General features: G+C 40.7%; 45 protein-coding genes (1 of these 45 only partly in view). 20 read left to right on the top strand and 25 right to left on the bottom strand.

Going from position 1 to position 41,557, the window contains the following annotated elements:
• Positions 1-122 precede the first annotated feature (122 nt).
• The 3 genes from gltX to proB all read right to left on the bottom strand — a co-directional run bounded on the left by gltX (position 123) and on the right by proB (position 3,227).
• Complete coding sequence (gene gltX, locus MTN96_RS18795; protein ID WP_008111109.1) at positions 123-1,607, bottom strand: glutamate--tRNA ligase; 1,485 nt, start codon at positions 1,605-1,607, stop codon at positions 123-125.
• A 50-nt stretch (positions 1,608-1,657) separates the two neighbouring features.
• Entirely contained in the window at positions 1,658-2,017 is a 360-nt protein-coding gene (locus tag MTN96_RS18790) for a glutaredoxin (protein ID WP_036981509.1), read from the bottom strand.
• 106 nt (positions 2,018-2,123) lie between these two features.
• Positions 2,124-3,227, bottom strand: a complete 1,104-nt coding sequence (proB, locus tag MTN96_RS18785) for a glutamate 5-kinase (RefSeq protein ID WP_036983389.1) — start codon at positions 3,225-3,227, stop codon at positions 2,124-2,126.
• A gap of 131 nt (positions 3,228-3,358) precedes the next feature.
• Here proB and MTN96_RS18780 point away from each other — a divergent pair, with 131 nt between their 5' ends.
• Entirely contained in the window at positions 3,359-4,318 is a 960-nt protein-coding gene (locus MTN96_RS18780) for a DMT family transporter (RefSeq protein WP_069440164.1), read from the top strand.
• Here the strand turns inward: MTN96_RS18780 and MTN96_RS18775 are convergent.
• The 3 genes from MTN96_RS18775 to pdsO are packed head-to-tail and all read right to left on the bottom strand — an operon-like array spanning position 4,213 to position 7,561.
• Positions 4,213-4,818, bottom strand: a complete 606-nt coding sequence (locus MTN96_RS18775; protein WP_036981504.1) for a class GN sortase — start codon at positions 4,816-4,818, stop codon at positions 4,213-4,215. The genes MTN96_RS18780 and MTN96_RS18775 overlap by 106 nt on opposite strands.
• Complete coding sequence (locus tag MTN96_RS18770) at positions 4,815-6,809, bottom strand: marine proteobacterial sortase target protein (protein ID WP_069440163.1); 1,995 nt, start codon at positions 6,807-6,809, stop codon at positions 4,815-4,817. The genes MTN96_RS18775 and MTN96_RS18770 overlap by 4 nt, the downstream gene beginning before the upstream one ends.
• Before the next feature lie 26 nt (positions 6,810-6,835).
• Entirely contained in the window at positions 6,836-7,561 is a 726-nt protein-coding gene (gene pdsO / locus MTN96_RS18765; protein WP_069440162.1) for a sortase-associated OmpA-like protein PdsO, read from the bottom strand.
• A gap of 229 nt (positions 7,562-7,790) precedes the next feature.
• Between pdsO and pdsR the strand changes: the two genes are divergently transcribed.
• From pdsR to MTN96_RS18750, 3 genes are all read left to right on the top strand, one after another.
• Entirely contained in the window at positions 7,791-8,486 is a 696-nt protein-coding gene (gene pdsR / locus MTN96_RS18760; protein ID WP_036981496.1) for a proteobacterial dedicated sortase system response regulator, read from the top strand.
• On the top strand, positions 8,480-10,615 hold the full coding sequence (pdsS, locus tag MTN96_RS18755) for a proteobacterial dedicated sortase system histidine kinase (RefSeq protein WP_248532489.1): 2,136 nt from the start codon (positions 8,480-8,482) through the stop codon (positions 10,613-10,615). Before pdsR ends, pdsS begins: the two co-directional genes overlap by 7 nt.
• A gap of 132 nt (positions 10,616-10,747) precedes the next feature.
• A complete protein-coding gene (locus tag MTN96_RS18750; RefSeq protein ID WP_175416153.1) occupies positions 10,748-10,903 on the top strand; it encodes a hypothetical protein in 156 nt (51 codons plus the stop codon).
• 18 nt (positions 10,904-10,921) lie between these two features.
• On the opposite strand, the gene MTN96_RS18745 is transcribed toward MTN96_RS18750, so the two are convergent.
• Positions 10,922-12,163 (bottom strand): multifunctional CCA addition/repair protein, encoded by a 1,242-nt coding sequence (locus MTN96_RS18745; protein WP_248532488.1) that lies wholly within the window; start codon positions 12,161-12,163, stop codon positions 10,922-10,924.
• Positions 12,164-12,299: 136 nt separating this feature from the next.
• Here MTN96_RS18745 and MTN96_RS18740 point away from each other — a divergent pair, with 136 nt between their 5' ends.
• Complete coding sequence (locus MTN96_RS18740; protein ID WP_036981490.1) at positions 12,300-12,518, top strand: hypothetical protein; 219 nt, start codon at positions 12,300-12,302, stop codon at positions 12,516-12,518.
• 115 nt (positions 12,519-12,633) lie between these two features.
• On the opposite strand, the gene MTN96_RS18735 is transcribed toward MTN96_RS18740, so the two are convergent.
• The 6 genes from MTN96_RS18735 to MTN96_RS18710 form a co-directional block, all read right to left on the bottom strand.
• On the bottom strand, positions 12,634-12,798 hold the full coding sequence (locus MTN96_RS18735) for a murein transglycosylase domain-containing protein (RefSeq protein ID WP_248532493.1): 165 nt from the start codon (positions 12,796-12,798) through the stop codon (positions 12,634-12,636).
• A gap of 69 nt (positions 12,799-12,867) precedes the next feature.
• On the bottom strand, positions 12,868-13,053 hold the full coding sequence (locus MTN96_RS18730; protein ID WP_248532487.1) for a hypothetical protein: 186 nt from the start codon (positions 13,051-13,053) through the stop codon (positions 12,868-12,870).
• 26 nt (positions 13,054-13,079) lie between these two features.
• A complete protein-coding gene (locus MTN96_RS18725) occupies positions 13,080-13,580 on the bottom strand; it encodes a DUF1543 domain-containing protein (protein WP_248532486.1) in 501 nt (166 codons plus the stop codon).
• 24 nt (positions 13,581-13,604) lie between these two features.
• The gene (locus tag MTN96_RS18720) at positions 13,605-14,954 is read right to left on the bottom strand and encodes a sigma 54-interacting transcriptional regulator (protein ID WP_069440160.1); all 1,350 of its coding nucleotides are present in this window, start codon (positions 14,952-14,954) and stop codon (positions 13,605-13,607) included.
• A gap of 2 nt (positions 14,955-14,956) precedes the next feature.
• Positions 14,957-15,490 carry a hypothetical protein gene (locus MTN96_RS18715; RefSeq protein ID WP_214552688.1) on the bottom strand — a complete coding sequence of 178 codons (534 nt, stop codon included), beginning with the start codon at positions 15,488-15,490 and terminating at the stop codon, positions 14,957-14,959.
• A gap of 1 nt (position 15,491) precedes the next feature.
• Positions 15,492-16,946 (bottom strand): HAMP domain-containing sensor histidine kinase, encoded by a 1,455-nt coding sequence (locus MTN96_RS18710; protein ID WP_248532485.1) that lies wholly within the window; start codon positions 16,944-16,946, stop codon positions 15,492-15,494.
• Between the two features lie 297 nt (positions 16,947-17,243).
• Here MTN96_RS18710 and MTN96_RS18705 point away from each other — a divergent pair, with 297 nt between their 5' ends.
• The 6 genes from MTN96_RS18705 (at position 17,244) to MTN96_RS18680 (ending at position 21,025) form a co-directional block, all read left to right on the top strand.
• Entirely contained in the window at positions 17,244-17,477 is a 234-nt protein-coding gene (locus MTN96_RS18705) for a cag pathogenicity island protein Cag25 (protein WP_036981479.1), read from the top strand.
• A 12-nt stretch (positions 17,478-17,489) separates the two neighbouring features.
• Positions 17,490-17,717 carry a hypothetical protein gene (locus MTN96_RS18700; protein WP_024602367.1) on the top strand — a complete coding sequence of 76 codons (228 nt, stop codon included), beginning with the start codon at positions 17,490-17,492 and terminating at the stop codon, positions 17,715-17,717.
• Positions 17,718-17,873: 156 nt separating this feature from the next.
• Positions 17,874-18,110 (top strand): EF-hand domain-containing protein, encoded by a 237-nt coding sequence (locus MTN96_RS18695; protein WP_010387655.1) that lies wholly within the window; start codon positions 17,874-17,876, stop codon positions 18,108-18,110.
• 8 nt (positions 18,111-18,118) lie between these two features.
• Positions 18,119-18,355 (top strand): calcium-binding protein, encoded by a 237-nt coding sequence (locus MTN96_RS18690; protein WP_036981474.1) that lies wholly within the window; start codon positions 18,119-18,121, stop codon positions 18,353-18,355.
• A gap of 204 nt (positions 18,356-18,559) precedes the next feature.
• On the top strand, positions 18,560-20,251 hold the full coding sequence (locus MTN96_RS18685) for an amidohydrolase (protein ID WP_248532484.1): 1,692 nt from the start codon (positions 18,560-18,562) through the stop codon (positions 20,249-20,251).
• A gap of 93 nt (positions 20,252-20,344) precedes the next feature.
• On the top strand, positions 20,345-21,025 hold the full coding sequence (locus MTN96_RS18680; RefSeq protein ID WP_248532483.1) for a FlgO family outer membrane protein: 681 nt from the start codon (positions 20,345-20,347) through the stop codon (positions 21,023-21,025).
• A 24-nt stretch (positions 21,026-21,049) separates the two neighbouring features.
• Here the strand turns inward: MTN96_RS18680 and MTN96_RS18675 are convergent, their stop codons facing one another.
• Positions 21,050-21,286 carry a YgjV family protein gene (locus MTN96_RS18675; RefSeq protein WP_248532482.1) on the bottom strand — a complete coding sequence of 79 codons (237 nt, stop codon included), beginning with the start codon at positions 21,284-21,286 and terminating at the stop codon, positions 21,050-21,052.
• Between the two features lie 278 nt (positions 21,287-21,564).
• On the opposite strand from MTN96_RS18675, the gene MTN96_RS18670 reads away from it, so the two are divergent.
• A complete protein-coding gene (locus MTN96_RS18670; RefSeq protein ID WP_013465733.1) occupies positions 21,565-22,221 on the top strand; it encodes a Crp/Fnr family transcriptional regulator in 657 nt (218 codons plus the stop codon).
• Positions 22,222-22,270: 49 nt separating this feature from the next.
• On the opposite strand, the gene MTN96_RS18665 is transcribed toward MTN96_RS18670, so the two are convergent.
• Positions 22,271-22,837 carry a phosphoribosyltransferase gene (locus MTN96_RS18665; protein WP_008111161.1) on the bottom strand — a complete coding sequence of 189 codons (567 nt, stop codon included), beginning with the start codon at positions 22,835-22,837 and terminating at the stop codon, positions 22,271-22,273.
• A 175-nt stretch (positions 22,838-23,012) separates the two neighbouring features.
• Entirely contained in the window at positions 23,013-24,311 is a 1,299-nt protein-coding gene (gene pepB / locus MTN96_RS18660; RefSeq protein ID WP_069440153.1) for an aminopeptidase PepB, read from the bottom strand.
• A 144-nt stretch (positions 24,312-24,455) separates the two neighbouring features.
• On the opposite strand from pepB, the gene sfsA reads away from it, so the two are divergent.
• From sfsA to MTN96_RS18620, 8 genes are all read left to right on the top strand, one after another.
• Positions 24,456-25,175: a DNA/RNA nuclease SfsA gene (sfsA, locus tag MTN96_RS18655; RefSeq protein WP_248532481.1), complete on the top strand. Its 720-nt coding sequence runs from the start codon at positions 24,456-24,458 to the stop codon at positions 25,173-25,175.
• A gap of 283 nt (positions 25,176-25,458) precedes the next feature.
• Positions 25,459-25,902 carry an RNA polymerase-binding protein DksA gene (dksA, locus tag MTN96_RS18650; protein ID WP_013465738.1) on the top strand — a complete coding sequence of 148 codons (444 nt, stop codon included), beginning with the start codon at positions 25,459-25,461 and terminating at the stop codon, positions 25,900-25,902.
• A 13-nt stretch (positions 25,903-25,915) separates the two neighbouring features.
• Positions 25,916-26,812 carry a tRNA glutamyl-Q(34) synthetase GluQRS gene (gluQRS, locus tag MTN96_RS18645; RefSeq protein ID WP_248532480.1) on the top strand — a complete coding sequence of 299 codons (897 nt, stop codon included), beginning with the start codon at positions 25,916-25,918 and terminating at the stop codon, positions 26,810-26,812.
• A 305-nt stretch (positions 26,813-27,117) separates the two neighbouring features.
• Positions 27,118-28,416, top strand: a complete 1,299-nt coding sequence (pcnB, locus tag MTN96_RS18640) for a polynucleotide adenylyltransferase PcnB (protein WP_175610030.1) — start codon at positions 27,118-27,120, stop codon at positions 28,414-28,416.
• A gap of 3 nt (positions 28,417-28,419) precedes the next feature.
• Positions 28,420-28,905, top strand: a complete 486-nt coding sequence (gene folK, locus MTN96_RS18635) for a 2-amino-4-hydroxy-6-hydroxymethyldihydropteridine diphosphokinase (RefSeq protein WP_248532479.1) — start codon at positions 28,420-28,422, stop codon at positions 28,903-28,905.
• A 30-nt stretch (positions 28,906-28,935) separates the two neighbouring features.
• Positions 28,936-29,730, top strand: a complete 795-nt coding sequence (gene panB, locus MTN96_RS18630; RefSeq protein WP_248532478.1) for a 3-methyl-2-oxobutanoate hydroxymethyltransferase — start codon at positions 28,936-28,938, stop codon at positions 29,728-29,730.
• The gene (panC, locus tag MTN96_RS18625) at positions 29,730-30,578 is read left to right on the top strand and encodes a pantoate--beta-alanine ligase (protein WP_138626321.1); all 849 of its coding nucleotides are present in this window, start codon (positions 29,730-29,732) and stop codon (positions 30,576-30,578) included. The genes panB and panC overlap by 1 nt, the downstream gene beginning before the upstream one ends.
• A gap of 30 nt (positions 30,579-30,608) precedes the next feature.
• Positions 30,609-30,848: a hypothetical protein gene (locus MTN96_RS18620; protein ID WP_036981457.1), complete on the top strand. Its 240-nt coding sequence runs from the start codon at positions 30,609-30,611 to the stop codon at positions 30,846-30,848.
• Positions 30,849-30,915: 67 nt separating this feature from the next.
• Here MTN96_RS18620 and MTN96_RS18615 read toward each other — a convergent pair whose 3' ends face one another.
• The 9 genes from MTN96_RS18615 to MTN96_RS18575 all read right to left on the bottom strand — a co-directional run.
• Positions 30,916-31,884, bottom strand: a complete 969-nt coding sequence (locus MTN96_RS18615) for a PstS family phosphate ABC transporter substrate-binding protein (RefSeq protein WP_138563139.1) — start codon at positions 31,882-31,884, stop codon at positions 30,916-30,918.
• Between the two features lie 79 nt (positions 31,885-31,963).
• On the bottom strand, positions 31,964-33,310 hold the full coding sequence (gene phoR / locus MTN96_RS18610) for a phosphate regulon sensor histidine kinase PhoR (protein ID WP_248532477.1): 1,347 nt from the start codon (positions 33,308-33,310) through the stop codon (positions 31,964-31,966).
• 93 nt (positions 33,311-33,403) lie between these two features.
• The gene (gene phoB, locus MTN96_RS18605; protein ID WP_248532476.1) at positions 33,404-34,093 is read right to left on the bottom strand and encodes a phosphate regulon transcriptional regulator PhoB; all 690 of its coding nucleotides are present in this window, start codon (positions 34,091-34,093) and stop codon (positions 33,404-33,406) included.
• Positions 34,094-34,711: 618 nt separating this feature from the next.
• Entirely contained in the window at positions 34,712-35,776 is a 1,065-nt protein-coding gene (gene fba, locus MTN96_RS18600) for a class II fructose-bisphosphate aldolase (protein ID WP_248532475.1), read from the bottom strand.
• A 211-nt stretch (positions 35,777-35,987) separates the two neighbouring features.
• Positions 35,988-37,163 (bottom strand): phosphoglycerate kinase, encoded by a 1,176-nt coding sequence (locus MTN96_RS18595; protein ID WP_248474804.1) that lies wholly within the window; start codon positions 37,161-37,163, stop codon positions 35,988-35,990.
• A gap of 316 nt (positions 37,164-37,479) precedes the next feature.
• Positions 37,480-38,493 (bottom strand): erythrose-4-phosphate dehydrogenase, encoded by a 1,014-nt coding sequence (gene epd, locus MTN96_RS18590; RefSeq protein WP_248532474.1) that lies wholly within the window; start codon positions 38,491-38,493, stop codon positions 37,480-37,482.
• 183 nt (positions 38,494-38,676) lie between these two features.
• Positions 38,677-39,423 carry an SIMPL domain-containing protein gene (locus tag MTN96_RS18585; protein WP_248532473.1) on the bottom strand — a complete coding sequence of 249 codons (747 nt, stop codon included), beginning with the start codon at positions 39,421-39,423 and terminating at the stop codon, positions 38,677-38,679.
• A 134-nt stretch (positions 39,424-39,557) separates the two neighbouring features.
• Positions 39,558-40,181, bottom strand: coding sequence for a 3'-5' exonuclease (locus MTN96_RS18580; RefSeq protein WP_069440146.1), 624 nt, complete (start codon positions 40,179-40,181; stop codon positions 39,558-39,560).
• A gap of 5 nt (positions 40,182-40,186) precedes the next feature.
• Positions 40,187-41,557, bottom strand: partial view of a DUF294 nucleotidyltransferase-like domain-containing protein gene (locus tag MTN96_RS18575; protein ID WP_069440145.1) — the 3' portion only. It continues 468 nt past the right edge of the window; the window shows 1,371 of its 1,839 coding nt (coding positions 469-1,839); its start codon lies off the right edge, out of view; it ends in the stop codon at positions 40,187-40,189.

The following is a 41,557-nucleotide window of genomic DNA, read 5'->3' as shown; positions in this document are numbered from 1 at the left end:
AATAGGCCACAACTTTTGTTGTAGCCTATTATGAAGCCTCTGAAAGATCGTTCAATTAACTTAAACGATCCGCATTACTTAAATTAAGCGGCTTTTAAATAGCTAACCTGCATTAAGATTAATTAAGCACTTGGATAATCGCGGTATGCGCGCTCTATCTTTTTAGCCTGCTTTTTAGAAATACCTAAATGAGCAAGCGCGACACGTAAACGTGCACGCGATAGGTCAGACCCTAAAATCTCCATTGCATCTAATACCGAGGTAGATGATGTTTTGCCGGTAATAGCCACAAATATAGGCTCTAAGAAGTCTTTAATTTTAAGCTCGTGGAAGGTGGCTACTTCTTTTGCAATTGCAAAAATAGCTGGTTTTTCAAAGCTACGTAAGCCTTCTAGCTGCCATACAAAAAATTGTAATGCTTGGCGAATAACATCTTCGTCAGCTTTACCGGCTGTTAATAGCGCTGGATCGTAAGTCGGGATACCGCCTACAAAGTGCCCTGCTAAATCAACCATGTCAGAGAGCGTATTTATACGCGTTTTAGCTTCCGGTAATACTTTAGCAAGCATGTCGCCATTAAATTTCCAGTCAACAAAACGCTGCATTAGCTCTGCATCAGTTAAGTTTTCGCGGATCCACATACCGTTTAACCAGCTTAACTTGTCTACGTCGAATACTGGGCCCCCCAGCGATACACGCTTCATGTCAAAATGTTCAATCATTTCATTAAGGGTAAACTTTTCACGCTCATCAGGCATTGACCAACCCATACGGCCTAAGTAGTTTAGTACCGCTTCTGGTAGGTAACCCATTTCTTTGTAGTAATTAATAGACGTTGGGTTTTTACGCTTAGACAGTTTTGATTTATCTGGGTTACGCAGTAATGGTAAGTGACCTAATACGGGTGCTTCCCAACCAAAATCTTCATACAGTTTTAATAGCTTAGGCGCTGAGTTTATCCACTCTTCACCACGGAAAATATGGCTAATTTGCATGTGGTGATCATCCACCACATTAGCTAAAAAGTAAGTTGGAAAGCCATCCGCTTTTAATAGCACTTGCATGTCTACGTTTTCCCACGGGATCTCAATTTCGTCGCGTAGATAATCGTTAAACTTAAAGGTACCTTCGCTTGGGATTTTCATACGAATAACGTACGGTTTACCAGCAGCTAGGTTTGCTTTAATTTCGTCTTCGGTATGGTTTAAGCCACGGCCATCATATTTAGGACGCAGACCTTCAGCCATTTGCTCTTCACGCATTTGGTCCAGTTCTTCGCTGGTTGCGAAACAGTAGAATGCTTTGCCGTCTTCAACTAACTGATGAGCGTATTTTTTATATAAATCACTGCGCTCAGATTGACGGTATGGACCAAACTCACCACCTACATCAGGACCATGATCCCACTCAAGGCCTAACCAGCGTAAGCTATCCATGATGGCTTGTTCAGATTCTGGTGTGCTGCGAACTTGGTCAGTATCTTCAATACGAAGTACAAATTCACCGCCTTGCTGTTTAGCAAAACAGTAGTTAAATAAGGCAATGTAAGCGGTGCCAAGATGCGGGTCACCAGTTGGCGACGGAGCAACACGGGTACGAATTGTCATGGTAATGTCTCTTTTAATAAGTGAGATGGTATGAAATACCAATAAATATTTTAAGCGGCTACTTTGTTTAAGTAAGCAATAATATCGTTTGATTCATAAAGCCATTTAACTTGGCCATCTTGCTCAATACGTAAACAAGGTACTTTAACTTTTCCGCCTTGCTCTAATAGCTCTTGGCGGTATTGCTCATCATTTTTTGCATCGCGTGTTTCAATTTTTAAGCCTTCACGCTTAATTGAACGGCGCACTTTTACACAAAAAGGGCATGCTTTGAATTGATAGAGCTTAAATTGTGCGGTTTGCTGATCAAGCTTAGCTTGCTCTTGCGGATCACGTTTTTTGCTACGCGGCGTAAAAACAAAATTAAAAAATAAGATGATACAACCTAAAACCCAGCGAACTAATTTCATCTTCAATACTCTTTACAACAAATTTAAGGTGCAAGATTTTAACACAAAAAAGCGCAACACTATAAGCGGATTATACGTTGCGCTATATCGTTAAAAAAGTGCTTAATTACAACACCACCATATCATCTCTGTGTAGTACTTCCACACCGCTATCGTAATCAAGTAATTGGCTGATTTGATTAGAGTGTGCGCCTTTTATTTTATCGATTTCAAGATGGCTAAAGCGCGTTAACCCGCGTGCAATAATTTGCTGGTTTACATCAATTAAGTTAATTAAATCTCCACGTTCAAATTCACCAATGGCGCGCGTAATGCCTTTAGCAAGTAAACTAGCCCCCTTAGATTGCAATGCATGCACCGCACCGGCATCAATTAAAATTTGGCCACTACTTTTAGGCCCTGCCAATAACCATTTTTTTCGGCCATCTTTAGGCGCGGTAAGTTTTAAAAAGCGAGTGCCTGGTAGTTGCTCGCTCATGCATTTTAAAATCACATTTTCATCAGCGCCTTTGGCAATAATCACCTCAACCCCAGCTCTTCTGGCAATATCTGCGGCCTGTAGCTTGGTTGCCATACCCCCTGTGCCTAGGTTTGTACCACTGCCACCCGCAAGTTGGCGTAACTCATCATTAATATGGATAACTTCGTCAATCAAGGTGGCGTTAATGTCGGTGCGCGGATCGCTGGTAAATAACCCTTGCTGGTCGGTCAGTAGTAGTAATTTGTCGGCATTGGCTAAAATAGCCACCAATGCCGATAGGTTATCGTTGTCACCTACTTTTATTTCACTGGTCGCAACCGCGTCGTTTTCATTAATGATCGGCACTACATCGTAATTTAATAAGGCATTGAGGGTATCGCGGGCATTTAAATAGCGCTCTCTGTCGTCAACATCTGCGCGCGTTAGTAGCATTTGCCCCACGTTAACGCCATACAACGCAAATAAACTTTGCCAAATATGAATGAGTTGCCCTTGTCCAATAGCGGCCAACATTTGTTTATCTATCAATGTGCGCCCACAGGGTTTTAATAGCTGTTCGCGACCTGCAGCAACCGCACCGCTTGATACTAAAATAACGTGATGACCTTGCTTTTTTAGCTCACAGCATTGGCGAACAAGTTCCACCATGTGTGCTTTGTCTAACTTATCGGTACCGCCAGTGAGTACGCTTGTACCTAGCTTTACAACTACGACCTGATCCCTTTGCATGTTTTTTACTTTGCGCAATAAATGATGCATTTATTTATACCAGTTCGGTATTTTTGAACAAGTAAAAAATATTCAATCACCCCCTCTGCGTGCTAGGATCGCACTATATTCAACCTTTTAAATTACGCCTTATGCCTGCCAGTTTATGTTTAATTATTGCCACCTTTTTGTGGGGTAGCTCCTTTATTGCACTTAAATACGCGATTGCGATTTATGATCCGGCCTTGGTGATATTTTTACGTATGCTCACCACTTTACTGATTTCGTTATGTTTATGGCGCTACGTAATTCGTTTTGAATATTTAAAAGGCGATTGGAAGTACTTATTAGGCATGTCGCTGGCAGAGCCTTGCTTATACTTTTTATTTGAAGGCCACGCAATGGAATATACCTCAGCATCTCAAGCGGGGGTGATTGTTTCTTGTTTACCCATTATTGTGGCACTTTTAGCATTTTTCATGCTCAAAGAGCATATTAGTAAAGCTATTGTGGTGGGTTTTACGCTGTGTATTGGCGGCAGTATTTTACTGACCTTGCTCTCACCGAGTTCAAGCCAAGCCCCAAACCCATTACTAGGAAATTTTTTAGAATTAACGGCCATGGTGTGCGCGGCATTTTATACCGTGTGTATAAAACATTTAGCTAACCGCTACTCCCCGCTCACATTGATTGCTCTGCAAGGCGTGAGTGGTAGTTTGTTTTTTGCTCCGTTTTTATTATTTATTGACCTACCCAGTGAAAATCAACACGATTTAACCGCACTAATAAGCATTTTGTACTTAGGCTCTTGTGTTACTTTGGGTGGGTACGGCATGTACAACTATGCAATTAGTAAAGTGTCGGTATTAACCGCCGCGGCTTACTCTAATTTAATCCCTATTTTCACTTTAATTTTGTCAGCCATTATCCTCAACGAGGTACTAACTCTTGGCCAGTGGATCAGCATATTTGTGGTGTTTATAGGCGTAATGATTAGTCAACGCCATCAAGAGCTGGTGGTCGATATTCCTAACTCAACTTCGGGTGAGGATATTTCAGCCGACACTAACCATCTTAAATCGGTCCCCGAGGCCAGTGAATCAAAAGGGTAACAGGTTAATAAATACAACCCTGATTGCTGCAAAAAATCGGTGTTGTACTGATTAATTACCTCAACGTGTGTTACTGAATAATGCTGCACTTGGCCATTTTTAAGTTGTAGAGAAAATTGCTCCCCCACTTTAGCGTTTTTTAAAAACGCAAAGTGGGTATCGTTGTGGCCAGCAATAAGTGCTCCTTGCGAGTTACCAAAATCAGCCCCACCTAACTCCCCAGCAGGTAAAAAGTGGCTCGGCGCAAACGCTAAGTTTCTACCACTTGCGCCATCGAGCACGGTTAGTCGTTTATTATGCTTTGGCCATATAATTTGTGCCACTGGGTAACTATCAGCATAAAACCACGGCTTAATTTTTTTATTGGGCGATTTAAGGGTCGTTTGCCATGCTTGCTCTATTAACACTTGTGCAAGCCACGCCTTTGCCTGCATGTATACACCATGGCCAAACAAGCTCAAACCTAAGGCAAGTAAACCTATGCTTAGCCACTTTTTCATTTGCAGCGCCTTACCAACAACAGGCCACCTAGTAGCATTAAAGCTCCAAACACAATATGCATTTTGCTTTGCCCATCAGTTTGCGGCAAGCGCATACTCATTCCTTGCGGCATTGAATTAGCCACTTGTGTAGTTTGTTTAGCAACTTCTTTTATGGTCGTCTCTTCTATGGCAATAAACGCAGTAAATGGGCTAAGTAATTGATGCTCAAGCGCAAGTTGCTGCACTTGCTGTTTTACTTCACTTTGTTGGTTGTATAGCAATAATGACTTTATTTTTTGACGTGCCCAAAGCTTATCAATTCCTGTGGCTTTTGAGCTTGCTTGCGGATTAAGCTTAACCTTAAACTCCCCATGCGCCGTTTGCCCCGTAAAAGTAATTGCATCGGTAGTGTCTAATTTAATAGCCACCATAATAGGCTCAGCAAAATATAGGTCAGGCAAAGGTGAGGGCCAAAAATCTAAACTCTCTTCATTTTTATTTGTTAACGCTAAATTAGTCATCGCCGGGTGAGCAAGTTTATCAAACAACTGCTGCATTTTCGGCTGCACATCATGAGCACTGCTTATAAAGGTGTAAGTTCCCTTGCCTATATCAGCGGCACGACGCATAAAATAACGGTTAGGCGCACTACCAATGCCCACGGTAAATAAACGGCTATCACCTAAGGCATGCGCAATATGTTTAAATAACTGATCTTCGTTACTTACGCTACCATCGGTTAAAAATACCACTTGGCGTACAAACCCTTCAAACTGTGTACCATCGAGTACTGCATCAAGTGCGCCTTTTATTTCAGTTCCGCCATCGGCTTGTAAATTATAAATAAAACGCTCTGCGCGACGTAAATTAAAGTCACTGGCAATTAATGGGGTCTCACTCATGGCTGCAACCTCATTATTAAAACTGACAATATTGAAGCTATCATCACTATCTAATAATGATAATGCGTAAAACAGCGCTTTTTTAGCTTGTTCAATAGACTGCCCATGCATAGATCCCGAAGTATCAACTACAAACACCATTTCACGCGGCAAACGCTGAGATTGAGTAAAACTATCGCTTGGCGGCATTAACATTGCTAACGCATACTGCTCACCATTTTGTGCTTGCTGAGTAAAAAGTGCAGCTTGCGCTTGCGCTATTTGAAGTGGCTTAAACTCAAGTACAAAGTCTCTATTTATAGCTTGCTGTGGTTTTAGCACAATGCTGTATTGCCCAAATGCAGGGTTTTCAATATTAACTTGATGGTACTTAGCGTTTATATCAACCAATTCTAAGCCTATATCCATGTTAATTGTTAAGCTTAAATCACTGGCATTTGCCGCCTCATTGGTTTGTTTTGTGTAAACAGGGCTTAACCACCCCTGTGGAGTGAACAAAGGTGCATTAGCGCTTTTTATCGCATGTTTATCGTGATCATCGTTAACTTCCCCTGTTATAGCATGATAGCGTGGCGTAATTGTGGTTGGAAAATGAATCGCAAAGGTGCCTTGTTGGTAATCAATAATTTCTTGATATTCAAGCGTTATAACAATCTCTTCACCAGGCCCTATGTTCGCCACATCCGTAATAAACATATTTGCGCGCTGCTGACGAACCAAAGAGGCCTGTTTCCCTGTTTGCTTGGCAGCTTGATACTGTTTTTCTGCTTGGTGTTTTTTTGCTATTTTACCGTGAATCACTCGCTCACCAATACGCATGGTCATTGCTTGCACGGCACTTTCATCGGGTAAAGGAAATATATAACGTGCATTTACTGCAAAAGGATTTTCATTTATGTAGTGCTGCGTTACTACAACATGATTAATTAGTCCTGTTAGGGTCATTTTTGCATCACTTTTTAAAATAACCCCAGGATTAACCGCCACTCCTTGGCTATCAAACAAGGATAGTTTTGGCGACTGTGCATGGCTTTTAAAGCTGGCCAAAAGCACGATAATAATAAAAAGGCTTACCTTGGTAAGCACTTTGGTGGGTTTACTCAACATAAATCACTCCCTCGAACGCCTTGCGATTAATTGCTTGCTGTTTGATTACTTGACTGATTTAGCGCACGGGTAGTCAGGGTAACGCGTCTGTCAAAAAAGTTATCTTCAAGGGTGTTACTGCTTGCTATGCTTTGCTGCTCGCCAAATGCTTGTGCGCTTAAACGTGTATGGCTTACACCTTGTTTAATTAAGTAACTTTTTACGGCGTTTACTCTGGCTTTTGAAAGTAATAAGTTTGCTTGCTCTTCACCACGCTGATCGGCAAAGCCACTTAAATCAAGTGCGAGTTGTGGCTGGCTTTTTAATAACGCAACTAATTGATCAAGCTGCTTGGCAAAATGAGGAGCAATATCGCTAGAGCCTGTTTTAAATTGCACCGTAATTGCTAATAAATTATTAAGCTGTGATTGCGTTAATTGCTCATTCTGCTGAGCCAATAGCTCAAGTTGCGCTTCTAAGTGACTGTTATGATTAAGAACATGTTGGTAGTCGTTGGTTTTTTCTGCCATAACTGTTAAAGCTTGTTGCTGCTCGGCAATAGTTTGCTCAGCCACCTTGGCATCGCCAATTAAGCCACCAGCAAATGCACCTACAAACGCGCCAATAGGCCCACCAACAACGCCACCAATAATGGCACCTGTGCTTAGGCCGACTATGGTTTCCTTTTTTGCTTCTTTCGATGGAGTATCCGCGGCAAAAGCAGGAGTGCAAAAAGTACTAACGAGTGTGAGTGCGATTAATGTTTTCTTCATGATTTATTCCTTACTATTGGTAATGGGTTAGCAAGCTATTGGTTGGCACTTGCGTTGTATCTGTAATTTCAATAGTTGTATTAAAACACCATGAAGTGGCAACAAAAGGGATCAAAAATGGCAAACTGCTGAGCAATTGTGGCAAAAAAATGGCAATTGTGTTTTTAACCGTACTTAGCGCAAAAACTTCGCTATAGTGCGCCTAAGTCAATATGAGTAATTAATAAAAATGAAGAAAATAGCCATCATTGAAGATGAAACCGCAATCCGCGAAAACTACATAGAAATGCTGAGCGCTCAAGGCTATCAGGTGAGTGGTTATGAAAACCGCCCTCAAGCAGAAGCGGCCTTTAAAGAAGCGCTTCCCGATTTAGCCATTGTTGATATTGGTTTAGGCCATGAAATAGATGGTGGCTTTTTACTGTGCCAAACACTGCGTTCACTGTCTAAAACCTTACCGATTATTTTTTTAACCGCTCGCGACAGCGAAATAGACACCGTATGCGGCCTGCGCATGGGCGCCGACGACTACTTAACCAAAGACATTAGCTTAGCCCATTTAGCTGCGCGTATTGGCGCACTATTTCGCCGTATGGAAGCATTAGAGCAACCCGCCGATGCTAACGCATTAATAACTCGCGGCCAACTAACGCTCGATATGCAACGTATGCAGGTGCTTTGGCAACACCAGTTAGTTGATTTAACCGTAACTGAATTTTGGATGCTGCATTCACTCGCTCAGCGACCAGGACACGTTAAAAGCCGTAACGATTTAATGAGTGATGCTAAAATTTATGTAGACGACAGCACCATTACCTCGCATGTAAAACGTATTCGTAAAAAGTTTATAGCACTCGATAGCCAGTTTGACTGTATAGATACCGTGTATGGCATGGGCTACAGGTGGGAGCAACCCACATGCTGAGGTTTGGCCTACGCAGTAAATTTATTTTACTTTCGTGCTTTTTGTTTTTGTTGCCATGGCTTGGCTACGAATATGTATGGGAAATGGAAAAGTTTTTACGCCAAGGCCAAGAAAAAACGCTGGTAGGCACCACTCGCGCACTGGCCACGGCCCTGCACGAACGCCCCGCTTTATTTGACGAACAAACCAACTTTTTAGATCAGGTGGTAAAAGGTCGCGATCTCTATGCTTATAATTTAAAAAGCCCGATTCAGCTCGATGGCAAACTCAACGACTGGGACGCTTATCAATCGCTGTTTTGGCTTTATGATAAACGCTACTTACAAACAGCCAATGATAACCATCAACTGAGCAACTTATCTTTTAGCCATATGGTAGGTAAGTTTGATAATTACTTATATGCTGTATTTAAAGTCACAGATGACACTGTAATTTACCGTGCTAAAAACAGCCTCAGCATTACCAATAATGACTATGTAAAAATTGGTCTAAAAAATCCTGATGGACTATTTAATACTTATATTATTGCTCCGCGCCAAGATGGCTGGGTCAACGCATTTGATGCCAATAGTAAAATGCCTTTTACTAAAATTCAGGGCTTTTTTAAACAAACTGAAATAGGTTACAACCTTGAACTGCGCTTTCCTTTGAGTATGCTTGGCAATAAACTGGGATTTGCCATTGCCGATGTTGATAGTAAACAACCAAACCAAACCCCTAGTATTATGTCTACATCGAACTTAAATAACCCGAATGATTTAGGTTCGGTACTGGTGCCCTCCCCTGAAATAAACCGTATATTAAAAGGCATGGGCCACAGCGGCAGTCGCATTTGGGTGGTCGATAATCATCACCGTGTATTAGCGCAATCGGGCAGCATTCAAAATGCCGATGGTGTATGGGCCGATGGGCTAAAAAATCAAGCGCCAAAAACTGCGTGGCAGCGCTTTGAACAGGCCTATTTACATCCTTTGTATTATAAAATTTTAACCCGTCCTGAAGATGAATTTATAGATACCTTACACGATGTAGCTTCAATGCAAGGCGCTCATTTAGCCAAAGCACTGAAAGGTCAACCGGCCTCGTCGTGGCGGCTCACTCCCGATAACAAAGCGGTGATATTATCGGCTGCGTATCCTATTTGGATTGAGGATAAGGTGATTGGGGCAGTTATAGCTGAAGAAACCACCAATGGCGTGCGTACACTGCGTAATAAATCACTGGAAAAACTGTTTAATGTGATTTTAGCGGTTATGCTGATTGGTACTGTGACTTTGTTCTTTTTTGCCTCACGTATATCGAGCCGTATTAGGCGACTACGCGATACCGCAGAGCAAGCCATTGATGCGCAAGGACGAGTAACAGGTCATATAAATTACAGCGATGCCAATGACGAAATTGGCGATCTGTCGCGTAGCTTTTCAAATATAGTGAGCCGACTTGGTGGCTATACCGATTATTTAGAAAATATGTCGTCGCGATTATCTCATGAGCTGCGCACGCCGGTTGCGGTTGTACGTTCATCTCTTGAAAACTTACAAAGCTTGCAGCAAAGTGAACTGAGTCAAAAATACCTTGAGCGTGCCAGTGAAGGGGTTGAGCGCTTAGGGAAGATAATTACCACTATGAGTGAAGCCACCCGCCTTGAGCAAAGCATTCAAAGTAATGAGTCTGAGCCGTTTGATTTGCAAAAGGTGATCAATGGCTGCATGCAAGGCTACCAGCTAACTTACCCTAACCAGTTATTTACACTCAACATTTGCCAAAGCACACTGCCAATGCAAGGTGCCCCTGAATTTATAGCCCAACTGCTCGATAAGCTAATAAATAATGCCTTGGAATTTAGTGAAGCCAACACCGCGATTGAAGTTAGTCTTAAGCAAAGCGAAAACAAAGCAACATTAACGGTAAGTAATACAGGTACTTTATTGCCTGAGGGGCTTACTGAACATATTTTTGATTCTATGGTATCGGTGCGCAGCCAACAAATGCAGCAACAACCGCATTTAGGTTTAGGACTTTATATTGTCAGGCTGGTATGTGATTACCACAAAGGCACAGTAACGGCGCACAATAATGAGCAAAACAGTGGTGTAGTGTTTACCGTGAACTTGCCTTTAAGTAATTAAACAAAAAGCGGTTTAATTATAAACCGCTTTATTTTAAAGCTTTGCAGTTACAATTTAACTCACACTCAAGTGTAACGATTCACTTTTAATTCATTCGCTCAGTCTTAGTCTACTCACCTAGGAGGAGTCAAAATGAAAGAGTTACTAGAACCCGAAGAAATAGAGTTTATTCTCGATTTATATCGCCCAAATGCAGCCAATAACCATGCTCAACAGGGCGCAACTAAAAAGCCCAAGGTAAGTAATAAACAAGCCATGCAAGCTGAGGTTTTAGCTCGTAGTGCTTAACGACACAAACCTTACAAGTTAGCCATTAAGCTGTAAAAACGCTTTAATGCAGTCTGTTTCTGCCTGTTTGACCGTTTCGCCTATTTCGGGGCCCTTTTTGCCGCTTTTAAGCGCGTCTTGCACTATCTGCTTTTTATCCATTTTTTGTAGTTCATTGTGAATAGCACGTAATTTAGCGGCTTGTGGATAGGGCTTATCCACCAGTGTTTCGCCTCGCCCTTGTGCATCACACTGGCACGCTTGAGTAAAGGCAATAAAACGCTCTGGGTGCACTAGTGCATTTAAATTAGTGACGATTAATTTATGAATGGTTTGCGGCCTTAATTGTTCAAGTGTGTGGCAAAGGGTATGGTTATCACTGGTGAGCACGCCGATATCACGAAAGCGATTAGGTACTTTTAAACGTTCACAAAAGGCCTCAACTACAGCAACCCCTTCACGTTCATGGCCGCGTAAATTACCGCGTTTTTTATAGCTTAGCGCTTTACCAAAGTCATGGGTTAAAGCAGCAAAACGCGTTTCTAGGTTAAAGCCTAAATCGGCTGCTCGTCTAAGCACTAGCATGGTATGGACAAACACATCGCCCTCGGGGTGATGATTTGCAGGCTGCGGGGTGTTTTTCATCTGCTCTATTTCAGGAAAAATACCTAACCCATCTAATGCTTGAAAATAAAGTTCAGGGTGTTTTTCGCCAAGCGCTTTTTCTGTTTCAAGCCAGACTCGCTCTGGTACTAGATGTTCCAACTCGCCTTTATTTTTAAGCTCATGCATTAATGCAGTAGTACTTGGATGAATAGACCAGTCACTACCATAACGGGCTAAAAAGCGGGCAATACGTAATACCCGAACAGGATCTTCTACAAATGCTTGGGTGGTGTGGCGCAGTATTTTATTTTTTAAATCATCTTGACCATTAAACGGGTCAATAATAGTGCCGTTTTCGTCTAGCGCCATAGAGTTAATGGTTAAATCTCGGCGTGCTAAATCTTCTTCAAGGGTTACGTTTGGGCTGGCATCCACCACAAAGCCGGTATAGCCTTTACCATTTTTACGCTCAGTGCGCCCTAGTGCATATTCTTCTTTAGTGTTTGGGTGTAAGTAAACGGGAAAATCGCTGCCAATGGGTAAAAAGCCAAGCGCTTCCATAACCTCTGGCGTTTCACCAATAACAACATAGTCATTATCTTTTGATTGTATGTTTAGCAGTTTATCTCGCACTGCTCCACCCACTAGGTAAACTTGCTTTAAACTCTGTTGCACTTTATTCCCAACCACTACTTTTAAGCTTTTCTTTGATGTTAATCATACCTAATAGTCATTAAAAAATCTGTGTTGTTTGCCAAGCTTTATTAAGCTCATTACAATAGCGCATTATTTTTTAATACCTAAACAGCGAATGAAAAACCACTCAGCAAAAAAAGAACTTATGTTACTGCCCATCCTTTTGGTGGTTATTATTATGTGTGTTGCGGGGCATTTCTTGCTACAAGCTAATTTTCAAGACAGTCATCTGGTCGAATACCTATTAGCCGCGATTCCATTTGCTATGTTTGGCTTAGTAATAGTAGCCTTTAAAATGGCAGCCAAAAGTGAACAACAAGAAAATGATGAGTAAATAAGTTACTGATAGTTTTTTTCTGCTTTAGTGACTTTGTATAAATAGCGTCTTGATTCTGCACGTGAGTGCTTAGTGGTGAGAATATTATAAAACTGGCTTGCAGTAAGCTGATTTATTTGTGAAAACGCCACACTTCTATTTTTATTAAATATACGCTATCGGTTTTATCGGGGTCGCTGGAGGTCAGTAGGGTCATAACAATGGCCTGCTGTAACAAGCTTATTGTATTTTTTAACGCGATGGTTTCTACTTTTACAGTGCCTTGCTCAAAATCAATAATGGCACGGGCTTGATAATCATTGCTGTATTTAACGTATTTTTTGCACTAGGCTGTTGCGTATCTTGCTTACCCCACTTGCGCTTTAATAGAGCGCTGTGTTTTTTGAGCTTGCTTGTGAATTGCAACCACATTGGTCGGGTCGTTTTTTACTTGCTTTACCAGTTTATTTAAATCAACAACGGGCGATAAACCCGACAGTGATTTACAACCACTTAAGCCAACTAGCAAAAGTATAAACGCATACTTTTTCACACAATATCCAAACAAATGCTTAGCAACTATAATACATGATAACCGAACCAGTCCGGTTTAATTGGTTGTGCTTGGCCGCTTGGGGTTAGCTTAATATTAAGCTGACTATCGAGTAAATCAATCGCAAAGCAGTCATCAACATCATATAAATCATCTTTATGAAGATGACTCAGCCCTGCTAATAAGTCATTTTTAGCGCGTTGTTTTGCTTCTTCACTACTACTGGCAACATACAAAGCAAAGTCGTGTTGCTCTGCTAATAAGTCGCTTCTGTAAGCACCTAAGTTAACAAAATAAAGTTGCTTATTTTGCTCTACATAACTATCAACTACCTCGATTTTATAACCATCAATGTGATTAACCGCCATGTAGCTATCCATGTGTACACTGTTTTTATCACCCACCCATTGGCTTTTTAATTTGGTATAGGTTTGCTCAATATTTTGGCCTACCACAAAACGTACGTCGTGCATTTCTATGTGGCAACCTTGAATACGCCCACCTAAATACACCATGAATAACTGCATGCTCACTTCCTTTTAAAAACCAAATTAAATTAAACTATCTACGTCAATCTCATGCTTTTTAATCAACTTATAAAAATCAGAACGATTACGCTTGGCAAGTTTGGCGCCTTCTGCCACATTGCCCCCTGCCATTTTCAGGGTATTAATTACATAGTCTCGTTCAAATTCTTTTTTAGCTTCATTAAGTGATAATGGCTCAACGTTGCTTTCATTACTGTTTAGGGCACTAAGCACTAAATGTTCAGATATAACCTCACTAGGAGTCAACGCAACCACCTGCTCCACTACATTTTGTAATTGACGTATATTTCCTGGCCAATCATACCTTACTAGGGCATGCATGGCATCGCTTGCAAAGCGCTTTTCTTTTTGCTCCATACGCTTTGCGATGTTGGCACTAAAAAAGTTGGCTAATAAGCTAATATCTTCACGGCGTTCACACAGCGGGGGCAACTTTAAGTTTACGACGTTTAACCGGTAGTATAAATCTTCTCTAAACTGTTGATTACTAATCGCTTCAGGCAGGTTTTTGTGGGTTGCAGAAACAATTCGCACATTAATAGGAATTTCTTCTTGAAAGCCCACAGGGCGAATGGTTTTTTCTTGTAGCACACGTAACAACTTAACTTGTAAATTAAGCGGCATATCACCAATTTCGTCTAAAAATAAGGTACCGCCTTGCGCTTGCTGAAATAGGCCTTGGTGATCTTTTACAGCTCCTGTAAATGCCCCTTTTTTGTGACCAAATAGCTCTGATTCTAATAGCTCACCAGGCACGGCCCCACAGTTTATTGCCACAAATGGACCATCACTAACATGGCTATGCTGATGAATCGCCTGCGCAAGCAACTCTTTACCGGTACCGCTGGCACCAGAAATAAGCACGTTAACTTGTGTAGGCCCTAATAGTTTAACTTGCTCCAGCAAATGCAGCATAGCGCCACTGCGGGTGACAATATTACTTTGCGGAGTAATATCATCATTATTAACCCCATGTATCTCAATGGCTTTGGCTAGGCTGTCAAACAGCTCATCTTTATCAACGGGTTTTGTGATAAAGGCAAAAATACCTTGCTTGGTGGCCTCTACCGCATCAGGGATAGATCCATGAGCCGTCATCATAATAACAGGCAACGCAGGGTAACGGTTTTGCAATTGTCGGTGCAGCGCCATGCCGTCCATTTCATCCATTCTTAAATCGGTAATCACCGCATCAAACACTTGGTTTTTAAGTAGTTGTAATGCGTTCATACCACTATCACAGGTCGTTACTTCATAACCCTTTGATTGAATTCGAATAGCCAGTAATTGCAGCAAGCTGGCATCATCATCAACGAGTAAAACTTTAGCACTTGATGGAAGTGTGACTGACATAGTTACTGCTCCTTGGTTTCTTCACGTAGTAAAAGTTGCTGTTCAATTGCGGCTAATGACGACAAGGTTTTTTGCATTTTGGCGTTCAATGCTTGCTGTTGTTTTTTTGCATCTATTTGCATTAATACGTGCTGTTTTTGCAGCCATAAATAGTGCTTTATATCATCGGGCCAATAGTACGCCTGATCCAGCTTAAGTAATTGACTCATAACAGTATCAGGGTCGCGACTAAGGTTGACGCATGCGGTATTAAAAAACGCTTTCAGTGCTTGCTCCCCTAAGTAGGTTTCATTGTCAGGCGCTAATTTAAAACCACCGCACTGATTGGCATGCCAAGCAATAACTTGCGCTGCAGAGGGATATATTGGCTCTGCTTTTGGCCGAGGTTTGGGGTTTGGCTGATTCGTTTTTTTATCTGGCTGAGAGGGTACATTTAATGCTGATTCACCCTGTGTTTGAGTGTTTGTTATTTCACACCCAGATAAAAAAACAAGACTGCTGGTTAGCCATACAATAGCCATTAAACGCGCAGACATATTATTTAACTCCTTTATTTTTATAGGGGATGACAATGTTAAATCGACAGCCTTGCGGCTCATTATGCTCAATTTTTAGTTGTCCATGTAACTGTTCAACTGACTCTTTGACTATAGTAAGGCCTAAACCACTGCCTTGTAAGCTAATCTCTTTAGTATGTTTACCTTGATAAAACGCCCCAAAAACATGTTCTCTTTCATGCTCTTTAATGCCACAGCCCTCATCTGCCACCTGCATATTTAGGCCGTTATTTTCTAGACTCAAGCTAATAGTAACGATTTGGTTTGGCTGAGAAAACTTTAAGCTATTGGAGATTAACTGAATTAAAATCATTTCAATTAACTCCCGTGGCAAACTAAGAGAAATATTAGGTAAACTATTATGCCAAATAAGCGATTGTTCTCGCGCATTTAAGCGGTGCTCAAAGTGGTTATTTACCTTTTTTATTAGCTGATTAAATTCCACTTCACTGACGTTGTCTTTACTGGTGCGAATGGCGTTATAACTCAATAAACTGTCTATCATAGTACGTAGCCTCACCATCGATTGACTGATCAGCCCAAGTACCGCTTTTTGCTCGTTATTGATGGGGCCAACGATTTCATCGGCTAGTAATTCAGTGCCCTCAACCATAGAAGCCAAAGGGGTTTTTAATTCGTGAGTAACGTGGCGTAAAAATGTATCTTTTTGTTGTTCTAACATATGCAGCTGCGCTTGCACCCACTGCAACTTGTTACCTAACTCTATGAGTTCAGCTGATCCCTGCACCGATATTTTTTGCTGCCAATCTCCTTGGCCTAATTTATCAATCACTGAGGTTAAGCTTTTTAAGCGCCCGCTTATGCGCCACAAAAACCCGCCACCAACAAGTAGCGTTAAAGGCGTAAGTGCAACCAACCAGTTTATAAATGAAGCTTGTAAATTTGTGAGCTTAATTTGGTTTTGAGTGATTTTGGCTTCATTTTCCTCACGTAACCACAATGTTAGCTCTGCTAGTATTTCGCTGATTGGCACAAATAATTCAGCTTGTTGACGCGCTTCAACCACAAGTTGAGTATGCGCCGTTTGCAATGTATCCGTTAGCCGTTGCCATTGGTGTGTATTTGCTTGGTTATTTGAAAGCTGTTTTAGCTCATTGATGTTTTGCAATGATGATTGCCATTTATCTACGATTAGCTTATCGAGTGAGTCGCTCTTTAATACCCAGTTTTGTCTTGTTGCCCTTTCTAAACTATTAAGCTCTTGCTTAAGCACATTAAACGACTTAGTTACTTGGTAATTATTACTCACAATTTGCTGAGTGACCGCTAATTGCTTATTTAATACATTTAAAAACACAATAACTACTATAGATAAGGGCAACAGCGACAACAGCATGCTCATTACAAATTGGCCAATTAAATTGGGGCGCCAATTTATCAATGCTTTATATTTTTCAGCCATGACTGCGGGCATACAAAAGTCCTTTGCTATTTTTTTAACGTTCTATTATTAAGTGCTCAACTTATACACTCGCTGAACCATCAAGAATAAAAACCCCTGCTGTCTCAAAATAGCGACAAGTTAAGCAATTGATTTAAAAAATTTTAAACGCTTATAACTGCAAAATTGTTGCATAAAACACACAGTTACTTGTAAAAATTACGCACCAACCACCACAAAAAAAACTAACCCGCTGATTATTAATAAAAATTAATATTGGCATCATTTTTGTAATGGAAACATTAATATTAATTTTAAAAGAGCCAAGGAATGTTCAGAAATAATTTACAGAACGCTGCACTTATTGGTCTGTGCCTAACCAGTACTCATTTATTCGCTCTTGATGTAGATGCTGAATTTAATCGTTTAGACAAAGACAGTAATGGCACATTAAGTGAAGCTGAAGCAGGTGAAGATGCTTTATTACATGAGAACTTTGCACAGATAGACACCGATGAAAACGGACTCATATCTCTAAATGAATTTAAGCTGTTTATAAAATAAAGGAGTACATTCATGAAACAACTAATTGGTGCTTTTTCGCTCCTATTTTTAGCTATTAGTGCCACCGCACTGGCATCGCCATTAAATGTACGTTTTATGCATTTAGATAAAAATATGGATGACCAAATATCGCTTGTTGAGGCAAAGCAAGATAAACAATTACTTAAGCAGTTTGCCGATTTAGACAAAGATAACAACGAGATGATTTCTAAAAAAGAATTCCAAAACTTTAAACCTTAAGTTTAGATTCAAGTTTAATCTATTAGTATAGAGTTAAAAGCACTTGCCATAATCCCTGAGGGAGTGTGTAAACGGATTTAATGTTGGGAGTTAAATTATGGCAAGTGCTTTCTTTCAATACTGTCAGCAATTAAAATACACCTTGGAACGCCAACTATGAGAATACTGCTTCCCTTTATTGGTGCTTTACTTTTTATCAGCCAAAGTGCATTCGCACTTGATGTAAAGCAACGCTTTGACCACTTGGACAAAAATAATGATGGATATTTAACCCATAGCGAGCTTGCTGCTCAGCCTCAGCTATTAAACTCATTTTCAAATTGGGATGAAAATCAAGATAACAGAATTTCTTTAACTGAGTTTAAAAACTACTTAACCACTAACCTGTACTGAGCATTTATATGAAGCCTTTTCATAATATTATTTTACTAACACTGACTGTTTTTAGCTGTATGAGTTTTGCAACAAGCAGTTATATTGCCGAAAAGTTTGAAAAACTTGACCGCAACCAAGATGGCTTTTTAACTTACCCTGAAGCTGCCAGTGATCCTGCTTTATGGTCACGTTTTGGCAGTTATGACCGTGATAAAGACGCACAATTATCATTAAGCGAATACAGCTTGTACGCCAGTAAATAAATAGCCCCACTCAATTAAAGCTTGGTTAACAATATCAAGCTTGAAAAAGTTTAACTCCTATTGTTAACACATCCTATTTCACCCTTAACTTGTTGCTTGCTTTAGCTAAAAGCTGACTTATACGACGCTTAATAAATTATGCTATTGGTATTCTAAATTTGAGTTTGCTACTGTGATAGTACAAATAATAACAATGTGCGTCTTATGCAACTGATAAAACTAATAAAACCGATATTGCTAGCAAGCCTTTGTGCCGTCACTAGCGTGGCAATAGCACAAACTAAAGTCATTTATAACGCCAATGGCTACTCACCTTTGTATAAAGGAAAAATGCGCCATGGCGAAGTAAATACATTTACAACCTTAGTCATAAAAGATGGCAAAGTTGTTAAAACAGGTCCAGACAGCTTGAAAAATAGCTTTCCGGGCGCAACCCTAATTGACGCGAAAGGCAAAACACTACTCCCAGGGCTCATTGATGCCCATGGACATGTCATCGGACTTGGTAATAATTTGTCACAGCTTGATGTGCGCGGTGCAAAATCAGTCGATGAAATAACTGCTAAGCTCAAGGAATTTGTCAAAGGTAAAAAAGGTTGGATCATTGGTCGAGGCTGGAACCAAGAGCTATGGTCAAATACTCGCTTTCCTACGGCCGCTGACTTAGACAAAGTCGTTAACGATCGCCCTGTTATTTTATCGCGAGTAGATGGTCACGCCATTTGGGTTAACTCAAAAGCACTAGAACTTGCCAATATTAATGCTGACACACCAGCCCCAGCAGGTGGAGAAATTATAAAAGACGAGTTTGGCAAACCAACCGGTATTTTTATAGATAAAGCAGAAACCTTGGTTACCCAGCATATGCCTGCAACGTCTGCGCAATCGGTTAGCAATGCATTAGATGCCGCAGGTAAACATTTGTTAAGCTTAGGCATTACCTCAACACACGATGCAGGTATTGATAAAACCACGTGGCAAGTTTATAAACAGCGCGCTGAGTTAGGTACATTACCGCTTAGAATTGTAGCGATGTTAAGTGCAGCAAGCCCAGATTTAAACATGATGCTTAAAGCGGGTCGGTATCAAGATGCTCAAGATTTTTTATCTATTCGCAGTGTAAAAATTTACGCTGACGGTGCCTTAGGGTCACGCGGTGCCGCGCTTATTGAAGAATACGCAGACAGAGCAAACCACTTTGGCCTAATGCTTGAAACCCAACAAAAGCTAGAACAATTATTTACACTCACTTTTAAAAGCGGGTTTAGTGCAAATACCCACGCCATTGGCGATAGAGCAAATAAAATTGTGCTCGATGCCTATCAAAATGTATTTAAGCAAACCGGTGGTATACTACTGCGTAATCGCATGGAGCATGCACAAATAGTCTCGCCGGAGGATATACCGCGCTTTAAAACCCTGAAAATAATTCCATCTATGCAACCTGTGCATGCCACATCAGACATGCATATGGCAGAGCAGCGTTTAACCGATAAACAACTCAAAGGCGCATACGCTTGGCAAACATTCTTAGAGCAGGGGTCGACTATTGCAGCGGGTTCTGATTACCCTGTCGAGCTGGCGAACCCGTTTGATGGCTTATATTCTGCCATTACACGTATGGATCATAATCAATTGCCTGAAAATGGTTGGCGCGCCAGTGAGGTATTGAGCAGAGAAGATGCATTACGTGCGTTTACCCTTGGCGGCGCGTATGCAGCGCATCAAGAGTTTAAACTAGGGAGTTTAGAGCAAGGTAAGTGGGCTGACTTTATACTGGTTGATCAAGACTATTTTAAAGTGCCTATTGAGCAGCTTTACAAAACTCAGGTGCTGCAAACATGGATTGCAGGCAAGTTACGTTACCAAAAAGACGCAGCAAAGACTGAGGAATAAAAAATATAAAAAAAGTAAAAATTTACTAAAGTAATCAAAAGTTATGTCGATAAATAAGAACTTATAGTATTTATTATGTTTCAGGAAGAACACATGTTTTCAAAAAAAGCACCTCTTGCTTTATCGGCACTTTTCACTTTATCACTTTCAGCATGTTCTACACACCCAATTTACAACGGTCATTCAGGTCATGACAATGTTAGCAATAATCACTCTTATAACAATCTGTATGCCAGAAATTACCAACCTCGAGTTAATAATTGGCAATTCCCTGAACATAACTTTCGCCCTGTTAATAGTAGTAAGTTATTAAGTGATTACACTGAACAGCTAGCCATGAAGTTAATTCAAAATATGAATTATGTTAACAGTCGAACTCCTATCGCGGTTACCTCGTTTGTAAATTTAGATGACAACCTTCAAACAACTAATATTTTTGGTAACCACCTAGCTGAAAGTTTTATAACTGAAATGCAAGGATTTGGTTTATCTATCGTTGACTACAAACACACTGGAAATGTTCATGTCACACCCTTAGGAGACTTTTCATTTAGTCGTAATGGTAAAGAAATTAAAGGTTACCCACATATCGACTACACTTTAACGGGAACTCTAACATACACTAACAAAGGCGTTATTGTGAATGCTCGTATAATAGGAGCTAAATCTAAGATAGTTGTATCAACAGCCAAAGGATTTATCCCTAGCTTTATTGTTGAGTCTTTATATCCAACTAGAAGAGTTGATGGAATTATATTAGACGAAATTCAATAAAACAAAAAAGGGTTAACTTAAAAGTTAACCCTTTTTTGTATCAGCTTTAGACTGACGATATAACTTAATAATGTGATAAATATTGACCAGAGCTAATAAGCCATTAGTAAATGCAACCGGAATAGAGCCGATTGCTGCACCGTAAAAAGTAAACGCAATACAACCCAGTAAATTAAACCAACGTAGTTTGGTTACATCGGTCATGGTCAAAGAAATAACTAGTAAAACGGATGCTAAATAACCTAAATATTCCCAACTCAATTGTTCTCTCCTAGGCTTTAGGTTAGTATTACGCGTTAAATTTTAGTACATTATTAAGCTACGCTACGCAGTAGTTAAAATAAAAAAGCTAACTTACCAATAAAACCTTAAAATATACTGGTTAATACCACAATTTTTAATCATTACACGGAAGAATGAAGGTCATTTAACGCTGTTAATTATATTAACGGCGTGGGCAAGTTAGCATAAATTCTTAATCTTAATGCTATCGTCATTAAGGTGTAATAAATAGGACATTTGTCCGAAGAGCATGATTGATGTTTCAATACCATTTTTCCAGTTACCTTGTTGATCAACTGCTGACGTTTGCCGGCAGTAGTTTTCAGCAATCAAAAAAAGAAATATTAATACAGCAAGACCAACCGTTAACTAAGTTGGTGTTAGTGCGAAGTGGAACTGTATCTTTTAGTTACGATGTAGGTAATGGCAGGCGCCTGCTTCTTGGCCAACTCGACTGTAACAATACCCTAATTGGCGAAATTGAAGCACTTAATAATAACCCCTGCATTTACACGGTAACCTGCTTTAGTGATGTCACGTACAACTTGATTGAATTAAAACATTGGCGCGCATTATTGCTCGATAAACCCGAGCTAAGCTTATATACGGCGCAAACGATTGCGGCTAAGTTTCAAGAAAATCAAAAAATTAATTTAGATAAGCTGTTACTGCCGTTGAGCTACAATATTGCCAAAGACTGCTTATTACGTGCAGAGAATAACAATCCCACTTTATTACGTGCTTACCCTACGGTAAATGCAGAAGCTGAGCGCTTTGCAACCACTGAGCGTGCATACAGGCGTGTAGTGAGTGAGTTAGTAGAGAAAAACTTAGTGCAAAGAAGCACACAAGGACTACAAGCTGTCGATATTCCTAAATTAAGTGACTATGTAGATAGCTTTGCACAGCTTTAAAGACAATAAAAAAGGCCATTAAGGCCTTTTTTATTGAGCAAAATCACGTTTACTTTTCAAGTAAAATATCGTGGATTTTAGCTAAATCAGATTTACCTTCAATAATTTCATCCGGCGTTAAACCTGATAATTCATGCGGGAATACTAACCATTCTTCAGATTCATGAATGTAGTAATCAGGCACTGTATCAACTTTTGAATTTTTTGGCTTGTAGTATGGACAAGCAATACGAATATCACGTGGTAAGTTTAAACGCATTAGCTCAGAAAGCTTCTCTTTTAACGCTACAATACTACGACCTGAGTCAAAAACATCGTCAACAATCAGTAAAGAGTCACCAGCATTTGCGTTTTCAACTATGTAGTGTAAACCATGTACTTTGATTTCTTTTGATTGCTTACCAATACCGTAATAAGACGAGGTACGAACCGCAATGTGATCCGTTTCTATGCCTTTGTAATCATAATATTCCTGAACAGCAATCCCAATTGGAGCACCACCGCGCCATATACCAATAATAAAATCTGGACGAAAGCCATCTTTATACACTTGTGCCGCTACGCGGAATGAATCTTCAAGTAATTGTTGAGCCGTGATATAGCACTTTTCTGACATAATAAGGATCCCAGTGGTATGTATAATATTTGAGCGAGGTTTAAATAAAAATAGATGCCCAAACACGTAATGGCGAAAGATTTTACCGTAAATAAAACAAAATTGCTTGTTTGACGGATAAAAAAATAGGCACCCTAAGGTACCTATTTTTTAACTAATGCGTAATCTCAGTAGATTATGCCTTTTCAAGTAGGGTGCGTGCTACGGTGCGCATACCTTGTGTAGTTGCACCTGAAGCCCATTGACTTGTGCTACCACCCATATTAAATGCAGCAGCTAAATCGATGTGTACCCAGCCTTTGCCATCGTTTGGCACAAAGCGAGATAAGAAACCAGCGGCGTTAGATGCACCACCGAAACCACCGCCTTTTTGGGCGCGGCTATTTGCTGTATCCGCATACGGCGATGGGCAGTTTTGTTGATGCCACTTTTCAAGTGGTAATGGCCATGCGGCTTCCATTTCTTGTGACGCAAAGTCTTCCACTTCACGCACTAGCTCTTTATCAAGGGCAAACAATGCGTTGTACTCTTGACCAACAGCAACAAGGGCGGCACCAGTAAGGGTTGCCGCATCAATAATAAGTGGAGCGCCTGTCTCGCCTGCGGCCATTAAGCCATCAGCCAATACTAAACGCCCTTCAGCATCGGTATTTACAATTTCAACGGTTGTGCCATTTTTGTAAGTAAGAATGTCACCTAGTTTGTATGCATGACCGGAAATTAAGTTCTCTGCACAACATAAAAACAACTTAATACGCTTTTCTACGCCACGGCTAATTGCCAGTGCCAAACCTGCGGTTACCGTTGCTGCACCACCCATGTCGCACTTCATACCCAACATACCTTCGCTTGGTTTAATTGAGTAACCACCTGAGTCAAACGTAATACCTTTACCTACAAGTGCTGCGCTTACCGGTGCGTTCTCATCGCCAGTTGGGTTGTAATCAAGCTCAAGTAATACTGGCGGACGCTCACTACCACGACCTACGGCATGAATACCAATCCACTGCTGTTCTAATAGTGCATCGCCTTTTATTATTTGGTAGCTAACATGCTCTGGTGCCAGTGATTGAATAAATTCAGCGGCTTTTTCAGCCAAGCTTTCTGGGTAAATGTCATCGGCGGTGCCATTGATCATTTCGCGCGCCCACGTTGCCGATGCTTTTAAATCAGCGAGTTCTTTAAGATCAGATTGTGCGTTATCAACAAACTCAACACCGTTTAGTACTTTTGGTGATACAAAGCCTTGGTAAAAAGCCCATTGGCTCTCTGTACACCAAACATCGCCTTCAAGCACAACACTTTTAATGCCTTGGCTGGCAATAGTACGACCCGCTTTTTGCACATTTTTTAATGTTTCTTGCTCAGATAAATGAACCGTTGCGCCGTGTTCGTTAAAAGATAGTGACGCACTTTCGCCCCAATGCCCTGGTGCCGATTGCTCGCTTAATTGAACAACAAATTTTTCACTCATGTTAGAATATCCTTGCACTTAAATGTGTGGTTGAGTTTACTATAGCGCGCTTAAGTTCCCAACTGCTTGCGGTAAATAACCTCAAATAGTCCGTAAAGTCTTATTTTACTTAACCTGAATTCTGGTTATAAAAGGAAGTCATTAATGAAGTACACCCCGCCATTACAATCTGCTACGTTATTAAAACGTTACAAACGCTTTTTAGCTGATTTAGAGCTCAGTGATGGCACTACTTTTACCGCTCACTGTGCTAATACGGGTAAGATGACGGGCTGTGCCGATGCCGGTTTTACTGCCTTTTATTCCACCAGCAGTAATACTAAGCGAAAGTACCCGCAGTCATTAGAGCTGACGCAAAATAACTTATCACAACTTATTTGTGTAAATACCGCCGTTGCCAATAAAGTGGTCGAAGAAGCACTTAATAATGGGGTTATTGATGAGCTTACAGGCTATCAACACATACAAAGTGAAGTGAAGTATGGCAGTGAAAACAGCCGCATCGACTTTTTACTTACCCACAGCAGCAAAGCCAATTGTTATGTTGAAGTTAAATCAGTCACGCTGCTGAGCGAAGATCGTCCACAAAGCGGTCAAGGCTACTTCCCTGACGCCCAAACTGTTCGTGGGCAAAAGCATATTCGTGAATTAATCGACATGGTAAAACAAGGGCATCGAGCGGTATTACTATTTGCAGTGCTGCACCAAGGCATCACACAAGTCAGTGCTGCGGTGCATATTGACCCAACCTATGCACAATTGCTTAGCGAGGCCATTGAGCAAGGCGTAGAAGTATTAGCTTATAAAGCCCATATTTCTGCCAGTGAAGTAACTTTGGTTGAGAAAGTAGCATTTATTGAGTAAAAAGAGCGCATTTAAGCGTTGGTATTTCGCCACGCCCAAAAAATACTTATCCGAAAAGTAAAAGATAAGTTGTTTTTATTATTTTTGCCCACATAACAACGCCAGTTTATAAACCGATACTGTAATAAAAAAATATAAACACTGCTTTTGCTACTTTTATATGGGTAAACAGGGTTGAAGCTAATTCGATTATTTAAAAATAAATTTGCCTAGGGTATGAGTTTCTGCTATTTATACCGCCGGCTAATGCTGAGGCATTAAATTAAGGATTTAGGAGAGAGTTATGCCAGACCAAAAAAGACATGGTTTATTGGCTCAAGCCGGTTTAGAACCATACCAAGAAAAACCGGGTGAAGAGTACATGAATGAAGCACAACGTGCTCATTTTAAAACAATTTTAGAAACTTGGCGTAATGATTTACGAAACGAAGTTGATCGTACTAAGTCACATATGCAAGACGAAGCAGCTAACTTTCCTGATCCCGTTGACCGCGCAGCACAAGAAGAAGAGTTCTCATTAGAGCTTCGTACTCGTGACCGCGAACGCAAATTAATTAAGAAAATTGAAAAAACAATCAACTTAATTAAAGAAGACGAGTTTGGTTTTTGTGAGTCTTGTGGTATTGAAATTGGTATTCGTCGTTTAGAAGCACGTCCTACTGCTGATTTATGCGTAGACTGTAAAACACTTGCCGAAATTAAAGAAAAACAAGCTGGACGCGGCTAATTAAGTTATAGCCATGTCTTCTACAGCCGTTACCGCGCAAGTATCTGACTATCGCGGCCGATTTGCACCGTCTCCTTCGGGGCCGTTACATTTTGGCTCACTTGTGGCGGCTGTAGGTAGCTACCTAGATGCAAAAGTTAACCAAGGGAAATGGTTAGTACGCATTGAAGATATAGACACCACTCGCGTTGTAAAAGGCGCCGCCACCGATATCCTAAATACCTTAGACGCCTACTGCCTTAATTGGGATGAAAACGTTGTGTATCAAACACAGCGTCTTACTATTTATCAAGATGCAGTAAACTCACTGTCAAAACAACACCTTATTTATGCCTGCCAATGCTCTCGTAAGCAAATAAAAGCCCTCGGCGGTATTTATCAAGGGCAATGTAAACACAGCCAACTCAGTGAACAGGGTCATGCCCTTCGCTTAACTCAATGCCATGCAACCGTGACTTATAACGACCTTATTCAGGGGCGTATTGACGTTGACCCTGCTCTGGCCCATGAAGATTACATTATAAAACGTAGCGACGGTTTATTTGCCTATCAACTGGTGGTGGTTATTGATGACATTGAGCAAGGGATCAATCGAATTGTACGAGGCGCTGATCTACTTGAACCTACCGCCCGTCAAATAAGTCTGTTTAAGCAACTTAATAACCCTATTCCAGAATTTGCTCATTTACCTTTAGCGGTAGCAAAACCAGGGTTTAAACTGTCTAAGCAAAATTATGCCCCTGCAATTTGCAAACAAAATCCAAAACCCACTTTAATAGCTGTATTTAAATTTTTAGGCTTGCCAATACATGAGCAACTAATGGATTTAACCTGCGAACAATTACTCGCTTGGGGCGTGGCGCATTTTAACTTAAGCCTTGTTCCTGCTAAGCGTGAAATACAGATTTAACCTCCCTTTACGTATTACGTGGAATTAATTCAAATAAAATCGTTAAAAATGGCTTAATTTCAGTGCTGCAACTTAATTTTTTTACCTTGCTGGTATATGATAGCCGCCTAAATATATGCTAATTACATTAAACAGTAAAAATAACGCTTTAAGCGAATACTTGCTGTGATTTTGATTGCAATGGCGAGTAAATCAACCGCTTCTCTAGGAGACAGACTATTATTTCCAAGCTTTTTCAATTTTGTCGACAAATTATTGGCCCAAGTGCCAATAACGAAAATGTCGCAATCAGCAGTGAGCCGTTAGTGATCCCTAGAGGTGAGCATGGTATTTCTCGCAAACAATTTAGCCCAAATGCAATCAAAGTACTCTATCGCCTAAAAGATGGTGGCTATGATGCCTACTTAGTTGGTGGTTGCATTCGCGATGTATTGTTAGGCCAACAACCTAAAGATTTTGATGTTGTAACCAATGCAACCCCTGAGCAAGTTAAAAAACTGTTTCGTAACTGCCGTTTAATTGGCCGCCGCTTTCGTTTAGCGCACATTGTTTTTGGTCGTGAGATTATTGAAGTGGCCACCATGCGCGGCCATCACGAAGCACAAGAAGATAAAAATCAAATTAGCCAATCAAGCGAACATGGGCAACTACTTCGCGACAACGTATTTGGCAGCATTGAAGAAGATGCCGAGCGTCGTGATTTTTCAATCAATGCCTTATATTACTCAATCAATGATTTTTGTATTTATGATTACGCCAATGGTTTAGCGGCCATAAAGGCAAAACAAATAGAGTTAATTGGCGATCCTGAAACACGCTACCGTGAAGACCCCGTGCGTATGCTTCGCGCAGTGCGCTTTGCCACCAAGTTAGATATGCAAATAGCGCCAGCAAGCGAAAAGCCGATTACCGAATTAGCGAGTTTGCTTGATAATATTCCGCCAGCGCGTTTATTTGAAGAAATACTCAAGCTATTTTTAAACGGCAAAGCACAGCAAAACTTTGTAATGCTGCGTCAGTACGGTTTATTTAAATCGTTGTTCCCAGAACTTGACCGGATTTTAGATAAAAACCCAGACGGACTTGAAGAAACCTTCATCAAGCAAATGTTTGCAAACACTGACATCCGTATTAATTCAGATAAAAAAGTCACTCCTGCATTCGTATTTGCAGCATTACTGTGGTTCCCGCTGATTGAACGTACTGAAAAAATTAGACGCCAAGAGCAACTATCAGAATACGATGCATTTGCTCAAGCAATTAATAAAGTACTGAGTGAGAATGCCCAACATATTGCCGTACCAAAACGCTTTACGTTAGGTGCTCGTGATATTTGGCATATTCAACAACGCTTAGATAAACGTGCAGGCCAACGTGCCTATCGTTTAACACAGCAACCGCGCTTTAAAGCCGCTTATGATTTTTTACTATTGCGTGTTGATGCTGGTGAAACTGAGCATACAGAGCTGGCACAGTGGTGGACACAGTACTTAGGTCAAGATATTAATGGCCAAAAAGAAATGGTGCGAGAGCTTGGTCATCAAGGTGGCCCAAAGCCACGCAAGCGACCTCGTCGTCGTACTACTAAAAAGCCAGCTGAGTAAATAATGCAACGTGTCTATTTGGGTTTAGGAGCAAACCTTAACAGCCCTAAAAAACAACTTGATAACGCTGTTATTGCACTTAAAAGCTTGCCAAACAGCGAACTTATAGCCTGCTCGCATTATTATGCGAGCAAGCCTATGGGACCACAAGATCAACCTGATTATGTGAATGCAGTCGCCTGTATCAACACTTCACTTGAGCCAGAGCAACTACTCGATTTAACCCAAGCCATAGAGCTAGAACATGGTCGAGTCAGAAAAGCTGAGCGCTGGGGCGCACGCACACTGGATATTGATATTTTATTATTTGGTGAACAGGTTATAAATACTAAACGTTTAACGGTGCCTCATTACGGGTTAAACGAGAGAGAATTTGTTGTTTACCCGCTGCAAGAAATTGCACCCGAACTTATTTTACCAAGCGGCGCATCTATCAAACAGATAGCAAATAACCTACCGCTTAACGACTTACAACAATTACCGCTGTAATTAACTAAGGCCACTGTCTGCGAGAATATTATGTCTAAAATAACCGTTTCAACTTTGAATAAAATGAAGGCTGAAAGTAATAAAATCACTGCGTTAACAGCTTATGATGCCAGTTTTGCTAAGTTATTTCATGAGAATGGCGTTGAAGTTGTTTTAGTCGGTGATTCTTTGGGAATGGTATTACAAGGTGGCGATGACACACTCGCTGTGACAAACCAAGAAATTGCGTACCATACTCGCTGTGTTCGCGCTGGAAGCCGTGACCTATTTGTTATTGCCGACCTACCGTTTATGACCTATGCAAATCCAAATGATGCGTGTAAAAATGCCGCAGAGCTCATGCGCGCAGGTGCTAATATGGTCAAGCTTGAAGGTGGTGAATGGCTACATGACAGCATTAAATCACTCACTCAACAAGGTATTCCGGTGTGTGGGCATTTAGGGCTTACGCCACAATCTGTGCACGTATTTGGTGGTTTTAAAATTCAAGGCCGTGAAGAAGTACAAGCACAAAAAATTATTGCCGATGCAAAAGCATTAGAGGCAGCGGGTGCTCAACTACTCGTGCTTGAGTGTATTCCAAGTGCCTTAGCAAAACGTATTACTGACTCATTAAGCATTCCGACTATAGGGATTGGTGCGGGCAATGTAACCGATGGTCAAATTTTGGTTATGCACGATTTAGTCGGCATTTCTGCAGGCTACATTCCTAAATTTTCAAAAAACTTTTTACTCGAAACAGGCAACATGCCTGCCGCTGTTAAAAAGTATTGTAACGATGTTAAAAGCGGCGTTTTTCCAAGCGCTGAACACGAGTTTAAATAATGCAGTCAATCACTGAAATTAAATCATTACGCAGTCAAATAAGAGCTTGGCGCCAAGCGGGTTTAAGTGTTGCACTAGTACCTACTATGGGTAATCTGCACCGCGGCCACTTTTCGTTGGTAGAAAAAGCAAAAACACTGGCCGACAAAGTCGTTGTTAGTATTTTTGTTAACCCGATGCAATTTGGTGCTAACGAAGATTTAGACAATTATCCGCGTACCTTAGATGCCGATAAACAAGGTTTAGCCGATCTTGAAACGGATATTTTGTTTATCCCCAGTGTAGAGGCTATTTACCCAAATGGCTTAGGGGTGCAAAGTTTTGTTGATGTACCAGGTATTTCGATGGGCTATTGCGGCGGCTCACGTCCTGGTCATTTTAAAGGTGTAGCAACAGTTGTCACTAAACTATTTAACTTAGTCCAACCTGATTACGCCTGCTTTGGTGAAAAAGACTTTCAACAGCTGCAAGTTGTTAAAACAATGGCCCGTGATTTGTCGATACCAGTAGAAATTATTGGTGTGCCAACGATACGTGAAGTTAGCGGCCTTGCCATGAGCTCACGCAATGGGTATTTATCAAGTGATGAAAAGCAAACCGCTACGATTTTATTCAATACTTTAAATCACTGTGCGCAGCAACTAAAAAGCGGAAATAAAGCGTTTGCTACTCTTGAAGCTGATGCTAAAGCGACTTTAGAAAGCGCAGGGCTAAAACCAGATTATTTTTCGATAGCTCAACGAGATACATTAAAAGCTGCTACACTCGAAGATACACGATTTGTTATTTTAGCTGCCGCCTTTTTAGGAAGTGTTAGATTAATCGACAATATACAGGTTGAAGTTTAATACTGGTGTAGCCTCACTTTAAGGATAAGTATGAAAACTTTTATTAAAACTAGCCTCGTGGCTTTTTCGTTTGCAGTTCTTGCTGGCTGCCAGAGCCAGGCGGGTAATCCAGCACTTAATCAATGTGCTCAGCAAAGTTATCAATGCGAAACCAGCTGTGAACAACAAACAACCACCGACAGCCTTAAGTCACAGGTTTGCTCATCTAAGTGCATCGAAGCGTATAATCAATGCAAAGTACAAGCTGAAAACTTAAGTAAAGCTGACTAATATCAATCGGCATAAATTGTAAACCAAAAAAAACCGCTCATTTGAGCGGTTTTTAATTATTAGCGGTTTAGTTTAAGCCTAACTTTTTCAACTCAACTTCAACTAGCTTTGCAGAAAGTGGCACATAACCATCTTTTTCTACAATTTTTTGACCTTCTTGCGAAAGTACCATCTTTAAAAACTCAGCTTCAACTGGGCCAAGTGGCTTATTTGGGTGTTTATTTACATAAACATATAAGAAACGTGAAAGTGGGTATTTACCTTGAGCTACGTTTTCAAGCGTGGCATCTACAAAGTTAGTACCTTTTTTAGATAACGGAACAGTGCGCACACCCGATGTTTTATAACCAATGCCAGAATAACCAATGGCATTTAGTGATGCTGAAATTGACTGTACAACAGAAGCTGAACCCGGTTGCTCGTTCACGTTATTACGAAAATCGCCTTTACATAAGGCTTTCTTTTTAAAGTAACCGTAAGTCCCTGATACTGAGTTACGTCCATATAATTGCACATCTTTTGCAGCCCAATCACCTTCTAGACCAACATCACTCCAGCGGTTTACTTGCTCTGGTGCGCCACATTTACGTGTTGATGAGAAAATAGCATCGATTTGGTCAATACGTAGCCCTTCAATTGGGTTATCTTTATGAACAAATACCGCTAATGCATCAATTGCTACACGTACTTGTGTTGGCTTATAACCATAGCGCTTTTCAAATGCTTCAATTTCTTTCGACTTCATAGCACGGCTCATTGGACCTAAATTTGCCGTACCTTCTGTTAGTGCTGGTGGCGCAGTAGACGAACCTGCCGCTTGAATTTGAATATTTACATTTGGGTAAATACGCTTATATTCTTCAGCCCAAAAGGTCATCATGTTGGCTAACGTATCAGACCCTACCGATGAAAAGTTACCTGATACACCGCTAATTTTTTGATACTCAGGCATACCGTCTTCTAATGCTACTGCTTGCGCAGATACAAATGTTGTAACAGCCACACCCATTGCGGCAACTAAGTTTTTAAATTTCATTTTGGGGTTCTCCAGTTTGTTCGTCCCATTTCCTAACTGCGGTTCACTCTAAAGTGAGTACATGACAATGGTGTGACTCTTAAATGACACTTTTATGACTAGCAGTATTACTCGTCACTAATGGCGGAATAGAGATCACCCTATCGCTTGAAAACGCAAAAGAAAAACAGGAGCCTTTACCCAGTTCACTGCTAATTTTTAATTGGCTACCATGGCGAGTAAGTACATGTTTAGTAATTGCTAAGCCTAATCCTGAGCCACCAGTGGTGCGGCTTCTGGCTTTATCGACCCGATAAAAACGCTCAGTTAAGCGATTTATATGCTCTGGTGCAATACCATCACCATTATCGATAACACTAAAACATGCCTGTGCATTGTTGCGCTGCCAACACACCTCAATTTTACCACCTGGCTTAGTATAATGAATGGCATTAAATACTAAGTTTGAAAACGCACTTCTGAGCTCATCCTCAGCGCCGGTAATATCAAGTGACGCATCAATATTAAAAATAAGTTGATGGCCTTTATCTTGATTTATAGACTGTGCTTCAATTTCAATCAGTTTTAGCAATTGCGGTACATTTACTGCCTTATCATTACTGTGGCGTTTTGCGCCTTCAATACGTGATAACGAAAGTAACTGATTCACTAAACTATCCATGCGTTTACATTGTTCTAGCATGGTAGTTTGTGCCTTATTCCACATTGCAGGCGGAGGGAGCGAATCACTGTCGAGCATTTCAAGGTAGCCGGTAACAACCGTTAAAGGGGTTCTGAGCTCATGAGAGACATTAGCAACAAAGTCTTTACGCATTTGCTCAAGCTGCTTTAAACGGGTTACATCACGTACTACCACCAATAACTGAGTGTTAGCATAAGGCATCACCCTAAACTCAAGTACTTGTTCTACACTGTGGCCACTTTCAAGCTCCAGTGCATCACTAAACTCTTTACGGCGCATATATTTAGCAAATTTAGGATCGCGAATGAGGTTATCTAAACGCTGACCATGATCAACCGGCCATTGTAACCCTAACACTTTGAGTGCAAGTTGATTACACCACACAATTGATAAATCGTTTTGCAATACAACAACGGCATCAGGCACCGCCTCAGCACCGTCACGAAAACGGCGTATCAGCTCTGCCAGTTCGTTACGCTTTTTACGATTACGATGTTGCAGCTGATAGATGCCTTCAAATACTTGTTCCCACGACCCTTCACCTTCTGGTGGGTTAAAACTGCGCTGTTTATGCAGCCAATCACTTAACCGATAAAGTTGATGGTAATGCCACATAAGTAGCGAAAAAGCGCCCAAAAACAACATCAAAAATGGGGCATCAATAAGCACCCCAATAAAAAGTAAAGGTATAAAATAGACAAACAGCCGCTTTGTTAGCGCCTGCTTGTTAATAACTCGATACATACACGCTCTTTACCTTATAAACGCTAGCAGACAAGTTGACTGAACTAGGTTAATAGATTGCTACTTAACTAAGTAAGCTTAATTGTAAGCACACTATAGTTTACACGAAAAGCGATAACCAGCTCCGCGTACCGTTTGTACTAAGCGGTCATGTCCAAGCGTAGCAATCGCTTTACGCAAGCGACGAATATGGACATCTACGGTTCTGTCTTCAACATACACATTCGTGCCCCATACATGATCAAGCAGTTGCTCACGGCTGTAAACACGCTCTGGATGGGTCATAAAAAAGTGTAACAGTCTAAATTCGGTTGGCCCCATATCAAGCTCACTGCCCCCTGAGGTAACACGATGCGAAATAGGGTCCAAGCGCAGGCCATGCACTTCAATTGCTTCTTCTAAAGAGGTAGGTGCTACTCGGCGAATAACTGCTTTAATACGCGCCATTAACTCTTTAGGTGAAAACGGCTTAGTAACGTAATCATCAGCGCCCACTTCTAAACCGCGTATTTTGTCTTCTTCTTCGCCGCGAGCAGTTAGCATAATGATAGGGATTTGGCGTGTGTGTTCATTTTGTTTGAATTTTTTAGCGATTTGAATTCCACTACCACCAGGTAGCATCCAATCGAGTAACACCATATCTGGATAAGGTTCAACCATTGCGGCTATTGCAGAATCATAATCTTCTGCCTCAATGGCTTGAAAGCCATTTTGTTCTAAAACAAAAACCAACATTTCCCTGATAGGTGCTTCGTCATCAACGACTAATACTTTACGTGACATTCCAATTTATCTCTTAGGCTATTGAGTAGGTTTCATTATTATGACTAAGTATGACATTTTTATTAAAGTGTAACGTCTAAATTAAAATGAAACTAAAAAAAACACAAAATAGTAACAAAAAATTGAATATGTCATATTTTTATCATCTTGAGCAGTAAATAAAAAAGTGGTTTGCAGTAAAGTGAGTCGTTATTAAAGGCCTATTTATGATATTAACTTGGGATCATCAAATTACTAACTAGCAGCTATTTTTAGGCTTAATAATAAAAGTCGGCACCTATTTAGATCAGGTTTATTATGATCTTAAATACAAGGATCAGAGTTCTATTAAGCAGATCCCTTTTCGGATCACTATTTTACCCACTAACAAAGCTAAACCAATGATTTACTGTGTGATTTTTATCCATTTATTATGATATTCGACACTTAAAAGTACAAAATGCGTCACTTTAAGCCCTTCACTTAGTAAAGTAATGATCCCAGATATGACAAGTTAGTAATCGAGTGATCCCAAATTAATAACTAGGTAAAATACTGATCCCCCACAGATCAAAAAAGCCAGTGCGTAAGCAACTGGCTTTTTATAATGAGTGCGAGAGTATCGCCGTTATTGGCTCATTATTTTATTTTTGGATTTAACTCACCGCTTAAGTATTTAAGGTGCATTTCATCCAATGAAATTGGCTTAATTTTACTTGCTTTACCCGCAGTACCAAACGCTTCGTAACGGGCAATACAAATGTCAGTCATTGCTTGTGTTGCAGCGGCTAAGAACTTACGTGGGTCGAAGTTCGATGGGTTCATTGCCAAATGACGACGAATCGCACCGGTAGACGCTAAACGTAAGTCAGTATCAATGTTTACCTTACGCACACCGTATTTAATACCTTCAACAATTTGCTCAACTGGCACACCGTATGTTTCAGGAATTTCGCCACCGTATTGGTTAATCACTTCTAACCACTCTTGTGGTACAGAAGACGAGCCATGCATTACTAAGTGCGTGTTTGGAATACGCGCATGAATTTCTTTAATACGATCAATCGCTAAAATATCGTCGGTTGGTGGACGCGTAAATTTGTAGGCACCGTGTGATGTACCACAGGCAATAGCCAGCGCATCAACATGGGTTTTATTTACAAAATCTGCCGCTTCTTCTGGATTCGTTAGCATTTGCTCTGTGGTAAGTTTACCCTCAGCGCCAACGCCGTCTTCTTCACCCGCTTCACCGGTTTCAAGTGAACCTAATACACCTAGCTCACCCTCAACTGAAACACCACATGCGTGTGCCATTTCAACTGTTTTACGTGTTACATCAACGTTGTAATCGTAGCTTGACGGAGTTTTGCCATCGCTCATTAACGAGCCATCCATCATTACTGATGAAAAACCTAACTGAATTGAACGCTGACATACACCCGGTGATGTACCGTGATCCTGATGCATAACCACGGGGATATGTGGCCATTCTTCAACTGCCGCTAAAATCATATGACGAATAAAAGGTGCACCGGCATACGCACGTGCGCCCGCAGAACCTTGCACAATAACAGGGCTGTTTGTTTTATCAGCCGCTTCCATAATTGCGCGCATTTGCTCTTGGTTATTTACATTAAACGCGGGTACACCGTAACCATGCTCAGCGGCATGATCCAGAAGTTGTCGCATACTGATTAAAGCCATTGGGTATTCTCCAATTTATCGATAGTCATTAAACTATCTAGTTTGAACGGATTTGTTAGTTTGGTGCAATAACTACACCTCGAACCTTAAAGCTCAATGCCTAAAATTCGAATTAAATAACTAATAAATAAAAGTGAGAGGTATTTATCAGTTAAGTGTAGCAGATGCGGACACTCCACATCTGCCTAACGGCTAGCTAATACCCTAGGTATTACTTAGCACGTGATTCTAGCATCACTACTGCAGGCAGTTTTTTACCTTCTAAAAACTCTAAGAAAGCACCACCACCGGTAGAAATATACGAAACTTTGTCACTAATGCCGTACTTGTCAATTGCTGCTAAAGTGTCACCACCGCCTGCAATTGAAAACGCTTTTGAATCAGCAATCGCTTGGGCAATGGCACGTGTACCATTACCGAACTGATCAAATTCAAAAACACCCACTGGGCCATTCCATACAACGGTGCCCGCATTAGCAATAATTTTTGCAAGTTTGTTTGCTGTATCAGGACCAATATCAAAAATCATATCGTCGCTGGTAACTTCGCTTACATCTTTAAGTGTTGCTACAGCTGATTCTGAGAATTCATTACCCACAACAACGTCTGTCGGTACCGGAATTTCACCCTTGTTAGCTTTTGCTGCTGCACATAAGCGATTAGCTTCGTCCATTAAGTCAGCCTCAAAAAGGGACTTACCTACAGGGTAACCTGCAGCTGCAATAAAGGTATTAGCAATACCGCCACCCGTAACAAGCTGGTCAACAGTTTTAGACAATGAATCAAGTACGGTTAACTTAGTTGACACTTTAGAGCCACCCACAATCGCCACTAATGGGCGTGCTGGGTTATCAAGCGCTTTGCCTAGCGCTTCAAGTTCAGCCGATAATAATGGACCGGCACACGCTACATCAGCAAATAAACCTACACCATGCGTTGATGCTTGTGCCCGATGCGCAGTACCAAAGGCATCCATTACGTACACGTCACATAATGCAGCGAGTTGCTTTGATAAAGTTTCGTCGTCTTTTTTCTCGCCTTTATTAAAACGCACGTTTTCAAAAACAACGACTTCGTTATCTGCAACATCAACGCCGTTTAGATAATCTTTTTCTAGGCGAACTGTTTGCTCAAGTGCATCATTTAAGTAATCGACAACCGGAGCCAATGAAAACTCTTCTTCGTATTGCCCTTCCGTAGGACGGCCAAGGTGTGACATAACCATCACTTTCGCGCCTTTCTCTAACGCTAGTTTGATAGTAGGTAACGCAGCGCGAATACGTGCATCTGACGTCACTTTTCCTGCTTTAACGGGTACATTTAAATCTTCACGAATTAATACGCGTTTGCCGTTTAAATCTAAATCTGCCATTTTAATGACCGACATGAACATCTCCTTAGTTAACGATACTAAACCTAGGGTCTGTTGACCCTTCAAGGTTGAATTTGCAGCTGCCTGTTTGGTATTTAGGCAAGGCAGAGCCTATGTGGTGTGGTTATTCCCCATAAATAGGCGATAACGCAGCATCAATGCCAAACAGGCGCTGCCCAAAGGGTTCTACCTAGGGGCAATCAACTCTTTGTTGCTCGGTTTTTACTTAGCCCACTAGGTTACAAACCTCGCGCCGCGATTAAATTGCCCTTAGTTTGAACAAATATTAATCCGCAAAGGTCAACAGACCCTTACAAATACGTTTAAAATATTACTTAAATGCCATCATAGCACGCGCGGTATCGAGCATGCGATTCGCAAATCCCCACTCGTTATCACACCAAACTAATAACTTTATCAGTCGTTTATGACTAACACGTGTCTGTGTGCCATCTATGATACAAGAATGTGGGTCATGATTAAAATCAACCGATACCAATGGCTCTTCGGTGTAACTTAAAATACCTTCAAGGCGGTCTTTAGCTTGTGCTTTAAGGGCATTATTAACCGCACTTAAATCTACATCTGCATTAACCGTGACACTTAAATCCATCGCCGTCACATTAATGGTCGGTACACGGACCGCAATGGCCTCAAAGCGACCTTTAAATTTGGGTAAAATACGATCTATACCACGAGCTAATTTTGTATCTACAGGAATAATAGACTGGCTGGCGGCACGCGTACGGCGTAAATCATGATGATACGCATCAATTACTTGCTGATCGTTCATTGACGCATGAATAGTCGTAATAGCACCTGATTCAATGCCAAAGGCATCATCGAGTACTTTAATAACAGGAACAACGCAGTTGGTGGTACACGAGCCATTAGAGACAATAGTATGCTCGCTTTTAAGCTCATTGTCATTAATACCGTAAACAATAGTGGCATCAACATCATTATCCGCAGGATGTGAAAACAACACTTTTTTAGCGCCTGCGGCAATATGTAACTGTGCGTGCTCACGTGAGTGGTAAACCCCCGTACATTCAAGCACCACGTCAACATCTAACGTTTGCCACGGTAATTCAACTGGATTTTGTTCACAAAATAACGCAATAGTGTCATCAGCTACGCTAATGGTGTCTTCACCTAGTTTAACTGGAAAAGCAAAACGACCATGAGAGGTGTCGTATTTTAATAAATGGGCAATAGCTTCAGGGTCGGCTAATTCGTTAATTGCAACAATTTTGATCTCGTCGCTTAAGCCTGATTCGTATAGTGCACGGACAATATTTCGACCAATACGACCAAAACCATTAATTGCAAGTTTGATTGCCATGAAATATAAAATCCACTCTAGTTACGTACAGAGAAAGGCAGCGTCGCCTTTTAGATGGCGGTATTGTAATCGACCTTGCTTGTGATTATAAGAGCCAAGCATTAGAAACTTTAAATTAACGTCATAATCAACACACACTGCACTTTTACTTTTAGTCCTGCTAGTGGGTATTTGCACTGTTTGCTATTTTAGTTTTAAATCAAACACCACCTTTATTGATGCTTTAATGCTTATTGTTGCGCCTAAATATTGCTGCTGCATAAATGGATTCTCGTTATTACCAGCAACCACGCTATTTCTATGGCTAGATAAAATAATGTGCTTAACACCGCCCGCGTCATAATCGTAATCTGAGCTGCTGGAATTTGCACTGATACTGTAAACGTTGCCAAGTTCAGCGCCAAAAGCTTGAGCGAGCTTATTTCCCTTCGCTTTTGCGTTATCGATTGCTAATTGTGTTGCTTCTGCCTTTAACTGATTAACTTTAGAGGATAAACCATTAATTTTTTCGATATTGTCTATTTTTAAGCTTTGAGCAAAATTAATAAATTCATCGACTTTTTTAATATCTTTTAATGTGACTTTAACTGTTTTCAGGGCTAAATACTTATCGCCTGAAACAGTCCCAGATTCTGTACCAATCATAGTGTATACCTTGCTTTTTAAACCCGATATATAAACATCGTTTTGGTCAAAACCGTATTTGTCTGATTGTTCAAGTAGCAAGCTAATCCGGTCATCAAGCTCACGTTTAGCCTCAAGGAATGTATCTTCAGTACTTTTTACTTCAAATATAATTTGAGCCATATCAGGCTCAACAAATATTTCAGCTGACCCTTGCACTGCAATATGACGATTAGCTGGCACGCTTGAATTAGCAAAAGTAATAAGAGGGAATAAGGTAATAAAAATAGCGATGATAAGTTTCATATTCGTTCCTTGAATTCATAATAAATCACACGTTCCCATAATTATACAAATAAAAACAAAAGTATACTGCCTCATTAACCAAGTATTTATGCATTCTTTATAATTAGGTTGGGTTTCGCTTCGCTCTGCCCAACCTACGTTAATTCGCCTACTTTGAGCTCCTTACCGGCGCTTATTTGATGGCATTGGGCTAATAACAACTCAGCAGTAGCTTGTGCATCGGTAAGGGCGTGATGACAATGATAGCTTGGTAAGTCGTAGCGTTTACGACATTCATTAAGAGTTAAATCGTCTAATTTTATATCTGAGCTATGTTTTAGCAGACGCTTTTTTTCTATTTGTAAGGTGTCGATAATCAACTTGGGGCGCTGGGTGATCCCTGCATTTTTTAGTGCTAACTTTAAAAAACCCCAATCGAGCATGGCATTATGAAATACTAAAATACAGTCACTAAAGTGAGCGCTTAAAGACGTTAAAATGCTTTGTAGACTTTGCCCTTGTGCCACCGAGTCAGTACTAATGCCATGAAAAACGGGGCTCTGCTCTAAACTTTTCACCTCTTTATTAACCAAATGCTGCGACTGACTGTTTTTGATACATTCGTTATCAATCAGTACCCAAGCAACCGAGACAATTTCATGTTGTTTAGGAGCAAGCCCTGTTAATTCCAAATCAATTACTAAATAACGTTGCTTTAAAGCACTTTGCACGAGCAAATGACGGCGCTTTAAATAACGAGTAATAAGCTGCTTAACCATTGTTGTTACAAACTCCCACGCGAAAATTTAAACGCCGCGCCTTGCTGCGCTTGTTTTACTAAGTAAAAAGCTTCTTTAAGCTGATGACGCTCTAACGAATTGAGCTTATCTGGGTTTATACAATTGCTGGGTAACCCCTCTTCGTTTATTTGTGTGCGCAACCGAAGCTGAGTTAAAAATCGCCAACAATCTTTTAAATTATAAATATCTTCTTTGCTTAACAATGAATACTTTAATAAGGCGTCTAATCGCTCTTGGGTGTTAGCACGACGGATGCCTACTTTTAATGCATACAACCTTGCCAGATCGTTAATGATCACCACCCCGCGCTTTTTAAGATCGATGTACTTGTGGTGTTGCTCTGTTTTTTCGGTTTTAAAGTTATTGAATAAACCAATCGGCGCGCTGTTGGTATTCACATCGCTGGCCATTGCCGCATAAAAAAGATCGTTGCGAGAAATATGAGTTAACTCTTCACAAAACTGGCTATAAAGCGTGGTTGATCCTTCAATAAAACGCAGATCAAAAAATATTTTACAGTTGAGCATTGCCTGGGGTGTGGGGCTGGTGATCCACTTTAAAAACTTCGCCCGCCAATCACTGACACTCATTCGACACGCATCACTGCTGGCCATAATGTTACCAGGGCAACGACGAATACCGCATTCAACTAAGTTTTCACATACAAATTCACCCATTTGTTTAAAGTACGCGTGCTGCTCATCGTTTAGACCATCGGGTAATAACAAGCCATTATCTTGATCAGAATGCAGTGTTTGCTCTTCGCGCGCTTGAGAGCCAAAACAAATAAAGCTAAAGCTCGTAGGTGCAACACCATGTTGTTGTTGAAATAAAAATATTAGCCGCGAGGTTAGCGCATCGGTTAAACCGCTGAGTAGTTTTCCAATCAGTGAAATATCATCAATATTATTAGAAAACCCCTTTAATAACTCAGGAATTTCTTTAGCGTAACGCTTTAAATCAGCGACATTATGCGCTTTATAAATACGACCAATGAGCTGGACAGGGTCGCTTTTTTGTTGGCGTAGTAAGTCTGTACTAGTGATCATACCTAGCGGTTTATGATTTTCATCAAGCACAGGTAAATGATGAATATTATGCTTAAGCATTAAGTGTAGCGCTGAAAACACACGATTATTTTCAAATATAAACTTAGGCTTATTGGTCATAATACTGTTTATAGCTTGCGCGGGGTCCACCTCATCAGCAAGCACTCGATTACGTAAATCACGGTCAGTAACCACCCCAACAAGGTGCGAGTTTTCGGTGATCATTATTGAAGAAACCCCATGCTCTTGCATTTTTTTAGCACTATGACGGATGCTGGCATCGGGGGGCAGCGTTATCGCTTTGCG

The sequence above is a fragment of the Pseudoalteromonas sp. 2CM28B genome (assembly GCF_023161935.1).
Note: the sequence above shows the minus strand (reverse complement) of the source record. Positions and strands in the feature narration are given on the sequence as shown.

Excerpts from the sequence above, each read along its gene's own strand:
- gltX (WP_008111109.1), bottom strand. The coding sequence starts at position 1,607 with ATGACAATTCGTACCCGTGTTGCTCCGTCGCCAACTGGTGACCCGCAT.
- MTN96_RS18790 (WP_036981509.1), bottom strand. The coding sequence starts at position 2,017 with ATGAAATTAGTTCGCTGGGTTTTAGGTTGTATCATCTTATTTTTTAAT.
- proB (WP_036983389.1), bottom strand. The coding sequence starts at position 3,227 with ATGCAAAGGGATCAGGTCGTAGTTGTAAAGCTAGGTACAAGCGTACTC.
- MTN96_RS18780 (WP_069440164.1), top strand. The coding sequence starts at position 3,359 with ATGCCTGCCAGTTTATGTTTAATTATTGCCACCTTTTTGTGGGGTAGC.
- MTN96_RS18775 (WP_036981504.1), bottom strand. The coding sequence starts at position 4,818 with ATGAAAAAGTGGCTAAGCATAGGTTTACTTGCCTTAGGTTTGAGCTTG.
- MTN96_RS18770 (WP_069440163.1), bottom strand. The coding sequence starts at position 6,809 with ATGTTGAGTAAACCCACCAAAGTGCTTACCAAGGTAAGCCTTTTTATT.
- pdsO (WP_069440162.1), bottom strand. The coding sequence starts at position 7,561 with ATGAAGAAAACATTAATCGCACTCACACTCGTTAGTACTTTTTGCACT.
- pdsR (WP_036981496.1), top strand. The coding sequence starts at position 7,791 with ATGAAGAAAATAGCCATCATTGAAGATGAAACCGCAATCCGCGAAAAC.
- pdsS (WP_248532489.1), top strand. The coding sequence starts at position 8,480 with ATGCTGAGGTTTGGCCTACGCAGTAAATTTATTTTACTTTCGTGCTTT.
- MTN96_RS18750 (WP_175416153.1), top strand. The coding sequence starts at position 10,748 with ATGAAAGAGTTACTAGAACCCGAAGAAATAGAGTTTATTCTCGATTTA.
- MTN96_RS18740 (WP_036981490.1), top strand. The coding sequence starts at position 12,300 with ATGAAAAACCACTCAGCAAAAAAAGAACTTATGTTACTGCCCATCCTT.
- MTN96_RS18725 (WP_248532486.1), bottom strand. The coding sequence starts at position 13,580 with ATGCAGTTATTCATGGTGTATTTAGGTGGGCGTATTCAAGGTTGCCAC.
- MTN96_RS18720 (WP_069440160.1), bottom strand. The coding sequence starts at position 14,954 with ATGTCAGTCACACTTCCATCAAGTGCTAAAGTTTTACTCGTTGATGAT.
- MTN96_RS18715 (WP_214552688.1), bottom strand. The coding sequence starts at position 15,490 with ATGTCTGCGCGTTTAATGGCTATTGTATGGCTAACCAGCAGTCTTGTT.
- MTN96_RS18710 (WP_248532485.1), bottom strand. The coding sequence starts at position 16,946 with ATGCCCGCAGTCATGGCTGAAAAATATAAAGCATTGATAAATTGGCGC.
- MTN96_RS18705 (WP_036981479.1), top strand. The coding sequence starts at position 17,244 with ATGTTCAGAAATAATTTACAGAACGCTGCACTTATTGGTCTGTGCCTA.
- MTN96_RS18700 (WP_024602367.1), top strand. The coding sequence starts at position 17,490 with ATGAAACAACTAATTGGTGCTTTTTCGCTCCTATTTTTAGCTATTAGT.
- MTN96_RS18695 (WP_010387655.1), top strand. The coding sequence starts at position 17,874 with ATGAGAATACTGCTTCCCTTTATTGGTGCTTTACTTTTTATCAGCCAA.
- MTN96_RS18690 (WP_036981474.1), top strand. The coding sequence starts at position 18,119 with ATGAAGCCTTTTCATAATATTATTTTACTAACACTGACTGTTTTTAGC.
- MTN96_RS18685 (WP_248532484.1), top strand. The coding sequence starts at position 18,560 with ATGCAACTGATAAAACTAATAAAACCGATATTGCTAGCAAGCCTTTGT.
- MTN96_RS18680 (WP_248532483.1), top strand. The coding sequence starts at position 20,345 with ATGTTTTCAAAAAAAGCACCTCTTGCTTTATCGGCACTTTTCACTTTA.
- MTN96_RS18670 (WP_013465733.1), top strand. The coding sequence starts at position 21,565 with ATGTTTCAATACCATTTTTCCAGTTACCTTGTTGATCAACTGCTGACG.
- MTN96_RS18665 (WP_008111161.1), bottom strand. The coding sequence starts at position 22,837 with ATGTCAGAAAAGTGCTATATCACGGCTCAACAATTACTTGAAGATTCA.
- pepB (WP_069440153.1), bottom strand. The coding sequence starts at position 24,311 with ATGAGTGAAAAATTTGTTGTTCAATTAAGCGAGCAATCGGCACCAGGG.
- sfsA (WP_248532481.1), top strand. The coding sequence starts at position 24,456 with ATGAAGTACACCCCGCCATTACAATCTGCTACGTTATTAAAACGTTAC.
- dksA (WP_013465738.1), top strand. The coding sequence starts at position 25,459 with ATGCCAGACCAAAAAAGACATGGTTTATTGGCTCAAGCCGGTTTAGAA.
- gluQRS (WP_248532480.1), top strand. The coding sequence starts at position 25,916 with ATGTCTTCTACAGCCGTTACCGCGCAAGTATCTGACTATCGCGGCCGA.
- folK (WP_248532479.1), top strand. The coding sequence starts at position 28,420 with ATGCAACGTGTCTATTTGGGTTTAGGAGCAAACCTTAACAGCCCTAAA.
- panB (WP_248532478.1), top strand. The coding sequence starts at position 28,936 with ATGTCTAAAATAACCGTTTCAACTTTGAATAAAATGAAGGCTGAAAGT.
- panC (WP_138626321.1), top strand. The coding sequence starts at position 29,730 with ATGCAGTCAATCACTGAAATTAAATCATTACGCAGTCAAATAAGAGCT.
- MTN96_RS18620 (WP_036981457.1), top strand. The coding sequence starts at position 30,609 with ATGAAAACTTTTATTAAAACTAGCCTCGTGGCTTTTTCGTTTGCAGTT.
- MTN96_RS18615 (WP_138563139.1), bottom strand. The coding sequence starts at position 31,884 with ATGAAATTTAAAAACTTAGTTGCCGCAATGGGTGTGGCTGTTACAACA.
- phoR (WP_248532477.1), bottom strand. The coding sequence starts at position 33,310 with ATGTATCGAGTTATTAACAAGCAGGCGCTAACAAAGCGGCTGTTTGTC.
- phoB (WP_248532476.1), bottom strand. The coding sequence starts at position 34,093 with ATGTCACGTAAAGTATTAGTCGTTGATGACGAAGCACCTATCAGGGAA.
- fba (WP_248532475.1), bottom strand. The coding sequence starts at position 35,776 with ATGGCTTTAATCAGTATGCGACAACTTCTGGATCATGCCGCTGAGCAT.
- MTN96_RS18595 (WP_248474804.1), bottom strand. The coding sequence starts at position 37,163 with ATGTCGGTCATTAAAATGGCAGATTTAGATTTAAACGGCAAACGCGTA.
- epd (WP_248532474.1), bottom strand. The coding sequence starts at position 38,493 with ATGGCAATCAAACTTGCAATTAATGGTTTTGGTCGTATTGGTCGAAAT.
- MTN96_RS18585 (WP_248532473.1), bottom strand. The coding sequence starts at position 39,423 with ATGAAACTTATCATCGCTATTTTTATTACCTTATTCCCTCTTATTACT.
- MTN96_RS18580 (WP_069440146.1), bottom strand. The coding sequence starts at position 40,181 with ATGGTTAAGCAGCTTATTACTCGTTATTTAAAGCGCCGTCATTTGCTC.